49 protein-coding genes (2 of these 49 running past the window's edge) are annotated in these 57,671 nt (G+C 59.4%); 23 read left to right on the forward strand and 26 right to left on the reverse strand.

The window, feature by feature from the left end; genetic code table 11:
• The 4 genes from ENE74_RS08860 to ENE74_RS08875 form a co-directional block, all read right to left on the reverse strand.
• Nucleotides 1-828: the 5' portion of a TIM barrel protein gene (locus ENE74_RS08860; protein WP_127690475.1), read on the reverse strand. It extends 102 nt beyond the left edge of the window; 828 of the gene's 930 nt are visible here — the first part of the coding sequence; the start codon lies at nt 826-828; its stop codon lies beyond the left edge, outside the window.
• A gap of 22 nt (nt 829-850) precedes the next feature.
• Nucleotides 851-2,530, reverse strand: a complete 1,680-nt coding sequence (locus ENE74_RS08865; RefSeq protein ID WP_127690476.1) for a GMC oxidoreductase — start codon at nt 2,528-2,530, stop codon at nt 851-853.
• A 50-nt stretch (nt 2,531-2,580) separates the two neighbouring features.
• Complete coding sequence (locus tag ENE74_RS08870; RefSeq protein WP_127690477.1) at nt 2,581-3,132, reverse strand: gluconate 2-dehydrogenase subunit 3 family protein; 552 nt, start codon at nt 3,130-3,132, stop codon at nt 2,581-2,583.
• 196 nt (nt 3,133-3,328) lie between these two features.
• Entirely contained in the window at nt 3,329-4,126 is a 798-nt protein-coding gene (locus ENE74_RS08875; RefSeq protein WP_127690478.1) for an NAD-dependent epimerase/dehydratase family protein, read from the reverse strand.
• A 92-nt stretch (nt 4,127-4,218) separates the two neighbouring features.
• Here ENE74_RS08875 and ENE74_RS08880 point away from each other — a divergent pair, with 92 nt between their 5' ends.
• The 4 genes from ENE74_RS08880 to ENE74_RS08895 all read left to right on the forward strand — a co-directional run bounded on the left by ENE74_RS08880 (nt 4,219) and on the right by ENE74_RS08895 (nt 10,485).
• The gene (locus ENE74_RS08880) at nt 4,219-4,914 is read left to right on the forward strand and encodes a FadR/GntR family transcriptional regulator (RefSeq protein WP_127690479.1); all 696 of its coding nucleotides are present in this window, start codon (nt 4,219-4,221) and stop codon (nt 4,912-4,914) included.
• 288 nt (nt 4,915-5,202) lie between these two features.
• Nucleotides 5,203-6,504: an MFS transporter gene (locus ENE74_RS08885; RefSeq protein WP_164847420.1), complete on the forward strand. Its 1,302-nt coding sequence runs from the start codon at nt 5,203-5,205 to the stop codon at nt 6,502-6,504.
• 138 nt (nt 6,505-6,642) lie between these two features.
• Nucleotides 6,643-9,432 (forward strand): TonB-dependent receptor, encoded by a 2,790-nt coding sequence (locus tag ENE74_RS08890; RefSeq protein WP_164847421.1) that lies wholly within the window; start codon nt 6,643-6,645, stop codon nt 9,430-9,432.
• A 249-nt stretch (nt 9,433-9,681) separates the two neighbouring features.
• Nucleotides 9,682-10,485, forward strand: a complete 804-nt coding sequence (locus ENE74_RS08895; RefSeq protein ID WP_127690482.1) for a TetR/AcrR family transcriptional regulator — start codon at nt 9,682-9,684, stop codon at nt 10,483-10,485.
• Here ENE74_RS08895 and ENE74_RS08900 read toward each other — a convergent pair.
• From ENE74_RS08900 to ENE74_RS08940, 9 genes are read right to left on the reverse strand one after another with little or no spacing between them, the layout of a single operon-like run.
• Nucleotides 10,464-12,473 carry a pyrroloquinoline quinone-dependent dehydrogenase gene (locus ENE74_RS08900; RefSeq protein ID WP_241241900.1) on the reverse strand — a complete coding sequence of 670 codons (2,010 nt, stop codon included), beginning with the start codon at nt 12,471-12,473 and terminating at the stop codon, nt 10,464-10,466. The genes ENE74_RS08895 and ENE74_RS08900 overlap by 22 nt on opposite strands.
• 1 nt (nt 12,474) lies before the next feature.
• Complete coding sequence (locus ENE74_RS08905) at nt 12,475-12,714, reverse strand: lipoyl domain-containing protein (RefSeq protein ID WP_127690483.1); 240 nt, start codon at nt 12,712-12,714, stop codon at nt 12,475-12,477.
• A gap of 13 nt (nt 12,715-12,727) precedes the next feature.
• Nucleotides 12,728-13,720 carry an alpha-ketoacid dehydrogenase subunit beta gene (locus tag ENE74_RS08910; RefSeq protein WP_127690484.1) on the reverse strand — a complete coding sequence of 331 codons (993 nt, stop codon included), beginning with the start codon at nt 13,718-13,720 and terminating at the stop codon, nt 12,728-12,730.
• A gap of 16 nt (nt 13,721-13,736) precedes the next feature.
• Complete coding sequence (locus ENE74_RS08915) at nt 13,737-14,732, reverse strand: thiamine pyrophosphate-dependent dehydrogenase E1 component subunit alpha (protein ID WP_127690485.1); 996 nt, start codon at nt 14,730-14,732, stop codon at nt 13,737-13,739.
• Between the two features lie 27 nt (nt 14,733-14,759).
• The gene (locus ENE74_RS08920; RefSeq protein ID WP_127690486.1) at nt 14,760-16,058 is read right to left on the reverse strand and encodes a M24 family metallopeptidase; all 1,299 of its coding nucleotides are present in this window, start codon (nt 16,056-16,058) and stop codon (nt 14,760-14,762) included.
• 3 nt (nt 16,059-16,061) lie between these two features.
• Entirely contained in the window at nt 16,062-16,529 is a 468-nt protein-coding gene (locus ENE74_RS08925) for a cupin domain-containing protein (protein ID WP_127690487.1), read from the reverse strand.
• Nucleotides 16,530-16,549: 20 nt separating this feature from the next.
• Complete coding sequence (locus tag ENE74_RS08930) at nt 16,550-17,311, reverse strand: SDR family NAD(P)-dependent oxidoreductase (RefSeq protein WP_127690488.1); 762 nt, start codon at nt 17,309-17,311, stop codon at nt 16,550-16,552.
• On the reverse strand, nt 17,308-18,102 hold the full coding sequence (locus ENE74_RS08935; protein ID WP_241241901.1) for an SDR family oxidoreductase: 795 nt from the start codon (nt 18,100-18,102) through the stop codon (nt 17,308-17,310). The genes ENE74_RS08930 and ENE74_RS08935 overlap by 4 nt, the downstream gene beginning before the upstream one ends.
• The gene (locus ENE74_RS08940) at nt 18,099-18,413 is read right to left on the reverse strand and encodes a putative quinol monooxygenase (protein WP_127690489.1); all 315 of its coding nucleotides are present in this window, start codon (nt 18,411-18,413) and stop codon (nt 18,099-18,101) included. Before ENE74_RS08940 ends, ENE74_RS08935 begins: the two co-directional genes overlap by 4 nt.
• 20 nt (nt 18,414-18,433) lie before the next feature.
• Between ENE74_RS08940 and ENE74_RS08945 the strand changes: the two genes are divergently transcribed.
• The gene (locus tag ENE74_RS08945) at nt 18,434-19,945 is read left to right on the forward strand and encodes a tetratricopeptide repeat protein (protein WP_127690490.1); all 1,512 of its coding nucleotides are present in this window, start codon (nt 18,434-18,436) and stop codon (nt 19,943-19,945) included.
• Nucleotides 19,946-20,037: 92 nt separating this feature from the next.
• Here ENE74_RS08945 and ENE74_RS08950 read toward each other — a convergent pair whose 3' ends face one another.
• Nucleotides 20,038-22,407: a TonB-dependent receptor gene (locus ENE74_RS08950; RefSeq protein WP_127690491.1), complete on the reverse strand. Its 2,370-nt coding sequence runs from the start codon at nt 22,405-22,407 to the stop codon at nt 20,038-20,040.
• Between the two features lie 409 nt (nt 22,408-22,816).
• On the opposite strand from ENE74_RS08950, the gene ENE74_RS08955 reads away from it, so the two are divergent.
• From ENE74_RS08955 to ENE74_RS09000, 10 genes are all read left to right on the forward strand, one after another.
• Nucleotides 22,817-25,537 (forward strand): TonB-dependent receptor plug domain-containing protein, encoded by a 2,721-nt coding sequence (locus ENE74_RS08955; protein ID WP_127690492.1) that lies wholly within the window; start codon nt 22,817-22,819, stop codon nt 25,535-25,537.
• Nucleotides 25,538-25,612: 75 nt separating this feature from the next.
• Entirely contained in the window at nt 25,613-27,184 is a 1,572-nt protein-coding gene (locus ENE74_RS08960) for a sodium:solute symporter (RefSeq protein WP_127690493.1), read from the forward strand.
• Entirely contained in the window at nt 27,171-28,058 is an 888-nt protein-coding gene (locus tag ENE74_RS08965) for an N-acetylmuramic acid 6-phosphate etherase (protein WP_127690494.1), read from the forward strand. The genes ENE74_RS08960 and ENE74_RS08965 overlap by 14 nt, the downstream gene beginning before the upstream one ends.
• Nucleotides 28,055-28,801, forward strand: a complete 747-nt coding sequence (locus ENE74_RS08970) for a GntR family transcriptional regulator (RefSeq protein WP_241241902.1) — start codon at nt 28,055-28,057, stop codon at nt 28,799-28,801. Before ENE74_RS08965 ends, ENE74_RS08970 begins: the two co-directional genes overlap by 4 nt.
• Nucleotides 28,802-28,813: 12 nt before the next feature.
• The gene (locus tag ENE74_RS08975) at nt 28,814-29,902 is read left to right on the forward strand and encodes an acyltransferase family protein (protein ID WP_127690495.1); all 1,089 of its coding nucleotides are present in this window, start codon (nt 28,814-28,816) and stop codon (nt 29,900-29,902) included.
• An 87-nt stretch (nt 29,903-29,989) separates the two neighbouring features.
• Entirely contained in the window at nt 29,990-31,027 is a 1,038-nt protein-coding gene (locus tag ENE74_RS08980; protein ID WP_206517674.1) for an SIS domain-containing protein, read from the forward strand.
• Nucleotides 31,024-32,160 (forward strand): N-acetylglucosamine-6-phosphate deacetylase, encoded by a 1,137-nt coding sequence (nagA, locus tag ENE74_RS08985; protein ID WP_127690496.1) that lies wholly within the window; start codon nt 31,024-31,026, stop codon nt 32,158-32,160. Before ENE74_RS08980 ends, nagA begins: the two co-directional genes overlap by 4 nt.
• Nucleotides 32,136-33,221 (forward strand): beta-N-acetylglucosaminidase domain-containing protein, encoded by a 1,086-nt coding sequence (locus tag ENE74_RS08990; protein ID WP_241241903.1) that lies wholly within the window; start codon nt 32,136-32,138, stop codon nt 33,219-33,221. The genes nagA and ENE74_RS08990 overlap by 25 nt, the downstream gene beginning before the upstream one ends.
• A gap of 40 nt (nt 33,222-33,261) precedes the next feature.
• Complete coding sequence (locus ENE74_RS08995) at nt 33,262-34,119, forward strand: glucosamine kinase nucleotide-binding domain-containing protein (protein WP_206517675.1); 858 nt, start codon at nt 33,262-33,264, stop codon at nt 34,117-34,119.
• Nucleotides 34,116-34,967 carry a protein phosphatase 2C domain-containing protein gene (locus tag ENE74_RS09000; RefSeq protein WP_164847422.1) on the forward strand — a complete coding sequence of 284 codons (852 nt, stop codon included), beginning with the start codon at nt 34,116-34,118 and terminating at the stop codon, nt 34,965-34,967. Before ENE74_RS08995 ends, ENE74_RS09000 begins: the two co-directional genes overlap by 4 nt.
• Here the strand turns inward: ENE74_RS09000 and ENE74_RS09005 are convergent.
• Both ENE74_RS09005 and ENE74_RS09010 read right to left on the reverse strand, forming a co-directional pair.
• Entirely contained in the window at nt 34,957-36,108 is a 1,152-nt protein-coding gene (locus tag ENE74_RS09005) for an anhydro-N-acetylmuramic acid kinase (protein ID WP_127690499.1), read from the reverse strand. The genes ENE74_RS09000 and ENE74_RS09005 overlap by 11 nt on opposite strands.
• Before the next feature lie 206 nt (nt 36,109-36,314).
• On the reverse strand, nt 36,315-37,217 hold the full coding sequence (locus ENE74_RS09010; protein ID WP_127690500.1) for a hydrogen peroxide-inducible genes activator: 903 nt from the start codon (nt 37,215-37,217) through the stop codon (nt 36,315-36,317).
• Nucleotides 37,218-37,266: 49 nt separating this feature from the next.
• On the opposite strand from ENE74_RS09010, the gene ENE74_RS18395 reads away from it, so the two are divergent.
• Entirely contained in the window at nt 37,267-37,692 is a 426-nt protein-coding gene (locus ENE74_RS18395) for an HP1242/YdcH family protein (protein ID WP_206517676.1), read from the forward strand.
• Nucleotides 37,693-38,166: 474 nt separating this feature from the next.
• Here the strand turns inward: ENE74_RS18395 and ENE74_RS09020 are convergent, their stop codons facing one another.
• Nucleotides 38,167-38,871 (reverse strand): FCD domain-containing protein, encoded by a 705-nt coding sequence (locus ENE74_RS09020; RefSeq protein WP_127690501.1) that lies wholly within the window; start codon nt 38,869-38,871, stop codon nt 38,167-38,169.
• A 95-nt stretch (nt 38,872-38,966) separates the two neighbouring features.
• Between ENE74_RS09020 and ENE74_RS09025 the strand changes: the two genes are divergently transcribed.
• The 5 genes from ENE74_RS09025 to ENE74_RS09045 are packed head-to-tail and all read left to right on the forward strand — an operon-like array spanning nt 38,967 to nt 43,464.
• Nucleotides 38,967-39,515 carry a VOC family protein gene (locus ENE74_RS09025; RefSeq protein WP_127690502.1) on the forward strand — a complete coding sequence of 183 codons (549 nt, stop codon included), beginning with the start codon at nt 38,967-38,969 and terminating at the stop codon, nt 39,513-39,515.
• Entirely contained in the window at nt 39,512-40,090 is a 579-nt protein-coding gene (locus tag ENE74_RS09030; RefSeq protein WP_127690503.1) for an amino acid synthesis family protein, read from the forward strand. Before ENE74_RS09025 ends, ENE74_RS09030 begins: the two co-directional genes overlap by 4 nt.
• 25 nt (nt 40,091-40,115) lie before the next feature.
• Nucleotides 40,116-40,970: a fumarylacetoacetate hydrolase family protein gene (locus tag ENE74_RS09035; protein WP_127690504.1), complete on the forward strand. Its 855-nt coding sequence runs from the start codon at nt 40,116-40,118 to the stop codon at nt 40,968-40,970.
• A 4-nt stretch (nt 40,971-40,974) separates the two neighbouring features.
• Nucleotides 40,975-42,546, forward strand: a complete 1,572-nt coding sequence (locus tag ENE74_RS09040; RefSeq protein WP_127690505.1) for an FAD-dependent monooxygenase — start codon at nt 40,975-40,977, stop codon at nt 42,544-42,546.
• Nucleotides 42,547-42,558: 12 nt separating this feature from the next.
• Nucleotides 42,559-43,464, forward strand: a complete 906-nt coding sequence (locus ENE74_RS09045; protein WP_277601363.1) for an NAD(P)-dependent oxidoreductase — start codon at nt 42,559-42,561, stop codon at nt 43,462-43,464.
• 81 nt (nt 43,465-43,545) lie between these two features.
• On the opposite strand, the gene ENE74_RS09050 is transcribed toward ENE74_RS09045, so the two are convergent.
• The 5 genes from ENE74_RS09050 to ENE74_RS09070 all read right to left on the reverse strand — a co-directional run bounded on the left by ENE74_RS09050 (nt 43,546) and on the right by ENE74_RS09070 (nt 49,985).
• Nucleotides 43,546-44,535: a helix-turn-helix transcriptional regulator gene (locus ENE74_RS09050; protein WP_127690507.1), complete on the reverse strand. Its 990-nt coding sequence runs from the start codon at nt 44,533-44,535 to the stop codon at nt 43,546-43,548.
• A 60-nt stretch (nt 44,536-44,595) separates the two neighbouring features.
• Nucleotides 44,596-44,946, reverse strand: a complete 351-nt coding sequence (locus ENE74_RS09055) for a nuclear transport factor 2 family protein (RefSeq protein WP_127690508.1) — start codon at nt 44,944-44,946, stop codon at nt 44,596-44,598.
• Between the two features lie 40 nt (nt 44,947-44,986).
• Nucleotides 44,987-46,297: an acyl-CoA dehydrogenase family protein gene (locus ENE74_RS09060; RefSeq protein WP_127690509.1), complete on the reverse strand. Its 1,311-nt coding sequence runs from the start codon at nt 46,295-46,297 to the stop codon at nt 44,987-44,989.
• A 177-nt stretch (nt 46,298-46,474) separates the two neighbouring features.
• The gene (locus ENE74_RS09065; RefSeq protein WP_164847424.1) at nt 46,475-48,757 is read right to left on the reverse strand and encodes a TonB-dependent receptor; all 2,283 of its coding nucleotides are present in this window, start codon (nt 48,755-48,757) and stop codon (nt 46,475-46,477) included.
• 28 nt (nt 48,758-48,785) lie between these two features.
• Nucleotides 48,786-49,985 (reverse strand): MFS transporter, encoded by a 1,200-nt coding sequence (locus ENE74_RS09070; RefSeq protein ID WP_127690511.1) that lies wholly within the window; start codon nt 49,983-49,985, stop codon nt 48,786-48,788.
• 237 nt (nt 49,986-50,222) lie between these two features.
• Between ENE74_RS09070 and ENE74_RS09075 the strand changes: the two genes are divergently transcribed.
• Entirely contained in the window at nt 50,223-51,743 is a 1,521-nt protein-coding gene (locus tag ENE74_RS09075; RefSeq protein WP_127690512.1) for an MDR family MFS transporter, read from the forward strand.
• A gap of 8 nt (nt 51,744-51,751) precedes the next feature.
• Here ENE74_RS09075 and ENE74_RS09080 read toward each other — a convergent pair whose 3' ends face one another.
• Complete coding sequence (locus ENE74_RS09080; protein ID WP_127690513.1) at nt 51,752-52,696, reverse strand: helix-turn-helix transcriptional regulator; 945 nt, start codon at nt 52,694-52,696, stop codon at nt 51,752-51,754.
• Between the two features lie 71 nt (nt 52,697-52,767).
• A complete protein-coding gene (locus ENE74_RS09085; RefSeq protein WP_127690514.1) occupies nt 52,768-53,193 on the reverse strand; it encodes a nuclear transport factor 2 family protein in 426 nt (141 codons plus the stop codon).
• 108 nt (nt 53,194-53,301) lie between these two features.
• Here ENE74_RS09085 and ENE74_RS09090 point away from each other — a divergent pair, with 108 nt between their 5' ends.
• Nucleotides 53,302-54,513: an LLM class flavin-dependent oxidoreductase gene (locus tag ENE74_RS09090; protein WP_127690515.1), complete on the forward strand. Its 1,212-nt coding sequence runs from the start codon at nt 53,302-53,304 to the stop codon at nt 54,511-54,513.
• 66 nt (nt 54,514-54,579) lie between these two features.
• On the opposite strand, the gene ENE74_RS09095 is transcribed toward ENE74_RS09090, so the two are convergent.
• On the reverse strand, nt 54,580-56,517 hold the full coding sequence (locus ENE74_RS09095) for an amidohydrolase family protein (protein ID WP_127690516.1): 1,938 nt from the start codon (nt 56,515-56,517) through the stop codon (nt 54,580-54,582).
• A protein-coding gene (locus ENE74_RS09100) for a TonB-dependent receptor (RefSeq protein WP_164847425.1) crosses the window boundary here: on the reverse strand, nt 56,517-57,671 show its 3' portion. The gene runs 1,098 nt beyond the window's last position; the window shows 1,155 of its 2,253 coding nt (coding positions 1,099-2,253); its start codon lies beyond the right edge, outside the window; it ends in the stop codon at nt 56,517-56,519. Before ENE74_RS09100 ends, ENE74_RS09095 begins: the two co-directional genes overlap by 1 nt.

Raw genomic sequence — 57,671 nt, forward strand, 5'->3', positions numbered from 1 at the left:
AAACTCCAGCCCGATGGGACCGGCATAGCCCGCTTCCCGAACTGCGCCGAGAACGCGGCCGAAATCCACCTCGCCCGTCCCCGGTTCGTTGCGTCCCGGCGAGTCCCCGATCTGTACATAGGCGATCTGATCGATCCCCTTGCGAAACCGGTCGATCAGATCGCCCTCCGCCCGCTGCATGTGAAACAGATCCCAGTTGATCTTGAGCGCCGGGCTGCCGATGGCGCGCATGATGTTGAGGGCATCTTCCGATCCATAGAGAAAGAAGCCCAAGTGATCGCGTGGATTGAAAGGCTCGACAATCAATGTGACGCCAGCCTGTTGCGCCAGCGGGGCGGCGATGGCCAGCCGTTCCCTGTAGCGATCGAGCGCGGTTGCCCGGTCAACCCCCTCGATCGCCTGATGGCCGACCACCGTCGTCATCCGCGAATCAAGGATCGTGCCCAGGTCCAAGGTCCGGCGTACATCGTTAAGGTACTGAGCCTGGGAAAGACCGGGATCGGCCAGCCTTTTGGCGGTAGCGGTATACTGAACGATAGCCAGTCCTGCGTCCCGGCACTGACGGGCAATCGCCTTGGCATCCCGCTCAGGAGCGTCCACGCCCCAGATTTCGATTTTATCGAAGCCCAGGGCAGCCGCTCTGTCGATCCGCCGCTCTAGAGGCTGGTCTTTCCACCAGGTATCGACATTCACCGCCCACGGCGACAGGGCGGAGCGGGCAGGGGAGGCCGCAGTCGCCGACGCAGGCAACATCGTGCCGATCGCCATGCCACCGGCCATGCCAAGGGCACGGCGACGATCGACGTTCGGCAAAGGAAAGTTCGTCATGCGCTCGTTGTGCCCTTGATTGTCAGATTGCGCCTGCTTTCAGGGCTTTAACTGCATGATCGGATGCACGTGCCGATAGCGCCATGAAAGTCAGCGACGGATTGACGCATGAAATCGACGCCATCTGCGCGCCATCGACGACATAGACGTTCTGCGCATCATGCAATCGGCTGTATTTGTCGACCACGGACTGACGCGGATCGGCTCCCATGCGGGCGCCGCCCATTTCGTGAATGCAGTCGCCCGGCACATGCTCTCTTGCATAGGACGATATGTTGACCAGGCCGGCCCCGCGCAGCATTGCTTCAGCTTCCTTGCGCGCATCGGCCATCATTTTCAGTTCATTGTCGCGGAACGTTACGTTGAACTTCGCCAATGGCACACCAAACCTGTCCTTCTTGTCAGGATGAAGCGTGATACGATTATCCTCATAGGGCAGGCATTCGCCCCATGCCCCGATGTTCATGCGCCATGGGCCATATTCGCGCATCTTGTGCTTCATGTCCGCGCCAAATCCATCGGCGACGACGGGCTCTCGCCGCGCACTGCCCTGATAGCCGTATCCGCGAGTGAATCCGGGCTGATCTTCATCATCAAGATTGCGGAAGCGCGGAATGTAAATGCCGCCGGGGCGACGGCCATATTCGATCAGATCGCCATGGGCGGGAACGTCACCGGTCGCGCCGACGCGGAAAATATGGTCCATCACATAGCCGCCCAAGGTTCCGCTGCTATCGAAATGGCTGCGGTCGGCACCGTCGGGACGCGAATTGAGCAGGATCTGCACTGTGCCGATCGTTGATGCCCCCAGCATGATAAGCCGGGCCGTCACTTCCTCTGCTTTGCCTGTCCGCGTATCGATCAATCGAACCCCTGTGGCGCGTTTGCGCTGGCGGTCGTAAATCAGATTGGTAACTGCAACATCCGAACGAAGCGTCAGCCTCCCGGTGGCTTGCGCTGCCGGTAACGTCACGGCCTGGCTGGAGAAATACGCGCCGAACGAGCAACCTCGGCTGCACTGATTGCGAAACTGACATTTCGAACGACCCTGATCCGGCTTGTCCTCGGTCATGTTCGACAGGCGGGTGTGAATGAGCTTGCGACCGGGGAATTGCTTCTCCAGCCGTTCCTTGACCCAGGATTCTGCGACATTCATCGGCATCGGTGGCTGGAAATCGCTGTCGGGTAGATGAGGCAGGTTTTCGCGGGAACCGGAAATACCGGCATAGCGCTCAACATAGCTATACCACGGTACGAGGTCATCATATCGGATCGGCCAATCGATGCCGTAGCCGTCGCGTTTGTTCGCTTCAAAATCCAGCGGCGAGAAGCGGAACGACCAGCGCCCCCATATGAGCGACTTGCCACCGACGGCACCTGGACGAATCCAGTAGAACTTCTGCCCCTCATCATAAGCGTAGGGATTGAGCCGGTCGTTGTTGTAATGTTTCTTGGTGGCGGGCGTCACATAGCCATGCTGTGATATGAAATAGTCCTGATCACGCTCGTTAACCGGCATCTTGTCGCGGGCCGGTATTTCGAACGGGGGCTTGCCCTCGTAATCATAGCTGCCATGTTCGACCATGACACCGCGATCGAGCAACAGCACGTTAAGCCCTTTTTCGGTGAGTTCCTTGGCCGCCCAGCCGCCGCTGACCCCCGACCCCACCACGATTGCATCAAATCGATCCGTTGTTGCCATTCTGCCTGTCCAATTCCGCCGAAAGCTGTATGCGCTGCGTTGTCGATGCCTTAGCCGACCATGATCCGACCGACCTTTGCATAGGGGTATCCGCCATCGTAGGTGCCGGGCACCGGCAGATATACGCGCTCGACGGTGACGCCGATTTCCGATGTGTAATAGCCGAAGAGCACCATCTGCTTCAGTGCGGGAAAGAAAGCTGGGTCGCAAATCTGCCCGTTCATGGCCCGCGTGAGCAGCGCGTCAAGCTGTTCACCGCTCAGTGCCTGCCCCGGCATGGCATGATCCGCGCGCGCCTGCGCATCGATGGCGTCCAGTCCGGCGACAACGAGTTGTTTGTCACTGTCCGCCGCCCATTGGAAAAGCAATTGCTCGATATAATCCGGAACAGCCGCAGCCTTGGCGCCTGGCGTGTCGGTCGTGGGCATGATCCGTTCGCTAACTTCGGCAAGAAGTGCCCGTTGTTCGGCAGAAAACAGCCGTTCAGCGGGTGGTTTATGAGAGATTGTCGCGCCTGCGGCCTCAGCCCGTGCAAGCGGCGCGAACAGCGACGCCCCGAATGAAGCGGCCAAGCCGCCAAGCACCAAACGCCGATCAATCATCCCACACTCCCGCTGATATCTCTAGCTTGCTCTGGAAATCGATGGCAGTCAACAAACGACGAAACGCCATTTGTCAAATACTGACAACTCGGCCGACATTATATCGGTAAAACGCCCTCGATCCATATTCCTCTGACACCCAACTGTTCACACAAACTTTCCGTTGGGATTCCACCGGGCCGCGCAGTGCCCAAAGCTATTTCAAATCCAGCGACCGGGCAAGGTCGGACAGGGCGAACGCACCGCCTAGCAGCGGCCACTCGGATACGCCTGCGATTGGCGCGTTCGGGTTTTCGATGAGGTGTGCAAACTGTTCTGCGTCATCTTCGGGTTCATAGCCTAATCGTTGCCATGCCGTGCCGACCACTCTGGCGCGGCTGTTCCTGGAAAGGCCCCAGGCTGTCGAAAACCCGTCGATATTGCTACATAAGGCCGCCTTGAAAAGACGCACCGTATCGGCCGGACTGATCCAGGTCGCCAGTTCCCGCACATTGCTGGGCTGATGCCTGAAGCTGCAAATGCGCAACGCAACCGCGCCAAAGCCATATTGCTGAGATGCATAGCGAAGAATGATTTCAGTCGCCGCCTTGGTGACGCCATATGGGCTGTCGGGGTGATAGGCGGCATCATCCGTAAAAGGCGCATCGGCGGGCAGAAAGCCCACGACATGAATCGAACTGGCAAACAGGAACCGCCGTATACCGGCTTCTCCCGCTGCGACGATAAGGCGCCGGGATGCGCGCAGATTGTCGGCTTCGACAATGTCCCAGTCTCTTGAATTGGGATGTCCGGCCAGATGAATGATCGCATCGACATCCGCGCATAACGCTCCAAGCGCGTCCTCCGCGAGATTGCAGATGACGATTGACTCTGCAAAGGCATGGTCATGGGGAGCAACGATGTCGGTCAGCCGCAGGTCGAAATCATCATGCAGTCCGGCGCTCAATGTCCGACCGATCCTGCCTGCCGCGCCAGTAATCAACACGCGCATCATCGATGTCCTTGGTTGTCGTTGATCGCCCGATCGAGAGTTGTCAGGCAAGCGCCATTTACAGTACGCACGCCAGACGTTAACTGGGAAGAGACATGAATCAGACTGACGCCAGCTCGGTAAAACTCGGCGATCTCGTCTACGCCAAGATAGCGGGCCGTATCCGGTCGGGTGAATATGCCGTCGATACCCGCATGCCGACCGAGAAAGAGTTTTCCGAAATGCTCGGCGTTTCCCGACCTGTCGTCCGGGAAGCACTTGCGCGGTTGCGCGATGCAGGTGTGGTTGTTTCCCGACGCGGATCGGGGACCTACGTCCAGCGCAAGCCGGAAGTCAGAGGCGAGGCACCTTTGACTTCCATTGCCGATATGCGGCGTTGCCTGGAGTTTCGCATCAGTTTCGAGGGCGAAGCGGCTTACCACGCCGCCTTGGGGGTTCCGGAGGATCGTCACGACCTGATTGCCGCGATCACCCGCCTGCAACGGGATTCCGAAGAATTGCGGATGGACACCGAGGATGACTTTGCCTTTCATCTTGCGGTCGCCAAGGCATCCGGCAACCGGTTTTTTGTCGGTACGCTTGAGAAGCTGAGGGAAAGCGTCATAACCGCGATGGGCATCACGCCCAGTTTCATGGCGGTGCGGACACCCGATCGGTTGGCGATGCTGCATGCCGAGCATGTTGCGGTCTATGATGCCATCATGGCCAACGCACCGGATTCGGCGCGGGAGGCGATGCGGACGCATCTGAAAAATGCCATGCAGCGGGTCTTTGAAGGCGTTGCTGCCTAGCGCGTTGCGGTGATTGCCAACACCGGTGCGTATCTGACGTCGCTTTGAGGAATTAGTCTCAAGCGTCATTTTTCCGTCCTTTGATTTGGTCGATACCCGTTCCATCACCACCAATACGCCTTTCCCGGCCGATCCAGCAGGGCCGCACAGAAATGATTTGATTTGTCGGTCATATCGCTTAATTTGTAATACCTAATGTTCGAAATGACAAGCTGGGGACACCATGACCGCACGCCGACCAACGGTGCCTGCGCAAGCCGCTAAGCGCATTCGGCAGGGCAGATGCCGGTGACAGGCAAGGCAGGCAAATCCCCGAGCGAAAGCGGGTTGGCAGGCGCGACCGCGTTGCGCACCATTCCGCTTGGCGCATGGTGGGTCCTGGCATTGATGACGGTGGATTATGCGCTCGGCATGATCGATCGAAATGCCGTGTCAGTGCTCAAGACAACGCTGAAGGGGGAGTTTGGCGTCGGAGATGCCGAATATTCCCTGCTGGTGACAGCGTTCATGGTGCCTTATGCCATCTTCTACATCATCTGCGGCAGGATCGTCGATCGATGGGGCAGTCGTGGTCCGCTGACGGTCTTTGTCGTGATATGGTCGCTCGCTACCCTGGGGGCAGGCCTCTCCCGGAGCTTTTATGAACTTGTCGCGTGGAGAGCCGTGCTGGGTGCCGCGGAAGCGGGGCTGCTGCCCGCGACGATTTTTGCCCTCGTCAACTGGTTCCCGCGGGACCGGCTCGCGACGGTCTATGCGATCAAAAATCCGCTCCAGACGATGGGAGCCATTATTTCTCCGCCCCTTATTGCCGGCCTGGCGATCGCTTATGGCTGGCGCGCAAGCTTTGTGGTGCCAGGCGTTGCGGGATTACTGTTTGCCATTTTGTGGTGGTTTGCCGACCGGAACCCGCCGCAATATCGGTCCAGCGGCGCTGAACCTGCAAATACGCAACGCAAGGTGGGTTTCGTTGCGCTTCTGAAAAATCCGATGCTTTGGGGTGTGCTGCTCGCGCGCGTCATCAGTGATCCTGTGTGGTTCTTTTTCCAATATTGGCAGGCCGGCTATTTGCAGGAGCGCATGAACCTCTCCCTCGCTGACGTCGGCAAGCTGCTGTGGATACCGCCGCTTCTGTCGGTGATGCTGACTTTCGTGGTCGCTGCCATATCCGACCGCCTGATTGCCCGGGGCTGGACGCCCGCGCGCAGTCGAATACGGATCATGCAGGCGACGACGATCCTCGCCCCGCTGATTTTCGTGATTCCCTTTGTGAACAATGTGTGGATCGTCATCGGCCTGTTCGCGACCACCTATTTCATGGCATTCACCTGGCTGGCGATGTCGAATATTCTGATGGCGGACCTGTTCCCAAAAAATCAGGTTGGCTCTGCGGTCGGGATCATAAGCTTCTTCGGCACGATCGGTGCGGCCGCGTTCAACGCGGGGGTCGGCGCATTCATCGAGGCATTCGGTTACGTGCCCGTGTTCGCCACCCTGGCCCTGCTCCACCCAACGGCCCTTGTCATCATGCAGCATTTTTATGGAAAGCGCCTTCTCGCATCAAATCCCTCGCAATTGCCTAATCAATATTGACAACTATCAACAGTTGTAAGACAATAGCGGCGAGCTAGCTGAACTGGCCTGCGTTTAAGGGGATTGATGATGCTGAAGGTGAGGGCGCGCCGACTTTGTACAGTGCTGACTGCGGGGGTGGCGGTTCATGCCCTGATCATGCCTGCACTGGCTTCGGCGCAACAAAGTGCCGAGAGCCAGGCAATCCAGCCGGACCCGGCCGCGGGGTCAGATGCCGCGCAGACAGAAGGCGATTCGTCCCAAGACATTGTTATTACGGGTACCAGGCGCAGTCTGGAAGATGCACTTGCGACAAAGCGCGCCTCGTCCATCATCGTCGACTCGATCTCTTCCGAAGGCATAGGCAAGTTGCCTGACCTTAATCTGGCGGAGTCGCTTCAGCGTGTGCCAGGCGTTCAGATCAACCGAAGCGCGAACCGTCGTCAGGGTACGGTATCCATTCGCGGTTTGCCCGGCGACTTTGCGCAGACGCTGATCAATGGCCAGTATCTTGCCAGCCCCGATGTCTCCAATTTTTCTTATGGTACAGTCCGGTCCGAAGTCTTCAGCGGCATTGACGTTATCAAGGCGCAAGGCGCCGACCAATTGACCGGCGGGCTGAGCGGGTTGATCAATCTCCGTACCGGTAGCGCCATGGACGCGAAACAGGGCCTCGCCGTCAGCGTGGATGGCACTTATGAGGAACTCACGCAGAAAATAGCCCCGGGCGGTGCGGTAACGGCAGCGTATCAGATTGTGCCTGACGTCTTGGCCATTCGTGGTGCGTTCGGCTATAAGTCGAGCAACTTTCGTATCGATAATTTCCAAGTGAATACCTACGATCGTATCGCGGGCGCGACGACACCGACCGACAATACGGATGATATTCTGCGCCCCCGTGAAGTGCGGTTGCCCAATCAGCGGATCAAAAGCGATTCCCTGTCGGGTTCGTTCGGGCTGGAATGGCGGCCAAGCGACAGCCTCACGGCCGAGATTCTTGGTTTCTACAATGATTTCCGTTCCGATGCGGACCAGAACGAGTTTCTCGTTTCTGTCCAAAGCACTTCCACCGTCACGGCGCTGGGCAGCCCGGTACAGAGCGGGGATTTCGGCAGCACGATTTCCGCGCTGCGGATCGTCAATCCGCAAATCAATGTCGATACACGGCTGCTCACCGAAAAGTTTCGGACAGGTGCCATCACCGGCAGGCTCGCATGGACCAATGACGACTGGACCGTCACCGGTACCGGCCATTACACGAAGGCGACCCGCGATGTCCTTACGCAGGGTTACCAGTCCATTCAACGCGCCGTGGCAGGTGGCAACGGGTACAGCGTCGATATCGACACCGGGTCAGGTAAGCTCCAGGATGCCATTTTTAAGCTGACGCCGGGAGCCGGACAGCTCGTCGATCTTCAACAGAGATTTGGCGCGCCCATCGCGCCGACATATCGCGAAGTTCAGGCGACGGGTCGACCAGGCGCATCCTTCCTGGGCGGTTTTCGCAATCAGGATGAAAGCGAAGATGAGCTGAGCATTTCTCTGGATATCGCGAAGGCGTTTCAGTCGGGGCCGCTCAGCGCCATCCGGGTCGGCGCGGTCTATCGCGACAAGTCCCAGGATCAATCGCAATCGATCGCCGGCCTGTTTGGCGCCAATCTCGCATCCCTCTCGAACAGTTTCTATGGCTATTCGATCTTTGGCGGCGGTGCCAGCTATCTGAACGGAAAGGCCGATGGCATCGACCTTTCTGGATATGGGCAGCTTGATGTGCGCGCAATCACCGCGGCGATCACGCCGGTGTCGGGTGTGCCCGCAGGCAACGCCTATTTCATTGGGCCGGAAGGGCTGGTCAACTTCTTCGATTCCACCGCACTGTCGCTGATCTATACCAATTCGCAAAAGATATACGGCGGCTACGCCATGCTGGATATCGATCAGGACCTCAGCGACACGATCAAGGTGCGTGGCAATCTGGGGGTGCGTTATGAAAGGTCTGAGCGCGCCACCCAGGCGCAACGTCAACCCCAGGTGCTTTCGCTCGAATATGAGAATCTGTTGCCGTCCGCCAACCTGATATTCGAGTTCGGCCGTTCGCTGGTATTGCGCACGTCCTACACAGAGACGCTCCGCAGGCCGCAAGTTGACTCTTTTGCAGTGCTGCGCTCCGTCGCGGTCGATGGCACTGGCCAGATCGTGACGGTCGGCCTTGGCGCTGCCGATCTGAAGCCCTTCACATCCGAAAATCTCGACATCTCGCTGGAATGGTACAACCGTAACGGCAGCAGCATTTCGCTCATGGGCTTTCGAAAGAAGATCACGGATTATGCAGGGACCACCCGGATTTGCCCGTCCGATGGCGGAGGGTTCGGCTTTGGCGCTTTGACCGACGCCAGCGGGGTCTGCCGCACGGTTAATGCATCCCCGGCGCAGGGTAGTTTTCCTGCGGTGTTGCAGGGGGCCGCGGTAAACATCAACGTCACGGCCAATCAGGATGCTTTCGTCCTCTCCGGTTTCGAAGTGAGCGTTCAGCAGAACCTCGATTTTCTGCCCGCGCCGTGGAACGGCTTCGGCGGCCAGGTCAACTATACGAATGTCGATTTCGAGACCAAGGGCACATTCCGCCTCGGCGAAATATCCAAGCATACCGTCAACGCCATCGTCTATTATGAAGTCGAGCGATTTGGGCTTCGTGCCGCCTACAACTATCGCAGCGGATATTTTCTCGCGAGCGCAGGTACACAGACGGGTGCCGACCGGAGCGTCAAGTCCCGGGCGCAAATCGATCTTTCCGGTTCGCTGAACATTACCGACCGGCTGTCGCTGACTGCGGACGCATTCAACATAACCAATGCGCAACTGATCGAGTTCGAGGGCGCATCAAATCGGATACGCAATTATTTCGAGTATGGGCGGACTTATTCCGTGGGTGTGCGATACCGTTTCTGAACAATACCATATTCGCTTGCGCGGCGGGCCTAGCCGCGTCTGCGAAGGGATGATGTCAGTGCGCGCTGCCTCCGGCCATGTCCGCTGGACGGAAATGTTCTGTCGGACAGGATATGCGCGACTTTCGCGACAGCGTACATCGACTATATGGGGCTTCGGTACGAGAGCAGCATCGCGATATCGCGCGAAGTGGGCGCCCTGATTTGCAAGTTGAATGCTGTCTGCCCGCAGACTATTCTCGAAGCGAGAATGGCAGACAGTTCCAAATCCCCTATCAGCAGTTGGAGTGCCGAAGAACCGCTTGCGACGAGCAATGCAGCGCCAAAGCGTCGCAGAAAATATACCAGCGCCATCATGACAGAGCGACGCCAGCGGATCATCGATTGCGCGCATCGCATTTTGGGTGAAGGCGGCACGCAGGCGCTGACGATTGACCGCCTCAGCCGGGAAGCGGAAGTCGCCCCCAGAACCCTTTATCGCCTGTTCGAGGACAAGGAAGGCGTGATTCTGGCGACCGTTTCGGACCGGTTGCGTGAAGTCCGCGCGTCCATTGCCCGCCGCCAACGCGACTATACCATCGATGTCGTCTTTGACGAGCTAGACTGGATGGTATCGGAAATGCATCGGGACGCTGAATATGCACGCGTCGTGATCGGCTTCTATTTCTCGATGGAGCCGCGTGTGGATGCGATCCGCGAATTACGGTCCGTCGCTTACAACCGCTTTCGCAACTGGATGGACCGGGAAATCCGGCAGGGCCACACCCGCGACGATCTCGATCTGGAACGTATCGCGCAGGAGTTCGTGGCGACAGAGTTCCTAGTCTATCATCGCTGGGCCGTGGGCGCTGTCGATGGCGATCAGTGCCGTGTCGAATTGCACGCCAACTTCCTCAAAACAGCGGCGCTTGTTCTTACAGACCCTGTTCGCAGCACGTATCTCACAATGCTGGCCGACAAGCAGGCCTTACTTGGTACAAGTGCGATCGGGGCGCAGGCATCGACCAATCGCGCCGAACGTGATGCAGGCGATCAGTTCATCGGCAAGGCATAAGCGATAATCTGGTCCGACCGTTTGGTCTGGAACCACATATGCTGGCCCGAGGCAATGACCACAAATTGCCGTCCGCCCGCCATATAGCTCATCGGCGTGGTCTGGCTGCCGCCGGGCAGACTGTCGCGCCAAAGTTCCTTGCCAGAGGCCATGTCGATTGCCCGCAGATAGCCGTCCATCGTCGCCGCGATAAAGAGGACGCCGCCTTTGGTTGCGATCGGCCCGCCGATATTGGGCGTACCCAGGGTGAGATCAAAAGGCAGAGGAATTGCGACCTTGTCGTTGATGGTGCCCAGCGGAACGTCCCATAATGTCCGCCCGGTGCGCAGATCGATCGCTGTCAGCCCACCCCAGGGCGGTTTGGTGCAAGGTGCACCCAGCGGCGAAAGCAGCCATTCGCGCTTCACTTCATAAGGTGTGCCAGCCATCGGCGACACATCCTCGGTCGCAGACAGCTTGACTGTCCCACCTGCGCCTGGTGCCCGCTTGCGCAGACGGATGACCGAGGCAATACGGCTGGAGTTGATATAGTAAATCTGGCGAACCGGATCGATCGCCCCGGCGCCCCAGTTCGCCCCACCCGAAGCGGCAGGATAGGTGATTGTCCCGCGAGCGGTAATCGGCGTGAACAAGCCTTCGCTGCGATAGCGCGCGATCAGATCGCGACATTTGCCGCGGTCCCATGGGGTAAAGCCCCATGCCTCGTCCGGTTTTACCGATTGCGGCACAATCGGCTTGGGCAGGCGCGGGCGCGGCTGCGTCGGTGACAGCCATTCGCCGGGCATTGCGCCTTGCGGAACCGGCACTTCGTCTATCGGAAACAGTGGCGCGCCGGTCCTGCGATCGAGAACAAACACATAGCCTTGCTTGGTCGGCTGGACGAGCGCGGGGATCGTCTGGCCGTTGCGTTGAATGTCGATCAGCGTGGGTTGCGCAGGTGTATCATAATCCCAGATGTCGTGATGGATCAGTTGCCGCGCCCACACCAGCGCGCCCGTCCGCGCGTCCAGCGCGACGACGCTGTTCGCATGGCGGTTGTCACCAGGGCGCAGGCCGCCGTAATAATCCGGCGATGCGCTGGATGTGGGCAGGAACACCAGCCCGCGCTGCGTATCGGCGGAAATGACCGACCAGACATTGGCGGCCCCCGTTCTCGATCGGCTGTCCCCCATCCAGTCGCGATCGCTGCCGCCGGTCTGTGGTATCGGGTCGAACGTCCACAGCGCCTTGCCGCTCCGTACGTCATAGGCGCGGATGATGCCGCGCGGGGCATTGGCGCGCACATTGTCCAGCACCGAGGTGCCGATGACAATGCTCCCCGCTGCAATCGCGGCCGGAGCAGCCAACTTCACTTCACCGGGATGATGGAGCTTGCCCGGGTCTATCCGCACCGTGCCCTTGTCGCCAAACCCGTCGCAAAGCCTCCCGCTGCGGGCATCAAGCGCGATCAGCCGCATGTCTACCGTGGCAAGAATGATGCGCTGTGCGCAGGGTGTTTCCGGTGGCGCGTCTGGGGCGGTCCATTGCGATATGCCGCGGCAGATATATTGATCCGGCAGTTTGAAACGCGGATCGATCTTCGGATCGAATGTCCATTTCTCGCGCCCCGTCGCTGGATCGAGCGCGATCACCCGCGAAAAGGGGGTGCAGGTCACGAGCGATCCGGCCGCAAGGATCGGCGTCGTTTCGCTGGTGCTGTTCGCCAGCATCGCCTCTGGACGGCGCGAAAGCTCTCCGGTCGAATAGCGCCAAGCGACTTTCAGATGCCCGACATTGCCCGGCACGATCTGGGCCGCAGCTGTATAGCGCGTGCCCTCTGCGGTTGCGCCCCATTGGTCCCACGGTGTCTGCGCTGGCAGGCGGGTTGGGATGAACAGCGGTGGCAAGGGGGGATGTGCCATGCGCCACCAGATCGCCGCACCACCGCAAGCGACCGCCAGTAAAAGGCCAAGACCGACCCAGCGGCGCTTGCGTACCCCCTGCGCCATATCAGATCGCAATCGTGGCGATATGAGCGCGCACATCGGCGGATTCGCCTGCGCCGATAATGATCTCGGTCAGCGTGCCCGATCCGGGCGAGGGCACTTCGACGGTCGTCTTGGCCGCCTCCACCTCGACCAGCGGCTCGCCCGCTTCGACATGCTCGCCCACGGCCTTCAGCCAGCGGACGATTTCCGCGTCCTGCATCCCCATGCCGAATTGCGGGAGCAGCACTTTCATGTTGGCCATGATTGCGCTCTCCTTACGCTGACACTGGTCGTGCGGTGCCGACCAGTGTGCGGGCGGCCGTGACGATGCGATCAACCGTAGGGTAGAGCGCCTTTTCGATCGCGGGAGAGAAAGGCAGATGCGTGTCGGCGGTTGCGACCCGCAGCACCGGGCCGCGCAACGCATCGAACGCCTGTTCGACGATCAGCGCCGATATTTCGCTCGCCGCGCTGCATGTCTGATGCGCGGGATCGACGGTGATCGCACGCCCTGTCTTGCGCACCGATTTCAGGATCAGCGCCTTGTCGAGCGGCACCAGACTGCGCGGGTCCACCACTTCGATCGAAATGCCTTCCTTCGCCAGTACCTCCGCCGCCTTGAGCGCCAGCGGCACTGCCCCCGCTACGGCGATGACCGAAATGTCCGTGCCTTCGCGCTTGATGTCGCCCTTGCCCAAAGGGATCATGAAATCGGGGTCGTCCGGCATGTCGGATTTGCTGGTCCAGCAGGTGCTGTCCTCGAAACACAAAACCGGGTCATCGTCGCGGATCGCGGCCTTCAGCATCCCCTTCATGTCATAAGCGTTGGACGGCACCATGATCTTGAGGCCCGGCACGTTCATGAACATGGAATAGGGCCGGTCGCTGTGCTGCGCCGCGTTGGAATTGCCGTAGAATAGGCAGGTGCGGATCACGAGCGGCAGACGCGCCTGACCGCCATAGATATAGCGGGACTTGGCGATGATGCTCATGATCTGGTCCATCGCCGGATAGAGGAAAGAGGCGATCGTCGCATCGACGATCGGCCGCATCCCGACCATGCTCGCCCCGGCCGCTGCGCCGATGAACCCGTTTTCGGAAATCGGCGTGTCGCGCACCCGCTCCGTCCCGAAGGCCTCGACGAAGCCAGTGGTGGTGCCGAACACGTTGCAGATGATGTCTTCTCCCATGATGAACACGCGCGGATCGCGCGACATTTCCTCATGCTGGGCCTGGCGGATCGCTTCGAGATAGGTGGCTTTGGTCATGGGCTGGTCCTCGCCTTCAAGCGGTCAGATAATCGGGGATGGGCAGGCGATCGACGAACACATCGTCGAATGCATCGGCCTGTTCGGGATAGGCACTGTCGCGCGCGAATTGCAGGGCGTCGGCGACTTCGTCCGCAACCTCCTGTTCCATCGCGTCGAGGGTGGCGGCGGCCACGCCCGCTTCCAGAAGCCGCGCACGATAGAGCGTCAGCGGATCGCGTTTGCGCCATTCGTCCACTTCCGCGCCGCGATCGAGCAGGATGCGCCCCATGTTGACGGCATGATCGGCGTAACGATAGGTCTTGGTTTCCACCAGTGTCGGCCCGCCTCCGGTCCTGGCGCGTTCCACCGCCTCGGTTACCGCTGCCTCGACCGCATCCACATCCTGCCCGTCGACGATGATCGCCGGCATGGCATAGGCCTTCGCCCGCTCGGCTATATCTTTAACCGGCACGGCGGCGGAGGCGGGGGTGGAAACGGCATAGCCGTTGTTTTCGCACACGAAGATCGCGGGCAGTTTCCACACGGCGGCAAGGTTCATGCCTTCGTGGAATGCGCCCTCGTTGGTCGCGCCGTCGCCGAAGAAGCACAGCGCCACCCGGTCATTGCCTTGGAGCTTCGATCCCAGCGCCGCCCCGGCCGCCACCGGGATGCCGGACCCAACGATGCTGGTTTCCCCCAGGCTGCCCACGGAAAAGTCGGACAGGTGCATCGACCCGCCTTTGCCCTTGCAGATGCCTGTCACCTTGCCGAGCAGTTCGGCCATCAGCGGGCGCAGCTTTGCTCCCTTGGCGATGGGGTGGCCGTGGCTGCGATGCGTGCCGACCATGTAATCGTCGTTACGCAGCGCGATGCAGGCGCCGACGCCGGACGCTTCCTGCCCGGCGTAAGTATGCAGCGCACCGGGGATTTCGCCAGCGGCGTGGATGGCCTCCGCCTTGTCCTCGAAATGGCGGATACGCAGCATTCGGCGATATTTTTCAAGGCTGCGGTCATTGGGTCGATCAGTCATGGCGGTTCCTTGTGGGGATGGGGGCGGTCAGGCGAAGGCAGGTTCTGGTGGGGCGGATGTCTTGCCCGCGACGATCAGTTCGAGCGGGGCGGCATACATCGGCTCCGGCCCGGTGGCGGTGATCGCATAGACATTTTCCATGTGGCACGGGCCGAGCTTCGCGCCGAAGAACAGGCTGTCGAGGCTGATGAGCATGCCTTCCTCCATCACAAAGCCCTGTTTGACCCCGGACAGCCCGGCGGCGGGGTAGGGCAGCGGGATTTCGAGCGGCATCAGGCCGATCCCATGGGCGACGACGAGCAGCTTTTCGGGCGCGGCGACACCATGGGCCTTCAAATGCTCGTATCCGATCGCAGGCAGGCTGTTGGTCGATACCCCCGGGCGCAGCATGTCCACCATCTTGAGGAAACCGTCGCGCAGGATATCGTGCAGACGCTGATATTCGGGAGTCGGCGTGCCGATGACAGCGGTCCGGTTGATGTCGATCCAGAAGCCGTCAAGTACGCCCTGCGTCTCCAGAATGACGATATCGCCATCACGCAGGGCGCGGTTTCCGGCGGTGCGGAACAGGTCGGGAATGAAATCATCTCCGTCATAGCTGCCGCCAAACAGCATCGCGCCTTCATCAACGGGAATGACCCGGTTGCGGACCATGAAATCGCAGATGCCCGCCTGCACGTCGTTCCAGTCCACTCCGGCATGGAGCAGCGATCCGGCATGCGCGATGACGCGATCGGCCATCCTGCCGACGGTGCGATAGCGCGCGAGCTCGTCCGGCGTCTTGACCACACGCACTCGCATCATCAGGTCGAGGGCATCGCGATAGACATGCGGCGCGCTGGACATGGCGGCGGCAGAAAGGCGATGCTCGTCAAAGCCGATCGTGCATCCGGTCAGGCCGTGATCGACGATGGTCGCCGCCACCGCTGCGGCGATGTCGCTCTGGCATGTCCCTTTGATCGCGCCAGCAATCGCCATAGCGTCATCGGCGAGGCGGCTGCCGGGCCGGTCGGGATCGACATAGCGGCTGACTTCGCAAAAATTGAGCATGTCGAACGTGCGGATCTCGTCGAACGTACATTCCGGGCCATCCCTGTTGAGCACGGCAACGATGCCGAGATTGGCTTCGGGAATGACGAGGATGGAGGGCTTGGTCGGATCGGCGAACACGATCGCGGCAGCAAACGGCTCCATCTGCGTCCATCGTTCGAGCACCGAATGATAGCCGGTGGCGTAGCGCACATCGTGCGGATGGCTTAGCACAACGGCGTCCATCCCCTCGGCGGCGAGCATGGCGCGCAGGCGTGCGACGCGGGCGTTGGCCATGACTCAGGCCGCCGCAAGGGCGTCGTCGGCGCCCTCGTTCGATATGTCGGCAACCAGCGCGCCCTTGGAAAGATCGCGCAGAAACTCATGGTTCAGGATGAAGCGGACTTCGCCTTGCGCATCGGTGAAGGCGACCGCACCATGGCCCATGAACAGATATTCGGTGACTTGCTCACAGCGCGCCTCGCTATGGCGCGAACCGATCGGTTCATAGCCATAGGTTCCCGCCGGTGCGGAGCCGACGTCGTAGATCAGTTCGCCTTTGGTCACGAAATACTGGCCATGACCCAAATGCCAGTGCGGAGCGAAGGTCGCGCCTGGCTGCATCTCCACCCACAACACCCAGTCACCCGTCTCCTCGCTGTAGCGCAGCAGGCGGATGGTCGTGCCTTGCCCAAGTTCATGGGCGCGGGCATCGGCGATGTTGACGATCAGGTCGCCGGTCTTTCCGGCATCATGTTCCGCTGTCACCTTCAATCTCCTCCAAAGAATTACATGGTAGCCGTAAGGCCCTCGTCCGCCGCGATGACGGCGCCGTGGATCGCGCTGGACTGGGGGCTTGCAAGGTAAAGTATGAGGTCTGCTATCTGTGCCGGGTCCATGAAGAACTGGCGGCGCGGACTGGGATGGTTTTCCATCAGCGCAGCGATGGCCGCTTCGCCTTCCGCCGTACGCAGGCCCGCTGTCAGCGGCGTCGCCACTGCACCAGGGCAGACGCAGTTGATGCGGATGCCCCTTGGTCCCTGCTCGGCGGCAAGGGTGCGCGCGAGCATGGCGACCCCGGCCTTCGACGCGGAATAGGCACTGTCGCCAGCGCGCCCGGCAACACCGCTCACCGAGCTAACGAAGATGATCCGTCCCTCGCCCCGCGCGATCATGGCGGGGAGCACAGCCTGCGTGACGTAGAAGCTGCCTTTCAGATTGACGTCGATATGCCTGTCAAACAGCGCGATCGGGCTTTCCGGCACCGGATTGGGCTGCCAGATGGCGGCGTTGTTGACGAGAATATCCGGTGCGCCGATCACGTCGGTCAGCATCGCCACTGCCCGCGCCACCGCATCGGCATCAGCGATGTCGACTTGCTGCGCGGCGGCGACGGCGCCGCTGGCGATCGCCGCATCCAGATCGGCTTGCGGCGCGTTCGATAGAATGGCGACCTTCGCCCCTTCCGCCGCCAATCCGCGCACGACCGCTTCGCCGATCCCCGACGTGCCGCCTGTGACGAGCGCGACCTGTCCGGCAAAGCGTGTCATTGCGCAGTGTATCCGCCGTCCACCACCAGTTCGGAGCCGTGCATGTAGCCTGACTCGTCGGACGCCAGGAACCGCACCGCCTTCGCGATGTCGATGGGGTCGGCCATGCGCCCGATGGGATGGGCAGGCGCCAGTCCGGCAGCGGCCTCCTCCACGGACGGCGCGAAGCCGTTATCGACGAAGCGTTGCAGGATGTGATCCACCATGGTCGTCTTGACGCCGCTGGGATGCACCGTGTTGACCCGAATCTTGTAGCCCAGTGCCGAAAACTCCATCGCGCAGGCCTTAGAGAACAGCCGCACCGCGCCCTTCGACGCGCAATAGCCGGTGTGCAGCGGCGATCCGATCAGGCCCGCGACCGAAGAAATGATGATGATCGAACTGCCGAACGGACGCTGCGCGCCGGTGCGCTGCATCAGGTCGGCGGCGACTTTGGTGCCGAGGAAAGGCCCATCGACGTTGACCGCCATCTGCTTGCGCCACTGCTCGATGGTGGTGGTCTGCATCTTCTCGACCACCACGATGCCGGCGACGTGCACCAATATGTCGAGCGCGCCATGTTCCGCCTCGATCGCGGCAATGACTCGTTGCCAGTCCGCTTCCTGCGTCACGTCGAGCGGGTGATATGTGCTATTCGGCACATTTGCAGCCCATGCGGAGCCGTCCGCAGGAATGTCAGCCCCGATGACTGTCGCGCCGACCTCGGCCAGTGTGCGCGAGATCTCCGATCCGATGCCGCCAGTGCAGCCGGTGACGAGCGCCACCCGTCCTTCGAGCGAAGCGATCATCATGCGTCTCCCTGAATGTCGTTGTCGGTCAGCGGCGTAAAAAGAAGGATATCCGGTTCACCGTCGACGCAGGCCCAGCCCGCCGCGGACATTGCCTTGTGATAGGGCATGTCGGGATGCGCGGTGTAAGCAGCCTCGGTTGCGAAAATTTCGGTGAACACGAACAGTGCCGGATCATCCTGGCTTCGCATGACCTGAAAGATCGGTACGTCCGGCTCATTGGCACGAACATCTTTCTGGAGCTGCGCAACGAGCGCCGCGAAGCTGTTTGACTTTTCCGGCTTTGTGCGGACATGCATGAGTACGCCAATCATTCACTGAGGCCTTTCGATCGATGACTTCGGGTTTGCTGGATGAAGCGGTCAGGCTGGCGCAGGGACCAGATCCGGCGGCGGCGCGGCCGCTGATCGATGCGCTGCTGTCCAAACGCGACGACGATCCCGCCGCCCTCACGCTGCTGGGTCTCGTGGCACAGCGCACGGGCGACGACGCGATGGCGCTGGATGCCTTTGCCCGCGCGCGGGCAGGCGATCCGGACAATCCCGCTCGCATCGGCAATCATGCCATCGCGCTGAAACGCGTCGGGCAGTTTGCGGATGCTATCGCGGCACTGGAACGATCGCTGGTCCTGCGTCCCGGATCGGCTGTGACGCTGGCTAATCTCGGCTCCTGCCTGATTGCTGACGACCGGCCGCAGGCGGCCGAACAGCCGCTGCGGCAGGCCATCGCCGCGGACCCTCGGCATCTGGAGGCCTGGAACAATCTGGGCGTCGCACTGGCCCGGACGGGGCGACGAGCGGAGGCGATCGCCGCCTATCGGCAGGCGCTCTCGATTCGTCCCGATCATGTCGAGGCGGCCCTCAATCTCGTCGATGCGCTGGCGGCCGACGGCGAAGCCGACGCTGCCGAGACGATGGCCTATGCGCTGGTGAAACGATTGCCGGGACACCCGCGTGCCGCGAACCAGCTTGGCAGCCTGATGGAGGCGCGCGGGGCGCTGGATGCGGCAATCGAAACCTATGCCGGAGTTCTGGCGATAGGGCCGCTCAACCACCCGGTCGGTGTCAACCTCAGCCGCGCTCTGATCCGAGCCGGTCGGCATGAAGAGGCCGTCGGGTTGACCGACCGGTTGATCGTGGCGCTGCCCACCGTCACCACGCCGCTGGCGCTCAAATGCGCGGCGCTTGACCGGTTGGGCCGCAGCAGGGAATTGCAAGATTTGATGCGGCTGGAGCAGTTCGTGCGCGTGACGGACATTGTGTCGGCGCCCGGCTTCGACAGCGTGACAGCCTTCAACGCCATGCTGGAGGAGGAATTGCGCGCGCACCCCTCGCTGACGTACGAGCCGCAGGGGCTGGTAACCCGCAAGGGGCGTCAAAGCGACGATCTGGCGACGGCGGAAACGCCCGCCCTGCGCGCACTGGCGCATATCGCGACGCAGGCCTCGCGAGACTATGTTGCCGCCCTCGGGTCCGATCCGCATCCTTTCGTTCAGGCTGCCCCACACCACTGGACGCTGACGATGTGGGGCACGATATTGTCGTCCGGCGGCGCGGTGGAACCGCATATCCACGCGCCCAACTGGCTTTCGGGAGTCTATTATCCGACTTTGCCGCCGGAAGCCGCCCAAGGGCAGCAAGGCTGGTTCGCGATCGGTGCCTTGCCCGACAGCCTGGGTAACGGTGGGACGCGCCACCTCTACGAGCCGCGCGCGGGCCGGATGATCCTGTTTCCCTCTTATCTGTGGCACACGACTCAGCCTTTCGAGGGGGCGCAGGACCGGATCAGCTTTGCTTTCGATCTTGTTCCCAAGGATATCGGACGTCCGCACAGCCTGAAAAAATAGCCGGGTCGGCAAAGCCGACCCGGCAGGTGTTTCCCGATCGCAGTGAAAAACGGTGACGATCAGGAGGGGACGTATGGCTTTCATCGGGCCGCTCAGAACTTCGTCGCGAACTCGACGCCGAAAGACCGTGGCGGCGCATAGTTGGTGAAGTTGAACAGACCCGCGACGGAGTTGGCGGAAACCCGATATACTTTGTCGAGCAGGTTCCTGCCGAAAACAGACACCCGGTATTTTTCCGACGGATCGGACCAGTGAATGCTGGCACCGATCAACGTCCTTGCCTGTCCCTGCGTGAAGGGGGCGTTGAGGGTCACCGATTCATATTCCGACTGGTAATTGGCATCCGCGTTCAGGCTGACCTGGCCCCATGGCGCAGGCGGAAACGCATAGCTTGCCGTGACGTTGGCCGTGATCTTCGGCACGTTGCGCAATTTCAGGAACGACGCGTCCTCGTTGGTGCCGTTGCCATCGATGTCGGTAAAGAACTCGAGATATTTGGCTTTCTGATAGCCCATCGACGCGCCGAGCGTGAGGCCGTCGACCGGCACGGCACTCAGTTCAAGCTCCAGTCCGTAGACTTCGGCCTTGCCGGCATTCGTCGTACGCGTTTCCTGACCAGGCAAGCCGGTGATGGGGTCCACGAACGGGACCACAGCATCCCGCTGCAGATCATTGTACTTCACGTAGAATGCAGCAGCATTGAAGCGGAGCCGACGATCCGGCGTTTCCGTCTTCAGGCCGAGTTCGAAGCTGTCGGCGGTTTCTTCCCGGAAGGGCAGGGCCGACGTCGCAGACATCGCCTGCTCATTATAGCCGCCCGATTTGTAACCCTGGCTGTAGGTGAAATAATTGTTGATCCCATCCGCCAGCTCCCAGCGATAGCCTGCCCTGATCGTCGGCTTTGAGAACTTTGCGCTGTCCGAGTATTCCGGCCAGAACCCGGTCGCGATCGTCGAACGGCGCACCTGCGGCCGAACGGAAAAACTCTTTTCCTCTTTCGTGTAGCGCCCGCCGAGAAAGAGCGAAAAGCTCTGCGCCAGCTTATATTCCGCTTCACCGAACACCGCATAGCTGTCGACCTTGTAGTCCGCAGTCGACTGGTTCGGATCGGTCAGTGCCGTCGGATCGCCAAGGAAGCGCAGGAAGCCCAGGAGCGACGTGGCGTTGGCGTCCATCGTCTGGCCCCAGTACATCGCACCGACAGTCATCTTGAGGCTATCCGAAAAATCGGAGCTGAATCGTGTCTCCAAGCTGTATTGTTCGCGCACGTCGTCACGCGTCGATACGAACAGAAAGGCGTTCTCCCCAGTATAGTCCGACGGCAGGATGGATTTTACCCGACGGTATCCGCCGACCATCGTAATCGCACCGACACCATCGATTTTATGCTCGCCTCTCAGATACAGGCCATCGACATCGATGCGATGGCCATTGAGGGTGCCGGGACAGGTCGGCGTGGTGGCGTTGCCGACATTGTTCGCATCACCCGCGCACAGGGTTGTGCCGGTCTGGAAGGGGCTTCTGCCCGTGGTCTGGATACCGGGGAAACCCAGCACGTCGAACAGAAAGCCTGCGGGCGTCTCGTTGACGCTGGGCGGCGAGTCTCCGCGATCGCGCAGCAACTCATACGTCAGCATGAGGTTGGTATCTGGTGTTGGTTCCCACAGAAGCTTTGCGCGGCCGCTGAAATAGCGGGTGCCGCTGCGCCGCTTGCCGTTGCCGGGCAGGCCCTGCACGCCGTCGACCGCATTGTTCTTCGACATGCGGTAATAGCCATCGCCTTCCTGGAACGAACCGGCAGCACGGAAGAAAAGCGTGTCAGCGAGCGGGATATTGATCGAGGCCTTGACGTCCTTGGTGTCGAAGCTGGAATATCCAATACGCACTTCGCCGCCGAAGGTCCGTTCCGGGCGCTTGGTGATGACGTTGACCACGCCACCCACAGTGTTTTTGCCAAACAAAGTGCCCTGCGGCCCACGCAGAACTTCGATGCGCTCAATGTCGAACAGATCGAACAGCTGCGTTTGGACATGCGCGAGCACGAAATCATCGACGACAACGCCGATCGCCGGTTCGAACGTCAGGATGATGTCGCCTGTGGATTGTCCGCGGATCCCGATCGACGCAGCGTTGAAGCCAGGCACATTGGTAATGACGACGTTCGGCACATCACCTGCCAATGCCCGAATGTCCGTTGCGAACTTGCGGTCTATCGCCTGCGCCGAAAATGCGGTGACGGCGATCGGCGTATCCTGAAGCGATTCCGACACACGCCTGGCGGTCACTACGATTTCTTCAAGACCCGATACCTGCCCACGCTCCGCCGATGTCTGGGCGGTCGGCGCGTCCGAAGCAACCGGCGGGGCCTCCGTCTGCGCTATAGCGATGGTGCTGACGCCGCAGAACAGCACGCTTGCCGCTGCACCGAAAACGTAACGCGACCGTTGGCGGAATCCACCCATAGCATCCTCCCTCTCTAATTCCGGTCGCTTTTGCTGCGACTCGGAATGGTGATCGCTGTTCATGCAGCGACACCGATAAAAGAACATATATGTTCGTTTATTGAAAGAGGAAAAAGACAATCATGTCTGCTTTTTATGCAGAAGGCGGCATTCCAGATATTTCTCCATGAATTACAATATGCTAGATGACGATCATGCGATCGAAAGCGCAGGGCTTTGCCGATGCAGCATGTCTTCATTGCAACCGCGATCATCCCGATCAGGTCAAGTGTGACGGCGGTGGTCAGATCAACCCTGGAAAAAACAGCCGTCGATGACAAAACTGTTGCAGGTATTGAAATTGGTATTAGAGTGGTATTAATCAGTTTTAGAAGATGTATCGCAAATCTGATTGAAAGGGGAGTATTCCATGACGCTCGGGCAGTCAAAATGGCTTGGTTCAGCCGCCTCTATGGTCGCGTTGATGGTCGGTCTGTCGGCCACTTCGGCAATCGCCCAGGATGCGCAAGACGCGCCTGCGGAAGTGGGCGACATTGTCGTCACGGGAACGCGCATCAAGAGCGCAGGTCTGTCGTCGACCAGTCCCGTCAGCGAATTGAGCGGCGAACAGATACAGTTGCAGCGTGCGGTAACGGTCGAGGATTTTTCGGTGAAGATTCCGCAGCTCGCCGGCGGGGTCAATTCGACATCGGTCGGGAGCGACGCCTTCGGTGCGCAGACCCTCGATCTGCGCAGCCTCGGGCAAAACCGCACGCTCGTGCTCATTAATGGCACCCGAGCGGTGCCTTTCAGCTTTCGTAACGCGGTTGACGTGAACGCCATTCCCGCACCGCTTCTGAAGCGAGTTGACGTTCTGACCGGCGGGGCCGCGGCGGTCTATGGCGCTGATGCCGTGGCAGGGGTCGTCAACTTCATCATCAACGACGAGTTCAAAGGCATTCAGGGCGGGGCGAATTACCGCGCCGTAGCGGACGGCGCTTCGCAGTACAGCGTCAACCTGCTGGGCGGTGTCGACCTGGGCGGACGTGGCAATATTGTTGGTTATGTTGAATATACAGATCGCAACGCGCTGCTGGCCGGAGACCGCAGCATATCTCGCCGCGGTGCCGCCATCGAGCCAATCGGTGGCAATTTTACGGACGTAGCCAGCGGCCGGACCTTTTCCTTCGATGCGAACGGCGCGTTCACGCGCACGCCGCAGTCGACCGACTATACGTCACAGTTTCTGCTGGTTCAGCCGCTGAAGCGGTTCAACGCGGATGTTTTCTTTAAGTATGACGTCCTGGACAGCGTGGAAGCCTATGGCCGCGTCATGTATTCCCAGGTCAAGACGCGAGGCGGCACACGTACGGGCCAAAATCCTCCGACGACCGGCGCTGCCGGGATCAACGTGCAAATTGCCGAGAGCAACACGTTTCTGCCCCCGGAAGCACGGCAGCTGCTGACGTTCGTCAACGGCTTTGCCAACGTCAATGTCCGCCGGTCGCTGGGCGAGCTTGGGACCACTTCGGCTGAAAATGATCGCGAAACCTATCAGGCACAGATCGGCCTGCGCGGGCAAATCACGCCTGCGATCGGCTGGGATGCCTATTATCAATATGGCCAGACCACCGAAGACATTACCGTGAGAGGCGATGGCATTAGGGCCAATTTTGCCGGGCTAGTGAATCAGACTGACATTTTCGGTCCCGGCGGCAATTTCACCAGCCTTCTGCAGGATTTCGATTATGGCAGCCGCAAGCGCAAGCAGCAGGTGGCGTCAGCCTATGTATCCGGCGATACGAGCGACTTTTTCGCCGGATGGGCCGGGCCAGTCGGTTTCACGCTTGGTTATGAGTATCGCAAGGAGAACGGCCGCTATTCCTATGGCACAGACCTCTCCAGATCGTTCAACCAGGGCGCGGAATCCGCGCCTCCGATACCACCGTTCATTCAGGTGAACGAACTGTTCGGGGAATTGGTGGTGCCGGTTCTGGCAGACTTGCCGCTTGTACAAAAGCTCACACTGGAAGGCGCCTATCGCCGGTCGTGGTACGAAAAATCGGTAGGCGTGGACCGCCGCTATGATACCGACAAAATCGGTATCAACTGGATCGTCAGTGACGACCTGCGCCTTCGGGCGACCCGTCAGACAGTCATCCGCGACGCGAATATGGGCGAGTTCGCAAACCCCGTATTCTCGATACCCTTCGCCAATCTCGTCACGGTGGCGCGGCTGTTCCCCCGCTATGCGGGCGATCCGTGCGCGCTGGGCACGGGCAATGCCGAACAATGTGCCCGCCAAGGATATAAGGGCAGCTACAATTCGCGCGATCCGCTTAATCTGCAAGGCGGCTATTTCTTCGGTGGCAATGCCAATATCCGCGCTGAACGGGGCAAGACGTTCACCGTGGGCGGGGTGCTGACCCCCCGTTTTCTGCCGGGTTTCAGCCTTTCGGTTGACTACTATGACATCAAGATCCGCGACGCGGTCGGTCAGATTCAGCCTGTCGATGCGATCACGAGCTGCTATATCACCGATCCAAGCGCCAATAACCCCCTGTGTCAGGCAGTTACCCGCAACGCCACTACGGGCTATCTGCAGGATGCCTTTGTGGACGATCGCAATCTGGCTTCGATCAATCAGGCCGGTGTCGATGTGGATATGACCTATGGCATCGCCCTGCCGGACAACCTGCCGGGAAAGAGGCTGACCGTTGGATATCAGGCCAGTTTCGTGACCGAATATACGATCCAGCGAAATGCCGCGCTGGCCCCGATCAACTGCAAGGGCACCTATGGCGCGCGATGCTCCTCCGATCTGGTGACGCTTGTTACCCCGGATTATCGTCATCGGGCGACCCTGACGTGGGATTCCGATCCCCTGACTGTCCAGTTCGGATGGAAGCGCATCGGCAAGGTGCGTGACAGCGCAGCGGGCAGCACCGGCGTGATACCCGCCTATAATTATTATGATCTCAACATCGCCATTCGTCCGCCTATCGAAGGACTGACGATTGCAGTCGGAATCGACAATCTGTTCGACAAGAAGCCTCCGCGGCCCGTAAATTTCGGGGCGTTCAATACCTATCCCGACACTTATGACGTACTGGGACAGACATTCGGCCTTTCATTGACGTTGCGTCGCTGATTGGCCGAAACTGGCTGACGCGCGTTCTGCACGCGCGCGTCAGCCCTTGTCCCTGCACAGTGGAAGCCGATTGAGATGCCATTGCAGTTTACCGCGCTCGATTGGGCTGTACTGGGCGGATATGTGGCGCTGCTCGCTATTGCCGGCTATTTGTCGACGCGCGCCAAGATGGCCACGGCAGACGAATATTTTCTGGCCGGGCATCGCGCGCCGACCTGGCTTGTCGCTATTTCGGTTCTTTCCACGGTCCAGTCCGCCGCGACGTTTCTGGGCGTGCCGGACTACAGCTTTCGCGGCAATTTCAGTTATCTTGCTGTTGTGATTTCGGCATTGCTGGCGGCCGTTTTCGTGTCGAAGATACTCATACCCCGCTTTTACCGAGTAAATGTTTCGACGGTTTACGAATTGTTGGAGGCGCGTTTCGGCGTAGGTGCCCGCCGTGCCGCCGCCGCGATGTATTTAGTCGGTCGTATTCTTGCCAGCGGGGCACGCCTCTACCTCGCTGCAATTGCTGTTTCGATGATCATGTTCCTGGATGTGAATGCAAATCACATCGTCGTGGCTTCCCTGATCCTGCTGGTTTTCGGACTGATTTTCACTTTCATAGGCGGCCTCAGTTCCATCATTTGGAGCGACCTGGTGCAGGTCATCCTTTATATCGGCGCCGCGCTGGTCGTCATCGTTTTCCTGGGCATGAAAATACCGGCATCGGCGTCAGACATCGTGACGGGCCTTATGCAGTCGCCCGGTGGTGTCGACAAATTGCAGATATTCGACACCAGCCTTGATTTTTCCGCACCTTTCTCGTTGGCTGCGGTGCTGACTGGTCTGGTTTTGCTCAACATCGGCAACTCTGGTCTGGATCAGGACACCACGCAGCGATTGCTGGCCTGCGAAGATGCGCGCGAGGGAAGCCGTGCGCTCTATGGCTCGGTGATTGCCTCGTTCCCGGTCATCGCCATTTTCCTCGTCATCGGGGCGCTGCTGCATGTCTTTTACGAGCGTCCCGATTTGATGACCGGCAGCGCACAGGCGTTATCGGGTACGTTCAAGGGTGAAAAAATCACCGTTTTCATGCATTTCATTCTGAGTGAAATTCCGCCGGGAATACGAGGACTTGTGACCGTGGGCGTGATCGCCTCGGCCGCAGTCAATTCAGGTCTCATCTCGATGGCGGCAGTAGCGATCGGCGACTTCTATCGGCCATGGGTAGAGCGCCATGGCAGCAAGCCGGAGAGCCATTACATACTCGCCGGTCGTGTGATGATGGTGGTGCTGGGTATATCGCTCTTCATCATGTCGATACTATGCTATTTCTGGCAACGATCCACGAACATGCCGCTGCTGGAGTTCGTTCTTGGTGTCATGGCCTTTGCCTACGCCGGTCTTTTGGGCGTCTATTTTACCGCCGTATTTTCGCGGCGCGGATCGTCGATGTCCGTTATCGCGGCACTTCTGGCGGGATTTTTTGTGGTACTTGCTTTTCAGCCCTATGTCGTTTCCGCATTGGGGCTGCCGACCCAGTTCGCGATGATTGCATTCCCCTGGCAGCTCATAGTCGGAACCATAGTTGCAACATTCGTGTGCATGATCGGCCGGCAAAGCGAGCAGGCACATTTTGAACAGAGGCCTCATGCAGAAAACTGAATCCGTCAACCCGCGCTATGTCGATATCGACTCATGGCCGATCGAAGAAGCCATTGATGCCATGCTGGAAGGGCAACTGGCTGCCGTCGCGGCAATCAAAGCGCAGGTCGCGGCGCTGGCCAAGGCGGCTAGCGCGGCCGCACAGCATCTGCGCCGGGGTGGTCGCCTGGTGTATGTCGGCGCGGGCACATCGGGCCGCATTGCGGTGCAGGATGGGGTGGAACTTGGGCCGACTTTCGGCTGGTCTCAGGACAGACTGGTCTTTGTTCTGGCTGGCCATCTTGCCGCGCTTTCCGTCAGCGCGGAAGGCGCCGAGGACGATGGCGGCGATGCGCGGGCGCAGCTTGAAGCAGCGCATATCGATGCGAACGATGTCGTGATCGGTGTCGCGGCAAGTGGGCGCACGCCCTTTACAGTCAGTGCTGTTGAATGGGCGAGATCAAAGGGCGCACTAACGATCGGCGTCGCCAACAATATTGATGCACCGCTGTTGAGGGCTGCGGAGTTTGCGCTTCTGGCAGATACCGGCAGCGAATTGATCGCCGGTTCCACCCGGATGAAAGCAGGTACGGCCCAAAAGGTCATCCTCAATCTGTTGTCGACGGCGATCATGCTGCGCCTTGGTCGGGTTTACCGTGGCCTGATGGTTGATATGGTCATATCCAATGAAAAGCTGTTGCATCGTGCGCATGACATGGTGGTGAAGCTGACGCATTGCGATCGGGATACCGCAATCACGGCGGTCCGTGCCGCGAACAACGATATCAAGAAAGCCGTACTGATCGCAAAAGGACTCACCACCGCCCAGGCAACAGACGTACTCGAACGCAACAACCAGCTTTTGCGGGACGCGATTGCGGAGATCGAAGCATGATGAACAGTGCGGTTTCCAGCTTCAGCGGACGAGGGCATGCGCCGATCTACATGCGTCTTGCGGCCGATCTGCGTCAGAAAATCATGACCGGTGAACTTGGTGTAGGCGACGCACTACCGTCCGAGCGCGATCTTTGCGAGATACTCAGTGCTTCAAGGGTTACGGTGCGGCGTGCGATCGAAACGCTGATTGACGAGGGACTGATCGTGCGCAGGCAGGGTTCCGGGACCTTCGTGACGCCGCGCATCGAAGCGCCCGGATCGTATCTCAGCAGCTTCAGCGAGGATGCGCAGGCGCGTGGCGAGAAGATCAGCGCGATCTGGATGATCAAGACGATTGCCAGCGCATCACCGGAAGAAGCCAAGATGCTTGAGTTGTCGGGCGACGCTCGAGTCGCCCGCCTTGGTCGCGTCCGTCTAGCCGATGGCGAACCGCTGGCGATCGAAAATGCGATCGTGCCCGTGCAATTCCTGCCTGATGTCGAGAGCGTCGGCGAATCGCTCTATCAGGCGCTGGATCAGCGTGGTTTTCGCCCCGTCACCGGGACACAGAAAATCCGTGCCTCATTGGCCACCCCCACGGAGGCGGCACTGCTGTCGATGACCGAAAAAGCCGAGATACTGCGCATCGAGCGACTGACCCGCCTCGCCGACGGGCGGCCGGTCGAGTTTACGCGCTCTGCCTATCGCGGGGACCGGTATGACTTCGTAAGTGAATTGCGGGGCGGCTATGCGGTCCTTTAGCATCGTATGTCCGTGACGAACCGAACGGAGCGCGACGGATCGCTCGACGCGTTCCGCGGGCTTACCGTCCTGCTGATGATGCTTGTCAACTTGCAAGGGTCGGATGAAACGGCATTCTGGTTCCTGAAGCATGCCGCCTGGCATGGCCTGACGCTCGCAGATCTCGTGTTTCCCTGGTTTCTGTTGGTGGTCGGAATCGCGATTCCATTGACCGCGGACACGCGACCGCATCCGCCGTTCCGCCATGCGCTGGTGCGCGCGGCAAAGCTGTTCGCGCTGGGCATCATGATCGGATGGCTGCTGCGGCCAACTCTGGACCCAGGCGATGTTCGCTGGGCAGGCGTGCTGCAGCGTATCGCGATAGTCTACATCACGTGCGTCTGGATTGTCCGGCGGTCGGCGGGATACCGGCTCGCCGCGTGCTGCGCAGCCGCCCTGCTAGTGCTGCACAGCGCCCTGTTGCTCGGCGTCGCTGCACCGGGGACCGCGGCACCCAGTCTTCTGCCCGGTCAAGGAATAAGCGGATGGCTAGACCAGCATGTTCTTCCCGGTCGCAGCCATCATGCAGGCTGGGATCCTGAAGGCGTGCTCTCGACGCTGTCGGCGATCGCCACCGGCCTGATGGGTGTCGCCGTGCAGCGTTGGCGACAAGGGCTTCCTTCATCGTCACCCAACACGTTGGCGGGCATCATTGTTGGCGTCGCCCTTGTCATCGCAGGTTTGCTGCTGTCGCCACACATCCCACTCAACAAGTCGCTGTGGACATCGAGCTATGCTCTGGTCGCCGCCGGGCTGGGGATCATCCTATGGATGGTCGTGCGTGAAATCTGGCGACGCTTTGGCCGCAATTTCGTCACTGACATGCTGGAACTGTTGGGAAGAAGCGCGCTGACCGCTTATGTTCTCCACATGGTCTTGATTGCCGCTCTTATCAGGCCTGTCATTCACGGCAAGACCGGTTGGACAATGGGTTATGACTGGTTTGCCGCATCCGGCTTGTCCGGCCCGTGGTCTTCGCTGGCGTTCAGCGTTATCGCGCTTGCGCCTGTCCTTCTTGCCATACCGATGCTCGTATCGCGTGGTTGGACCTTGAAGCTCTGATAACCGCCGGGCGTTTGTCCGGACACAAATCTAAATTGGTATTATATAGGTATTGTATTTGATGACTCGACCGATATAGTCGATCCCATGATCGATACAGAAACTTCACAGATGTTTGCAGAGGCGCAGGATGCGTCTGCGGCCGTCGCGCGACAGGCCTCCAATCTGGCTTCCAGTCTTTCCGCACTTGCCGAACAGTTGCGCACGCTGGCGCCGGGCATCATCTTCACCTGCGCACGGGGCAGTTCCGATCATGCCGCCAGCTATGCCAAATTCCTGTTTGAAACCTGCCTCGGCATTCCAACGGTGTCCCAGGCACCTTCGATAAGCTCGATTTACAAGGCGACCCTGGCGCATGTCGCGCGGGCACCTTTCCTTGTCATTTCGCAATCAGGACGAAGCCCTGATCTTTTGCTGTCGGCAGAAGCGGCTCGTGACGCAGGCGCTCTGGTCATAGCCCTTGTCAACGATGTGCAGTCGCCTCTTGCGCATATCGCCCATGTCGTGATTCCGATAGATGCCGGCCCGGAAAAGAGCGTCGCCGCCACCAAAAGCTATATCTGCACATTGTCGGCCATTGCCCGCCTTGTCGCCGAATGGGCGAATGACCGGACAATGAAACAGGCCGTCGACATGCTGCCAGATAGGCTGGCGCAGGCATGGAATCTTGACTGGAGTGGCGCGATCGCTCCGCTGTCTCGACCCGATGGTCTTTTCGTCCTTGGGCGCGGGCCGACACTCGCCATCGCGCAGGAAGCCGCATTGAAGTTCAAGGAAACCTGCGGCCTGCATGCGGAAGCATTCAGCATCGCCGAAGTGGCGCACGGCCCCATGGCCCTTGTCGGCCCGGATTTTCCCGTTCTGATATTTCCGCCGTCCGACTCCGGCGCAGCGGGTTTGGACGGTCTGATGGCGACGCTTGCGCGGCAGCAGGCACCACTGCTGATCGCGGGGCAGGGGCATGGCGCGGCAGCCAGTCTGCCCGTCATTCCAGACATGCACCCCAATGTCGCGCCGATCGCCTTGATCCAGAGCTGTTATCGCATGGTAAATGCGCTCTCGCTTTCGCGTGGCCTTGATCCCGATCGGCCGCCGCTTTTGAACAAGGTGACGCAAACACGATGACCCGCCGGATATTCACAGGCGCCGCCATCGTGACGGAAGCCGGATCGCGGGAAGGCCATGCGCTCGTCGTGGAGGCTGGACATGTCGCCAGTGTCGTGCCGGATATTGACGTCGATGGAAACGGCGAAGTCGTCTCGCTCGGTGGCGGTACGATCGTCCCGGGTTTCATCGATCTTCAGGTCAACGGCGGGGGAGGCGTCCTGTTCAATGACGAACCGACCGTCGAAGGGATCGCGCAGATTGCAGCGGCTCATCGTCGGTTCGGGACGACGGGATTTCTTCCAACCCTCATCAGTGACGACCGCGGAAAAATTGCAAAGGCAATTGACGCGGTCGAACGGGCGATTGCGATGCGGATACCCGGTGTCCTGGGCATCCATATAGAAGGTCCGTTTCTCAATCCGGCCAAGCGCGGCATTCACGACGCTGACAAGTTCGATGTCATCGATGCTGAGGCGCTTGCTTTGCTGACCGGTCTGAAATCCGGCAAGACGCTTGTCACGCTTGCTCCGGAATTGGCGGCGCCAGGCGTCATACGCGAACTGTCGAAGCATGACATCATCGTAGCGGCCGGGCACAGTATGGCCAGCTATGACGACATGCAGCGCGCCCGGAGCGAGGGCATGAAAGCGGTAACGCATCTTTTCAACGCCATGACTCAGATGGAAAGCCGGGCACCGGGCGTCGTTGGCGCGGGGCTTGAAGGTGCGCTGACCTGCGGCATCATCGTCGACGGGCATCATGTCCATCCGGCTGTATTGCGCATTGCGCTGTCTGCTGTTGGTGCGGAAAAACTGATGCTCGTGACCGACGCCATGCCGACCGTCGGCAGCGCCTCCAAGACATTCTCATTGGCTGGACAAACCATCACGGCGATCGATGGAGCCTGCCGCGCGGCCGACGGTACATTGGCCGGGTCGGATCTCGACATGGCGACAGCATTTCGTAACGCCATCTCGATGATGTCCGCCAGCATCGTTCAGGCTTCGAAAATGGCGAGTACTACGCCCGCGGCTCTGATCGGTCACGGGAAGATCAGGGGCAGGCTGGGGCCCGGCATGCGCGCGGACTTCGTGCATCTGGATGATGCCATGCAGGTTCGCGGTACGTGGATCGCGGGCGCGTCGGCGTGATCCCGGAACTGGGCATCATCGAAGGCTATTTCGGGCGTTGCTGGGATTGGAACGCGCGGGCAACGGTCGTCGAATGTCTGGCCCCGGCGGGATATGGCTTCTTTCATTACGCGCCGAAGATCGACCGCTATCTGAGACGCGATTGGCAAAGACCCTATCCATCGGAAAATCTCGATGCATTGGCTGCATTCGCAGATCGATGCCGTGCTTTGGGCGTCCGTTTCGGCATCGGCCTGACACCCTTTGGCGCGCATCTTTCCTTCGATGCCGACACTCGGCAGGCGCTTCGTGCCAAGCTGGATCAACTCCGCTCTGTTGGCATTGACGATCTTGTGATCATGTTCGATGACATGGACGGCGACGTGCCGGACCTCGCGACGCGCCAGGCCAATATCGTTTCATTCTGCCTCGATCATTCTGCGGCTACGCGATATTTCGTGACACCGACCTACTACTCGGACGATCGGGTGCTGGACCATGTGTTCGGTCAGCGCCCTGTCGATTATCTGGCCGCCCTTGGTCGGAATGTCGATCCTGCGGTTGCCATCTACTGGACCGGCGAGGAAGTGTGCGCCCGACAGCTATCGCCAGGGGCGATGCGGGAAATAGGGGATCTGCTGGGACGAAAGCCTGCTGTCTGGGACAATTATCCGGTCAATGACGGCCCACGCATGTCCGCCCATCTGCACTTGCGGGCCTTTACCGGTCGTCCGGCCAGCCTTGCCGGATATATATCCCATCATGCGATCAATCCCGCATCGCAGCCATTGCTGGGGTGTATCCCCGCACTGACGCTCCCGAAATGCTACACGCTTGGGGAAGACTATCGATACATGACGGCGTTTCGTGACGCGGCAATTGCTGTCGCAGGCCCGGCGCTGGCGGAGATGCTGGAGGCCGATATCGCAATGTTGCAGGACCGCGGCAGGGGGATGCCGAGCGATCAGGTCGCTGTCATCCGTTCGCGCTACGCAGCGATCGATCACCCGGTCGCTGCCGAGGTGGTCGATTGGCTCGACGGAGGATATGCGATCACTGGCGAGATGCTGCGCACGCAATGAACGGCGAAGGCATGATTGCAAGGAATACAGGAGGGCGGTCGTGACATATTATCTGGGCATCGACGCCGGTGGCAGTCATTGCCGCTGCCGCCTCGTGGATTCCGACCGGCAAGTTATAGGGCAGGGTGAAAGCGGACCGGCCAATGCGCGGATAGGCGTAGAGGCTTTGAAAGCAACACTGATGTTTGCGTGTAACCAGGCAATTGCGCAGGCGGGACTCTCGGAAGGCGATGTCGCCCGGATTGACGCCGGTTTCGGCATCGCAGGCATTGGACGTCCCGGCATCAAGGAACAGCTCGCACAACTGGATTTCCCGTTCCGCTCCGTGCGCTATGAAACCGATGCGTTCATCGCCAACCTCGGCGCACATCAGGGTGCGGATGGCGCAATACTGGTCATTGGGACGGGCAGCATCGCACATGTCCGGGTGGATGGCCGCAGCTTCAGTATCGGCGGCTATGGCTTTCCGATATCCGATGAAGGGAGCGGCGCTGCGCTGGGTCTGAGCGCGATGCGCCACGCCCTGCGTGCGCTCGACGGGCGTACCAAACCCACACCCTTGAGCGCAGCGGTAACAGGGCGTTTCGATCATGACACGACGCTGGCGGTTGCCTGGATGGATCAGGCCACGCCGCGTGACTATGCCAGTTTCGCACCCCTTGTGATGGACTATGCAGATGCGGGAGACAGCATTGCGCGTTCCATCGTGGAAGATGCGGCCTTGCATGTGGAACGCTTTATCGAAGCCGTTTTCGAAAGGGGCGCACCGCGGTGCGCACTTGCCGGTGGCCTTTCGCACAGGATGCGACCATGGTTGCGGCAGAAGACTGTCGAACGGCTGGTCGAGCCTTTGGGGGACCCACTCGATGGCGCGCTGTTGCTGGCGGGCAGTCCATGATGTTGCGGGTCATCGTGCAGGAATCGGTTGGTGCGGGTGCCGTCAATGAGGACCGCGCGGGTTCATGCGCACAGGCGGCTTGGGTAATCGACGGCGCATCGGGTGTCATGGCTAGCCAGATCGATGCACTCAGCGATGCTGCGTGGTTTGCGGCGGAAGCAGACCGTGGGTTGCAGCAGGCCTTTCGGATCATGCCGTCTTCATCGACGCGGGATATTTTGCGCTGGGTCATGGCGCGTTGCCGTGAGGCAGCACTGCACCATCTTGGCACCAATTCGGTCTCTGCCAATGACTTGCCGTCGGCCGCCTTTGCCATGGTGCGCGTTTCGCAGGGGCGCGCCGAGTTCACGACATTGGGCGATTGCCGCATTCTGTATCATGCACCTGGCGGCCCCGCCGCCCTGTTCGGAGAGACCGCGCTGTCGGCAATCGAGGCGCGCACCATCGCGCTGGCGAGGGAAATCCTGACAGCGCAGCCTGACATTGCCCCCGCGCTTCTGCGGGAGAAGCTACTGCCGCAGCTTAGGGAAAACCGACGAAGGATGAACCAGCCTGGCGGATACTGGATCATGGGGTGCGACCCCGATGCCGCCGATCACGTCGACAGCATGACCGTTGAAGGTGACCGGCTGGACTGTGCCATTGCCAGCGATGGCTTCCTGCGGCTGATCGATACGTTCGAATGCTGCGATCCGAGCGATCTGATGGACGTTACGACGCCGCAGGCATTTGCTGCGATGATCGCGAGGCTGCGTATGCTGGAGCATAGCCCTGGCTCGATGCTGGACTATCCCCGTGTAAAGGTCAGCGACGATGCCAGCTTCATCAGGCTTACGCTCAGCATGTGAGGGTCTCGCCGTCCGCGGCATGTTGATGCCGTGCAATGACTCCACCGACCATGGGATAGGGAACGCCGGTTGTCTTGGGAAAGCTGATCGGCAGGCCCGCGAGACGCCGCGCCGCAAGATAGGCAAAGCATTCCGCTTCGACGGCATCGCCGCGCCAGCCCACGGCTTCCGCCGACACGATCTCGGCATCTACTCTTTCTGCCAGAGCTGCCATGAGAGAAGGGTTTTTTCGGCCGCCGCCACATACGATCAAGCGGGATGGGCGCAAGGGTAGTCGATGAAGGCCGCGTCCCACGGCTGCTGCCGTAAATGCTGTCAATGTGGCTGCGCCGTCTTCGAGCGAAAGGCCATCGGCCATATCGGCAAGAAAGCCATAGCGATCGAGAGACTTGGGATAGGGCGCAGAAAGATAGGGATGATTCAGAAGGCGTTTAAGGCGGGCTTCATCGACGGTTCCCTGTTGGGCCAAGGTGCCGTCCCGGTCCATCTCTCCGGCGTTGTGACGCCTGATCCAATCGTTGATTGGCGCATTGGCAGGTCCGGTGTCAAAAGCGTGAAGCTCGCCGCTGTTATCACGCCAGGTGATGTTTGCAACACCACCCAGATTGAGAACGGCCGTGTCGCACCCCGCATCTATGCGTCTCAACAGCGCATCATGATAGGATGCGGAGAGTGGCGCGCCTTGCCCCCCTGCGCGCATATCCCCGCGCCTGAAATCGTAAACGACATCGATACCCAGGGCATGCGCCATTTGTGGCCCGTCACCCAATTGCCGCGTATCGCCGTATCGCACTGTGTCCGGTGCGCGATGGAGGACGGTCTGGCCATGAAATCCGATGGCTGCGACGTCTTCTTTCCGCAGTCCGGCGGCAATCATGAAGTCGGCCACAGCTTGCGCCTGCGCGGTGGTCAGGCTGGTCTCCGCACTTGCGAACAGCGCGGGATCGGCGCTGCCGAACTGCCAGGCGAGCGCCGCCTGCACAGCCTGTTCCAGCGTCGCGCATATCTCCCGACCGTAGGGTGCGAGCGTCCAGTTACCGAACTCGATGATATCATGACCATCCGTGCGGATCGCCGCCACGTCGATCATGCCGTCCAGAACGGTGCCCGTCATCAGACCTATAAACCAAGCTGGCTGCATTTGACTTGTCCCGATTGCTGCTCGACCGAACGGCAAGATGACACCCCTAGGATGCACCGCGTCCTAACCTTCATGGAAGACATCGATATAGCAGATAAAATACCAATACAATACCAATTTGTAATGGTATGCGGCCGTCAATGGGCGCAGATCGCAACGCTGAGCCTATCGATCATCGATAGTCACCCAAATCGCAGAGGCATTGGCTATTCGAGAATAGCCCTCGCTGCATTCTGTATCTTTTTTGCTACCGCGCGATAGGCATCCGCATAGGCGGCGTTCCTGCGCCAAGCGGCGGCGATACTGCGCGATGCGGCCCAATCGACAGGATCGATCCGTCTGACCATGGCATCGCCGCCAACTTCCGAGCGGATGTATAGCTCGGGCAGAACCGCTATTCCGATACCACTGCCCACCATTTGACGGATGCTGTCAAGGCTGGTGCCTTCATAGTCCCGCAGGATCACCCCTCCGAGTTCGGCACAGATCGTTTCAACCATATGATGATAGTGATGGCGGGGATCCATGGACAGAAAACATTCCCCGGCGAGATCAGCGCGGGTCACGACCGGATAAGATGCCAAGCGGTGCTGCGGCGAAACGACAATCGCCATCCGCTCGCGGAACAGGGGTTCCAGTTCCAGGCTTTCACCCGCAATGGGCAACGGGCCAAGCAGCATGTCGAGCCGACCAAGGCCAAGATCCAAGGCCTGATTGGCCGGAATGCCTTCGCGGATGTACAGGCGCAGGTCCGGCTGTTCGCGATGCAGCGCCGCGACGATGCCTGGCATAAGATAAGGACCAAGTGTCGGCGTGACCCCGAAACGGACGATGCCTGCAAGGCTGTCCTGAGACCGGCGTGCGATGGCACGGATATCGCGCACTTCGACAATCACTCGGCGCGCGCGCTCGGCAATGTCGCGGCCTACCGGCGTCAATTGCACACCGGCGCCGCCCCGCTCGATCAACTGTGCGCCAATGCGCTGTTCAAGCGTTTTCAACTGATGGCTCAAGGTTGGCTGGGAGACGTGGCAGGCATCGGCTGCCTTGCCGAAATGCCGCAGATCAGCGACCGCGACGAAATATTCGAGCTGACGGACCGTTGGCATGACACGTGCTCCATAGAGAACATCTATCGATAGAGCATCATCCTTTCGATTGGAAGGCAACAGCTGCCGCTGGCATAGCGGTGGCACAACGATAGACGATGACGCAGAATCACAAGGAGAGACCGATGAAAACCACGATCGTTGCGCTGCTGCGATGGATAGAGCGCGGACGGATACGTCGCGCCAAGCCGCAGGTCCGCTTCAGGAATCGCGAACGACAAAGGGTGCAACAGCACGCGCCATCGGGCTGGCCGAACGACATCTTGAGCTGACGGAACCGCCGCAGATTTATGGAGCGATGCCCATGTTCAAAGCCTATCTTGACGCGCTTATCAAGCGTCACCGCGAGCTTGACGACGCCATTGCACGACGCCTGCCAGAAGCACCTGATGTGCGAATGCTCAAGCGCCAGAAGTTACGCCTGAAAGACCACATCACGCATGTTCGCATGCGCTCCGCCCGCCAAGGTGTCTGATCCGATCACGTCGTGGCGATCTCGTGCCGCCTTTGAGCACGAAAACGCCCAGCCCCCGGGGTGTGTCGCGACGTGCCATGGCAGCCGGTGGGCCGCCTGACCCGGCTGGCTGCCATGGGTTACTGGCGACGTGCATTCCGCTCCCTCTCGAATGCACGTCGCCAGACTATTGACCCCCGGCCTCCACCCTTGGGATCGTTATGTCCAAGGGGTGCGCGCTAAGTCCTAGCTTGCCGCAGCTTCTGCTTTCTTCGTCACAACAATGCCCGGGCACGGTCTCGCCGAAGGCAGTGCCCGGCTCGGTAATTGTAGCGCAGTTCGTCACGCCTGCACTCATGTCGGATGGCGCCGCTGCGCCAATCCGCACGGCTTTTTGAGAATGACGACGTGGCAAATAGTGTGTCTCGGCTCTCGTGCGACCGCCAGACCGACCATCTCAACGTCGGGAACCACGCCATCGATGCGGTCCATCGCTCAGAATTCGATGCCTGGCCCTGGATTGGCGCGCAGTGCATGGCGGGTGCCGCGGATATGGTGGGCCAGCAAGTCGCAAGCCTCATCTGTGCGTCGGTCCAAGGCCGCTTCGAGCAGCGCCTGATGTTCGTTTCGCTTGAGCAGGGGACTGTGATCCAACGTCGTTGTAAGGCGCTGGTAACGCTGACACTGGTCGAACAGAAGACGACAGAAGTGCAACGTCCAAGGGGAATCGCATGCACTGAGTAACGCGAAATGGAAGTCGCGATGCCGAGCATCCCAGATATTGTCGAGCAAGCTCCGGTCCTCCTCCGCGCGCTCTTCGATACGCGCGACGAGATGATATGCGGATATCAGCGCGGCCTCCCAATGGTCATCGCCCTGTTCCAGCGAGGAGCGAAGCGCCTTGATTTCAAGATTAAGCCGCAGGCGCTCGATATCTTCAAGATCGCGCATGGAAGCCGGTGCAACAGCAAAGCCGCGGCCGGCGTCACTACGCACCAACCCTTCCGTTTCCAAGCGCGTCAGCGCCTCCCGCAACGCACCCATGCTCGCGCCCGTGCCTGCCCTCAGTCCTTCAAAGCGCAGCCGATCGCCTGGCTTTAGCGTTCCGTTCAATATGTCATTGCGCAAACCCTCGGCGGCATTGGCGGCTGCGCCGTGATCCTCCGGGAGACGGGGCGCGCTGGAGATATAAGCTGTCATTCCCGTTCCGTAGCGGCTTTCGATAGAGTAATAAACGAAATAGATGTTATTTTCGAAAATAGTTGTATTTTCGAATAAAAGTTTGTAGGGGCGTTATGGTCGGTTTCACTCCCAACCTCAGCCACATGGGGATCTATGTTCGCGATCTGGCGGCAATGGAGGCATTCTACACCGGCGTAATGGGACTGACTGTCACGGACCGAGGGCAGGGCATAAAGTTTCCGGTCGATTATGTTTTCATGTCGGCAGATCCGGCGAAGCATCATCAGATTGTGATGTGTTCCGGGCGACCGCCGAATGTCCAATTCAGCACTGTGTTTCAGATGTCCTTTCGGGTGCCCGACGTCACGGCCCTACGAAAAATGTATGATCTGGCCGCACGGCTCGGATTGGCAGACTTGCAACCGATCGACCATGGCAATGCCCTGTCGATCTATTTCCGCGATCCGGAAGGCAACATGATCGAGGTCTATATGGATACCGATCATTATGTGCCGCAGCCGCATTACCACCCGATCGATTTCAGCCTGACCGATCAGGAGATACTGGACCGCGCGAACGCCCATGCGCTGTCCGACGCCGCGCGCGAGCCGCGCGAGACATGGGAGGAGCGCATGGCCGTCATCATGGGAGCGCGGGCATGACCGTCGATATCCGCAAGATCGGCGTCACCCTGGACGAAATTCATCATGACGGTGGGCCACCGCGGACCCCGCCACTGCGGGTCGTGACCGCTTATGCCGTGGTGCGCAATCCCTTCGCCGGGCGGTATGTGGAGGATATCCAATATTGGATGGCCGACCTCAAGCCGCTGGGCCTGGACCTTGCCGACCGGATGATCGCTGCGCTGGGTGACCCGGAGCAGGTGGAAGCCTATGGCAAGGGTGCCATCGTCGGGTCCGACGGTGAATTGGAGCATGGCGCGTTGTGGCACGAGCCGGGCGGCTGGTCGATGCGGGAGCGGCTGGGCGATACCAAGGCGATCGTCTTTTCGGCCAAGACGATCGGGCCGATCGGCACCCGCCTGATGATCCCGCTCGGCCATATCAACGCCGCCTATGTGCGCAGCCATTTTTCCGCCGCCGAGATCGGCGCCTATGACGCGCCGCGCGCCGACGAAATCCTTTTCGGCCTGGCGATGGCGACCGGCGGGCGCGTGAATGCGCGCGCGGGCGGGCTGGGCGTGGACGCGATCAAGGGACAGGACGGGCTGCGCTGAAGCCCCGTTGAACAGGAGCAGAGACATGAGACTCATCAGTTACGCATGGCAGGGCAAGGCCAGCTTCGGCGCGGTGAAGGGCGACGGGGTGGTCGATCTGGCCCCGGCTTTCGCGGACCGGGCCGCGGACCTGCGCGATTTCGTCGGCCTGGACGCGCTGGACGAGGCGCGCGCTTATGTCGAGGGCGCCACTCCGGTGGCGGCACTGACGGACATCACATTCCTGCCGGTCATCCCCAATCCCGACAAGATCATTATGGCCGCCGTCAATTATGACGATCACCGGATCGAGGCGGGACGCGATCGCACGGAAAATCCGGTCCTGTTCCTGCGCCTCGCCGAGTCCCAGACGGGGCATGGCGCGCCGTTGAAAGCGCCGCCCGAATCCCACCATTTCGACTATGAAGGCGAGATCGCCGTCGTGATCGGCAAGGGGGGCCGGCGCATCGCCCGCGATCAGGCGCTGGACCATGTCGCCGGCTATTCCATCTATAACGACGCATCGATCCGCGACTGGCAGCGCCATACGAGCCAGTTCACCGCCGGCAAGAACTGGAACGACACGGGCGCATTCGGTCCCTGGCTGGTGACGCCCGACGAGATCGGCGATTATCGGGACATGGCGCTGGAAACCCGGCTGAACGGGCAGGTGCTGCAATCCTGCGTCGCGTCCGACATGATTTTCGATGTCGAGGCGCTGATCGCCTATATTTCCACCTGGACCCATCTGCGCCACGGCGACGTCATCGTCACCGGCACATGCGGCGGCGTGGGTTTCAAGCGGGTGCCGCCGATCTTCATGCGCGACGGCGACGTCGTGGAAGTGGAGGTCAGCAAGATCGGCATCCTGCGCAACCCGATCGCGAACGAGACGGTCTGAGCGCATGACGCTGCCGCCCGAAGTCGAGGTCCTGATCGCGGGATCAGGCCCGACCGGGCTGGCCTGCGCCAATCTGTTGGGCCTCTATGGCGTGCGCACATTGCTGATCGAACGCAATGCGGATGTGTCGTCGATTCCTAAGGGCATATTGATCGACGACGAGTTCCATCGGCAGTTCGCGATGGTCGGCGTCGCCCCGCTGCTCGAAAAACATTTCGTGCAGGGCGTGGGCGTCACCTTCTATGGCGTGGGGGGCGCGCCGCTGGTCGAAGTCAAGGGCTTCGTGACGCCGAACGGGTTCCCCAACCGTTCGGCGATCCACCAGCCGACGCTGGAGGCCGACCTGCGCGATCATGCGCGGACGTGGCCCGATGTGACGCTTGCTTACGGCCATGGCCTGACCGGGGTGGAGCAGGATGCCGACGGCGTCACCGCGACCATCGCGCGCCCGGACGGCAGCGTCGCCATGGTACGGGCCGCCTATATCATCGGCGCGGACGGCGCGGGATCGACGGTGCGCGCGGCGGCTGGCATCCCGTTCGAGGGCGGGTCGATCAACCAGCCCCATGTCGTGATCGACGTCGCCGACGATCCCGACCAGGTGCGCTTTTCCCGGTTCTTCTGCCATCCGTCCCGCCCGCGCAACTCCGTGCCTGCCCCCTATGGCGGGCGGCGGTACGAATTCATGCTGTTGCCGGGGGAGGACCCGCAGACGATGGCGCGGGACGACAGGCTGGCCGACCTGATCGCCATGATCCGCCCCGACGGGCAGGTGGAGATCATCCGCAAGGCGGTCTATTATTTCCATCAGAAGCTGGTCACGCGGATGGCGAGCGGGCGTATCTTCCTGGCGGGGGACAGCGCCCACCAGATGCCGCCGTTCGGCGCGCAGGGGATGAATTCTGGCGGCAAGGACGCGGTCAACCTGTGCTGGAAGCTGGCGATGGTCCTGCGCGGCCAGGCCGGTCCCTCCTTGCTGGAAACCTATCATGTCGAACGGCATAGCCATGCCCGAGCGATGATCAGGCTGTCCGTGATGATCGGGCGTCTGGCGAACATTCGGTCGCGCCCGCTTGCATTGCTGCGCGACATTTTGTTTCAGCTTGCAAACCGGTTTCCGGCCGCGCGCGCTTGGTTTGGTCGTCAAGGCTATCTGCCTCGCCAACGTTACGTAGACGGCTTTGTGATCGATCCTCCTCGCAGCAGAAATGACGATTCCTTCGTCGGACGCATGCTGCCCTGCCCTAACTTCGGCGCGGCAGGCACTCTCGATCTATGGCTGGGAACGGGGTTTGCGCTGGTCGCTGTCGATGCGCCGCAGGTACACGCCAGCCATCCGCTATGGCGTCGCCTCAACGCGGCCTGTATCGCGTTCGGCGCTGCGCCATCGGGTTTCAAGGCAGTTGACCCGACCGATCACCATTTCGATGCGGTGTGGCGTCGTCATCGTGGGGAAGTTCTGGTTGTCAGGCCGGATCGCTATGTCCTGACCGCCGTTCCTCCCGCCCAGCTCGATAATGCAGCCAGGCGTATTGAAGTCATGCTGGGGCACATGACTAAACAATCGGCAACATAGGTGGGGATGCATATGCATAGTCAGGAAAGCCACGTGCAAATCGGGCTGGCAGGTACCGGGCGGATGGGATGCGCAATTGCCGGGCGCATACTGGCGGCAGGTTTCGATCTAACGGTGTGGAACCGCAGCGTCGACAAATGCGAACTATTGCGCGCCCAGGGGGCCAACGTTGCATCCAGTCCTTCGGCTCTCGCGTCCGAATGTTCTTTGGTGCTGACGCTGGTTTCGGGCGAGCAAAGCAATCTGGCCCTGTATGAAGGGGAAGGGGGGCTTTTTTCGGCACGGACCACGACCAGTTTTTTCAATCTGTCGACCTTGTCGCCACAGGTAATGCGCCGCCTTCACAGAGGCGCTGCGGCGAGCGGGCATGCCTTCATCGATGCACCGGTGTTGGGAACTGTGGCACCGGCCGAGCGCGGCGAACTTGTCATCCTTGCAGGAGGGGATGCGGCAGCTATCGCTCTCGCAACGCCGCTGCTGCAATGCTTCAGTCGGAAAATTGTTACGACAGGTGAGGTCGGCACAGGCACGGCGATGAAGCTAGTCCATAACACCGTGCTGACGCTCTATTGGCACGCAGTCGGCGAAGCTATGGGTTATGGCGCAGCCTCGGGATTGCAAACCGAGGATATGGTAGCGGTAATTGGCGATAGCTTCGCCGCGATCAGGCAATGGCCTCTGAAAGTTCCCGTGCTGTTGGAGCAGACCGCTTCTCCTGGATTTGATCTGAGAGGTCTGGAAGCCGAAATCGCTGCGACGGAGCGGCTTTTCGATCAAGCCGGTGTATCCCATGATATGCTCAGCCTCGCCCGCGGCACCGTGGATGCTGCGATATCTAAGGGATGGGGCGATCGCGATGTCGCGGCACTGGCATTATTTGGACGGGATATGGCGCATTTGCGGACCGTGAAGGAATAAATGTGCAGTAGCATTATGTGATGCCGCGGGTCTGAGATTCCCCGACAAACAATACTTGAGTCTTCGGTTACTTCTGCGCGCCTATTGCTCTTTCGACTGTGTGCCGGTCAGCACATTGCGACGCAGTGGCGGCCTTGCTGCATTGAGGGAATGGACGAGATGACACAGACCGGTGCGCTTCTGCACGTCAAGCTTGCGCAATATCGATGATATGTGAAACTCGACCGTCCGACAGCTGAGCCCTGTTTCACGCGCAATCTGGCTGTTGGTAAGGCCATGCGTAACGAGATGCGCGATCTGACGCTCGCGATCGGTGAGACTGTTTATCTGCGACCGTGTGCGCGCCATAGCGCTGTTTTCCATAAGGGCGATGGGTAAGTCGCTATCAAGACTCATCAGATTGACCGGCGTGTCTGGCGCCCTCAATATCCGCATCGTTACGTCAGACCCGACGCCGCGTGGCGCCAGGCAGCCCATGATGTCATGTTCGATCATCACGCGACGCAACGCATTGCCGAATGCTGGCATTACAGCTCTCACCAACGCGGCGTCGCTAATCGTGAAACTTGTGCCATTCGCGCGATAAAGGGACAATATACTTATTGCGCCATCCAACGGTGCAACCGCTGCAGACAGGCTGTGCATCATATTGTGCCGCAAATATACTTCGCGATATACGTCGGATTTACGGAACACATCGGGAAAATCAACATCGTCACTTCGTGCCACGCCGACTGTTCCATGCTTCATCTGTTCGACAAGCTTTTGAATGATCGGGTCACGTGAAAAAAAAGCGCGAGGCAGCGATGTCTCGGCTATGGAGGGTGTATCGCCGAAATGATAGACAAGCATCGAGTCAAGATCGCCTGCTTCCGAGACGATCAGAACCGACCCATCTGCTCCAATTTCTTGCGCGACGAGATCGAGGCCAAGCCGTTTTATATCGTCGAAACTTGTCGTAGAAAACAATCCGGCATTGAATGCTTCGATGAATTGCTGCCTCATTACCATGGCATGGGTTCGTCTTTGCTGCATGCTGGCCATGCGATCAGCATTGGCCGGTTTGACCATGGTGCACCAAAAACAACCGTTTGACTATCTTTCTCAGGCGCGACCGATGTATACCAGCTGTCACCCCATTCTAAACGACTGATGCGCGATAAGGTCGTCCTCATTCACGGTAAAGCCCAAGCTAATTTTGCCCATAGGCGATTGAACCTGAGCAATGACTTTCCCCGCGTCTTCGGAAAGCGTGGGTGTTTGGCCGCCGCCACTCATCCCGATCATCATTTCAAGTCCCCGTCGGATTTCTGCTTTGCCTCTCTGTGGCCCCATGGGACTTTCTACAACAGCATCATCGCTGAACAGAGCGAGAGCACCATCAATGTTACGCGCTGAAACCGCATCGAAGAACTGCTGTACGACCTCTATTGCTTGCATTTGTAATACCCTATCCTGATATTCAGATGTGTCGAAACACATATTTTGAATATTAAATATTGTCGTTCATATAGTTGATCAATTAGAATATACCCCAGATAGCTGTGTCGATACCAGTCAAGGCTTTACCGTAACTTTCATAGTTTTTTGTTTGAACTGACATATGTGCCTGCATTGTCATCATATCGCGTACGATATACTGGAGATCTTCGCCGTCGAACAATCCCGATGTTCCGCAGATTTCGAATATTTCATCTACCGTTTGCTTGCAAATGCGCGCGGTGTAGACATTGGCCATCTGCGACAGCAGATGATCGCTGCGAGTAATGCTGCTTGGATCATCAAGCCACCGCGCCCAGCAATCGTGAATGATATCGAAGAATTGCGCGCGCGCGGCCCGAAACCGTATTTCGATCTCGGCGATCTTGGCCTGGACGATGGGCCGAGTACGCAGGCTACCCGACGTGCCGCCCACCGTCACGGGATCCTTGCTGCCCGCAAGAACGTGCAGATACTCAAGCGCCCAACGGGCGGCACCAACCATAACGGCCGCATGACCGCCAATTCCTACCGGTCCCTTTGTCGTTCCGATATTCGGTCCCATCATGGGGACGGTCATTTCCTCGGGTACAAAGACGTCCGTTACACTGAAAGTGCCCGAGTGTGTGCCGCGAAGACCAAGTGTGTGCCAGCTATCCGAACCGATGGTCACATCACTGCGCTCGAAATAGGCGATGCGGATTTCCGGCAGCTTGGTTACGCGGAGGCCAGGGCGAGGGGGGAAGGAAATCAGCTCTTCATCAACATGATCAACGACTTGAAAGCCCCCCATGAAGTTCGTCGCATGGCCGCTGTTCGTAGCCCATGCCCAGTTTCCCGAAACCAGACGATAGCCGCCTTCCACCCGCAGAGCCTTGCCACCGGTGCCAGGCGTGCCTGCGATTTCGGTCGAAGGGGATTTCCAGAGCCTGCGAGCACCGTCCAACGTCATCTTGTTGGACAAGGTCGCGGCCGCGAGGCTGGTCAGGACGCACCAGCCGGCGGTCGGCGATCCACGCCCCAGTTCTTCCATGATCCGCCACTGATAAGGATAATCCACCTCACCGCCGCCAAGGCCCAATTCTTCAGGTGATGCCATTGTCCAGCAATGTGCTTCTGCCATGCGATCAATGATGTCCTGCGGCAGTCTCTTCGCCAGTTCGATTTCCTTGGCCCGGCTACGCAGCTCCGGAACCATGGCAATGACCTTATCGAGCGCGATCCGGCTGCTTTCGCTGATCGGTACACGTCGTGTGTCGCGCTCAATCTGCGGGTAGGGCACCGGCAATGTTGGCATTCGCGGTATCTCGAACGTGACGGGCTCCTGTTCCTTTTCTGCAAGCTGGGCGGTCATTGCACATATCTCCTGAACGGGCCTGACATTTCCGTCCGGCCAATGAACCTATGGTCTGGTTATTGCTGAAGTTTCGTCCCGGTTCGATAAGGGTTTCCCCGCATCAACGGCTTGTTCGGACCGGGATCGAGTTGCCTGTTCGCGTTTCGCGCGCAAAGCCGATGTCGAAGGGGGCGGTCAGAACCTAGCAGTTCCTCTAACGGAAATCGTCCGCTTCTGACTTGGCTGGTATATCGTGCCGAAAAAGGGAGAGTTTTGGTAGAACACCCTATATCTGTCGTTGAGAATATTGGTTCCGATCAACTCCAGCGCGAACTTTCCATCGAGAAAGCCTAAGCCTACACCGCCATCGAGAACGAAATAGTTTCCGACTTCCGAAACGGCGGTGTTGGTCGGCAAGATGTAGTTCTTCCCGGTGTAGCGTCCCAACCCGTTTATTAGCAGCGTTGTCTTGCCGCTTATCGGTCGATTGTAAGCAAATCCGCCACTTACCGTCCAGCGTGGTGCCTGGAGCAGGTCTTTCCCGGCGCAATTTTCGGCCGATCGCGTCACCACACCGGCATTGTTGCGTCGCTCGGCCACGCAATTGGGATAATCTTCGAATTGCGCATTATTGTATCCGATCGCCAGATTGAGTGACAGCGGATCTGATACTTTCCACGTCGCCTCCACTTCGGCACCGTAAATGCGGGCTTTCGCAGCGTTGACCAGCCCCGTCAGGTTAAGAGCCGGATTGATTTCCTGGGTAACCTGAAGATTATTGTACTGCATATAGTAGGCAGCGGCATTGAGGCGCAGTCGATTACCGAAAAGACTTGATTTTAAGCCTATCTCGTAATTGGTGACGGTCTCGGGCTGGAGCGTGAAGAGCGTGACGGATGTCGGATCCAGCCCCGTGTTGAAGCCGCCGCCTTTGAATCCCCGTGCCACCGATGCATAGGCGAGGAAATCAGTGCTGGGCTTGTAGCTGATGACACCGCGCGGAGTGAACTTCTTGGCGTTGACGGTTTGCGTCGAGGCCAACTGCTGTGTGATCAGCGTCGGAGGCAAAGGACCATAGCCAAAGCCGATGTTGTCGGGCTGGACTATTGTACCCCGCTGCTCGTCAATCGTGTAACGGGCACCAAGGGTGAAAATGAACTGTCCCACATCCAGCGAAGCTTCGCCGAAAGCAGCGTAATTGTCGGTTTCGACCTTCAACGTATCGCGTGTCGTCGGAGTAGCCGACGGAAAGAAAGTCACCGACAACCTGCTGCCTGCTGGGGGAAAGGGAGAGGCAATGCTGGGTGGTGCCAGTGCCGCAAGGTTGATGGTTTCACCGGCGCGACGGAAATAGCTCTCGTTGTAATAATAGAGGCCCACCAGCCACTTGAATGGCCCGGCGCCGTTCGATGCCAGTCGTACTTCCTGCGACATCGTACGCTGACGGCGATATTCGGAGTTGGTGAACAGGAAAGCGGTCGTTCCGTCGCCGTCGCCGGCGGTCCGGAATGCCGAATAATCATAGGACGATATGGATGTCAGGGCAGCGCCGCCGAAATCAAGTTCACCGGTAATGGCAAGGCCGCGTATCTTGCCGTCGACGGTTTGATCGGTGGTGCCATTCTGCCGGTAATCGAAAGGATTGCTGTCGGCGATAGACGATACTTCGAGAATATCGCCATAGGTGCCGGTTACCGTCAGGCTGCCCGCGCCGCCTTCCGGCGCGAGACGAATGGATGCGCGGTAGTTTTCGCGATTGGTGTCTGCGCGTGATCCGGTATTCGGATTAAAAACCGATCCGCCGCCTTCCTGATGGCTGGCTGCCAGCGATAAATACAGTGTATCGTTCACGATCGGACCGCTTATGTTGCCGTTGACGTTGAACAGTCCACGTTCCCCGTATTCCGCCTGCGCGGAGCCCGATATCATGTTTCCGGGCTTCGCGGTTACGATCTGGATCGCACCGGCCATTGAGTTACGTCCAAACAAGGTCCCTTGAGGACCACGCAACACTTCAACGCGTTCTATGTCGAGCAGGGCGGTGTTCGATTGCACGGGGCTGGTCTGGTAGACTCCGTCCACGAATATGCCGATGCTTGCCTGCGTCGCCGACCTGACGTTGGAACTCCCTATGCCACGCAGACTGTAAAATGTGCTTTGCACGCCCTGATTTTGCGAGACGTTGAAGTTGGGAACGATTTTCTGAATATCCTGCAACTGGCGCGGATTGAGATTACGCAGTTGCTCGGAATCGATAGCAGTAACCGCGATCGGAACATCCTGAAGGCGCTCCGACCGGCGTGCTGCGGTTACGATGATATCTCTCAGTCCGCTGCTGTTCGTTGTGTCATCGTCCGCGGCGATCGGTGCCTCGCTGGTTGCTGCAGAGCCGGCCGACTGAGCGAACGACGACGTCGCTGTAGCCACCATTAAGACTGCGGTGGATACTCCTTCGATCCATAAGGCACTGGTTTTCATTGTCATCATCCTCCCTTTTTCAGTTTTTTCAGTTTTGCATTGCGGGCCGGGCGACGCTGCCCACCGTTCTCCACGCGACGATGCCGCTGGCCATGGCTGCCATGAAACAGAATGCCAGCCATGCCCCGGCGGCTTGGAAAAGGCCGCCAGCGATCAGCGGGGCGATGACCCTGCCGAGGCCTGCGACCGCCTCTACAATTCCAACAAAAACACCGCGATGCGCGGCAGGCGCCGCCTTTGTGACGAGGCTCTGGAACAACGGCTGGCTCAAGCCCACGCCCATCATCATCAGCCCGATACCGACAACAGCGACATAAGGCGGGAGCGGCAACAGCGCGACAATCGCGCCAATGGCCGTCATGCTCATCGTGGTTCGAAGTGCCGCATCATCCCCAAAGCGGCGGGTGAACGGCCCTGTGGCGAAAACCTGAATGGTGATCAGCATGACGCCGACCGACGCCATGAAAAAGCCGAACTCCCGCGCCGACCATCCCAATATGGCTTTGAGATGCAGGGGGACCACAGTGTCGATGGCGCCTTGCAGGCCGTTCTGCAGCATGAACTGGATGGCGATGGCAAAGCCGACGACTCCGAGCACCAAGCCCAGGCGTTTCAACTCCGGCAGGGGTGTAGAGGGCATGGCATTTTTTTGTGTCTTGAGCCTGTCGGGTTCTCGATCGGTATGGCTCTCCGGCACGAAGAAATGGACCAGCGAAGCACCAATGATTGATAGGCTGCCTGCAACCAGCCCGGTTCGGGCATAGCTGAAGCCATTGTCCGTACTGCCGATCACCGACGAGAGAGCATTGCCTGCTACGAAACCCAACGCCACCACCGCCATAAGGTAGGCCATCATCCTGGCGCGTTCGTTGTCCGGCGTAACGTCTGCGATTGTCGATACGGCGATCGGAACATTGCCGCCCATTGCGCCTGCGGTTGCGCGTGCCACGAACAGCATGGCAAGAGACGTGGAGAGGCCGGAAAGTGCGCCGGCGAGACCGGATCCTAGGATGGTTATGGCAAGCACAGGGCGTCGACCAATTCGGTCACTCATGCGCCCCCAGAAAATCATGGACAGAAACATGAACGCGCCGGTTGTCGCAACCAGGGTGGAAAGGACAAACGGCGATGCACCCAGGTCCGTCGCAACGAATGGCAGCATGGGCATGACCATGCCCGTTGACACGAACTCGAACAACAATGCTCCGTAGAGTACCGCAAGCCGCATCGATTCCCCTCTCGTTTGCTATCGGGCCTGCTAGGCTGCGGCTCATTGTAGCTTGGAAAGTCTGGCGGATTTCGTCGGCAATGGAATACGGGATAACCCCTAAATATTCTCAGGCGTTTATCCCGATCGCTGGTGAATAGGCGTTCTTACCTAACGACAAAATCTTGTGCGTCAGACAATGTCCAAACGCACAAGCCCGACAGGTTCGGACAAACTAACGCATAACCGAGTGTCCACATGACCAAGCCGATTGGCGCCGTAACGACGCATAGCATCAAACTGGTATTCGCCGCGCTGATGCTGGTCATGGTTATGGCGTCGCTCGATCAAAGCGCAGTAAATACCGCGCTTCCCAAAATGACCAGTGATCTTGGAGGCTTGGCGTATCTCTCTTGGATCGTAACGGCGTTCATGCTCGGTTCGACACTCAGCACACCGATTTATGGAAAGCTCAGCGACATGGTGGGCCGCCGCCACATGCTGTTGGTCAGCATAAGCATATTCCTTGTCGCCTCACTTCTATGCGGCATTGCTACAGACATGATTGCGCTCATTCTTTTTCGTGGCCTTCAGGGCCTTGGTGCGGGCGGGTTGATGACTTTGTCGCAGACCGTGATCGGCGATCTGGTTGAGCCGCGTGAGCGTGGGCGCTATCAGGGCTTGTTCACGGGGGCCTTTGCGATCAGCAGCGTCATCGGCCCCCTGTTTGGCGGCATACTTACGACCGAATTGTCGTGGCGGTGGATATTCCTCATCAACTTGCCGATCGGTGCCATTGCCCTTGGCCTCATTCTGTTTGCGCTGAAGGATGTATCTTCGCCACGCATCCATCATGTGGATTATCCAGGTGCCGCATTGCTTAGTGTCGGCACCATAGTCATCATGCTTCTGTTGACCTGGGGCGGTTCAACTGTGGCCTGGTCTTCGATCGAGATGGCGGCGATGATAGCCATGTCGCTTGCTTTGCTGTTTCTGTTTATAAGGCGGGAAAAGCGTGCGCCTGAACCCATTATCGATCTTAGCTTGTTCCATAATCGCAGTTTTAGCATCGGGGTCACGGCCAGCGGCATGATGGCTTTTGCGATGTTCGGCTCACTGGTGTTTCTGCCCCTACTGTTCCAACTTGTCTTGGGGCTAAGTCCTGCGAACGCTGGCTTGATGATGGTGCCGCAGGTACTGGCGATGCTGGTCAGTTCGATTGTCGGCGGACGACTATCCTCCAGGTTCGGCCGACCCAAGCCGTTTCTGGTCGCCGGGGTATCCTGTGAGACCGTAGCGTTATGCGCCTTGGGCATAATGACGTGGAGCAATGCAGGTGTTGCCGCCTTTCTTGTGGCTATCGCGCTGCTCGGCTTTGGAATGGGTATCGGAATGCCCAACGCGACTGTGATCGTGCAGAATGCTGTTGGGTCGACGGCGCTTGGAACGGCGACATCGACCATGACGTTCATCCGTCTGCTGGGAGGCGCGCTGGGTGTTGCTTTCTCAGGCGGGATAGTCGCGGCCCAATTGGGTATGCGCCTCGCCGGAGGTGCCGGACCGGACGCCGCTGCATCCCTGCTCGAACACAGCGTCGCGGCGACCATGGCATTGCCGTCATCGGATCAGGCTCTGATCATCAACGCCTACCAAGGTGCCCTTGCGGTTGCTTTCTTTGTGGGGGCCGGTGTGATGCTTTGTGCTTGGTTTGTCTGCCTGATGCTCCCTGACGAGAGATTGAGACGGGGTTCATCGGCTGACAGTGATTTGCCGGTCTAACCTGTCTTTCATGCGCGCATACGATCTGTTGCGAGTTTCGACCGTACCGCGAGTGTCGATGCGTCCAGCGCATTAACGAGGTAGGACAGCTCAGTCCGGTTATTGAGCGCGACTTTCCGTAAAATCGCCGATACGTGGATTTCGACGGTCCGGTGGCTGATTTTTGTCTGATGCGCGATCTGAGCATTCGTCAGACCTTTCGTCACCAGATGTGCAATTTCCCGTTCGCGTTCGCTCAGCGTGTTCAGTCTCTCCTCGGCATTCTGTATTTCGTCATCAAGGACGTGATGTCGCGCAAAAACGGTCTCCACGGCCGTATCGCTTCTGTTTCCTGCCGATAGGAGCAGGGAATGGAAGCCCCGTTCCTCGGTAATCGCTTCCATGGTAAAATCAGAAGCTACGCCGGTGCTGCCAAGGCATCCCAAAATGCTGTGCTCGAGAATGATACGTCTGATGGTGTTGCCGATGGCCGGCATCAGCGCGCGAACCAGGCTGACATCCGCCCGGCTGAAACTCCGCTCAGGATCATGTCTGTAGAAACTGGCGACAGCAACGGCGGATGTCATCGGGGCGACGATGCCCGACAACATCTGACGCATGCCGTGGCGGTCATAGACATCGACATAAAGCTCAGATGCCCGAAATGATTCGATGTCGTCGATGTCTTCAAGGCGCGTGGCAGCAAAAAAGCCGTTTTTAAGACGTTTCATGAGCGCCTTGAACATAGGATCCTGGAGAAAATAGCTACGCCTCCGGCCGCTGGAGTCGTCCGTCGGCGGGCTGTCAAAATAATGGTAGACATGACTGAGGCGCCGACCACCGGGTTCCGAAATGATCAGTATGCACCCGTCGGCTTTCAGGCGACCGCGGATCAATTCAAGTCCGCTTTTCTTGATATCGTCAAACGTGGTGGCAGCGAAAAGGGCGTCGTTGAGCGTTTCGATGAAATCCATATCCACGGTCTGTTCCGCCTTCCGCCATAGCTCCGACAGTTTTGGGTTTGGCTCGCACTGCCGGTATCTTGTTATCCCCAAATGCTGCCGACGCTGCGTCGCCGAAATTTCCAACCCGCTTCTGTCAATATCACGATGTCTTCAATGCGCGTATTCTGCATGACTTGAGAGGGGTTGTCAGGCCCGGTGCCCGATTTCACCAGCAGCAGATAACCGCGAACGCGCGCGCCTTCATCGATTTCATCGATCGTCAGATTGGTGAAGTGATGCAGACCACGGCCCTCCATCATGCCATATGCCTGCTGCACCATCCCGGTCAGTGCCTCGCGCGAGTTCAGCGTCATGCCCGGAAATCCGGTCGCAGGGTCGGGCGGAAAGAAAAACTCCGGTTCATCGGCCCAATAGTCCACCCAAGATATGTCTCCGCGATCGAAAGTCTGGACGGCTCGGGCATAGAGATCACGGATAGCTGCATCATCAGCATAAGCGATGGGCATGATGGCTCTCCCAGCAAGTTATAACAAAATCAGTTTGTGACTGTCCTACAATTTTGCACTCTCATATGATGCTTTGCAATCGCTTAGTGCCGATTGGACTATAGGGGGTTGCACCTATTTGCCTCCCTCTCAGGCAACGTCATGGTCGGTTCACGCCTGTTAACGAGTGGACCGATCATGCGCCTCAGCCTGTTTTCCGTACCCATTTCCGGCGGCCCTGATAGCGACAGGGCCATCATCTTCGACGTCATCGACCGTGCTGCTTTGGCCGATTCCCTTGGATTTTTCTGCCTTTACTATCCCGAGCATCATTTCGACGACTATTGCCCCTGGGCCGACAACATGTTGCTTGTGGCTCATCTGGCCGCAACGGTAAGGCGCGCGCACCTTGGTCTGAGTATCGCCATCGCGCCTTTTCATCATCCCGTGGCGCTTGCGGAACGTGCAGCGTTGATGAGTCAGTTGACGGACGGGAAGTTCATTCTGGGTGTCGGATCAGGTGGCGTGCCGCTGGAATCAACGGGCATGGGGTTCGACCCCGCAACGCAAGGAGAGGAACTTGAGTCCATCGTTGTCGCGGTGGAGAAACTGTGGGCCAAGCGGCCCGCCGATCCCCCCGTCGATTTTTCGACACGTCGCTACGCAGGCAAAGTCGTGCAGCGCATCATGCCTGCGTCCGCTGGCTCGCCTCCTGTCATCAAGTTGGCATGCGTCCGGCCCGATCGGGCGTTGCTGGCGGCCACGAAGGGGTGGGCCGTTTTTACGGGCGAAAAGATAGCACCAGTTTACGTCCGCGCTTTGCTGGACGCGGGACATGCCGAGGAAACCGTAGCGAGATGCCTCGCTTATTCCTCCATCTCGGTCGGGCCCATGCATGTTGCGGAAACTGACACGCTGGCCCGTACTGAATTGATTGCTGCTCTACAAACACGGCAACAGTGGCTTGATCGGCAGAAAATGCTGGAGACCCGACATAATCTTGGCAATCCGCTAATGGTTCCGGCGCCCGATTATGCATCGGAGGCCTATCTGTCGGCGCGGTGTCTCTATGGATCACCCGCAACTGTGCTGGCGCGCATGCGGTCACTGGCTAGGCTGGGGTTCGGCGAAATACTGGGCGAATCCGATGTCGGTTTGAACACGCCGGAACGCATGGCCGCAGTACGCCGCTCGATTACACTGCTGGGGCAGGAGGTGATCCCCGTGCTCAACGGTATTGTCCCTGCAAATACACAAGAGGCTGCGGCATCCGTTGACCGGGTTGTGCAGGCAGAGGTTCACCCGGCATTTGGCGAAGCACCCCACGCGCCCGCGGGGTGACGCACATTGCCCCACGGCCCGTTCCCGGCTCGAAAACGGTTGGCCGTTTGCCGGTTTCCATGCCGATCATCTGACTCGGGCGTTGTCCTTGAAAACCTTAATTTTGGCGACAAAGGGATCATCGAGGGAGGAAAAAGGGCCTTCGGCATATACCGGATTGCCATCCATGATAGTGAGCAGAGAATGCAGGTAGCGAATGTCCGTCTCCGGCACGGTGAAATAGTCATCGGACAGTACGATGAGATCGGCAAGATCGCCAGGACGCAGAGAGCCAATACGGTCGTTCTGCAGATGGAATCTGCAATTGACGGTCTTGGCCTTCAACGCCTCAAGGCGACTGATCCGTTGGCTAGGTGGCTGCTTCAGGCCATTGGGATCCATCGTCTCGCCAGTCACGGCATACCACATATGGCCGAAGGGATCTGACGGATTGCCAAGCGTGCCGTCCGATCCCATGCACCATTTCACGCCGGATCGCACGAGATCCGCAAATGGCGTAGGTCCTGCCACATCCGGCAAGGGTGACCTGCCTTGAATATTGGTGGAAAAGGTCGTTACCCCGATCCCCAATTTCCTTATCCGATCGAGGGAAGCCTGCGCGAGAGGTTCCTGAATGCCTTCGAAAGACCAGCGCAGTCCGGCAATCGGGCATGTCCGGTTTACCGCCTCGATGACATCGAGTTTGTAGCGGACGGTCGCTTCGATATAAGTTTGGTCGGTCCAGTTCCAGCGGTTGCACGCCAGTGTCTCGATGATCTGACGATAATCCTTGGGCGGCAACAGCGTTGCGGTGTTGCCGAAACGGACCTGGCCCATGTAAAATCCCGGGCCAATCCCGCCGATCCGCACGCGATCATTCCCCATCATGCCTACGGAATGATACACAGTTGCTTTGACGCCCTCTATGCCGCCGCCGCGCGGATCAAGCATCGCGAGAACACGCGTCGAAAGCAGGCCTGCGCGATCAAGTTCGTTCACTGGGTTCAGACCGTCTCGATGAGGGTTGCCGTCATAATCGAACCGCGGCATCGCCATGGGATTAGGTTCCGCCCATCCGCGATCGATGCTCGTCGGCAGAACCCCTTCCGCCAATGCCTTTTCGCGGTAGGCCGGAGTTGCGCGCGGCGCGTCGGCCTCAGGAGCCAGGCGTGCGCCGGGTACACCGGCATTCGCACTCCATGCGCCGGCATTGAAGATGCCCCCTTGCTGTGCTCCGGCGTAACTGGTTAGCCCCGCCCGATTCATGGCGTGGGAAAAATCGAGATAACAACTTGCCTGCTGCCCCAGGCTGGCGGCTTCAAACTGCCTGGAAATCGCTGTGCGGGCCCTGTCAAGGGCCGGCATTGCGACCTTGCCCGTAAGGGTGCCGGTACCTTCGCCCAACTCGACGCCGAGATCGCCGGCTTTCAGATCGAGAGCCTTGATCGCCGCACTGTTCAGTTGTGCGTTAAGGCCAAAGCCATTGGCCATAATCATCACGGGATTGTTCGGCGCCGCGCGGTCCAGCTCGGCCAGCGTGAACATGCCCGGAGGGCTGAGGCCATTTACGTGGAAAACCGCTGGTAGGCGAGTAGTCCACAGCCATGTTCCCCGTGCATTTGCTTCGGCCGTGCGGCTGATCTGTCGCAATGCTTCGTTTCGATCCGAAATGAAATCGATCCGGATGTTGCTGGTCCAGCAATAATAGGCGTTCCGTGTGCCATGGATATTGCCGTCGATCAGCCCGGGGAGGACGGTGCGTCCTTTCAAATCGACTTCGACCGCCTGACCCTTTTTGGCCAATGCGCGCACATCTCCCTCATTGCCTACAGCCAACACCGTGTTGCCCCGCAGTGCAATGGCGTCCACGACGCGGTTGTTATCGTCCATCACATGGATGCGGCCGTTGTACAGGATGAGGGTCTGCTCATCCTTCGCGTGTTGTGCTGCGGCGAGGGCAGGGGCCAGGCTTGTGGCCAGCAGGGCAGCTGTCAGCGCGGATCGATTGAACGACTGTGTCATCATCAATATCTCACGGTAAGTTGAAGACCGATTTCGCGCGGAGGATTGACGACACCCGAGCCATTGCCCGACCCTGAGTTATATCCGGCGGTCACCAGGTAGGTCTCATTCAGAAGATTCCGCGCGTACACAGAAATATCCCAGTCTGCGGCGTTCGACTGATAGGCATAGGTGGCGCGGACGTTGACGATATTGAAGCTCTTCGTCGCCAGACCATCGCGGAAACTCGTGTCCGTTGCGCCTGCTTTGACGTTATTGAGATAGTTTTCGTAACCGCTGTTGTACGACCAGTCTGCACGCAACCGGAGCTGCGCCGCATTGCCGACATCCTTTGTGACTTGCGCACCCAGGCTTGTAGTCCATTCCGGCACCTGAACCGGCCGATCTTCCAGACCGAACGGCGCGCCTGCCCGGATTTCCTTGTACTGGGCGTCCGTGTAACCCAGCGATCCGAACAGCGTGAGCGCCGGAACAGGACGGAACGTCACTTCAGCTTCCACGCCTTGGGTCTTCAGCTTGCCGACGTTTTCGACGATGGAAAGAAGCCCGAAATTGGGGTCGGTAATCGAAACGACTTCCTGGAAATTCTTGTAATCATTTGTGAACCCGGCCAGATTTAACCGCAGTCGCTTGTCCCAAAGCTCCAATTTCGCGCCCGCTTCGTAAGACAGCACGGTTTCTGGATCGACCGGCTGGACAGCTTGGGTGTTGTTCGGGCGTCCGTTGAAGCCACCTGATTTGAAGCCTCGTGCCACTTTGGCATATAGCAGGACGTCATCGGTGGCCTGATAGTTGAGGGACGCCATCGGAGAAAAGTCGTCCCAGCTGTCACGGGCAGACCCTTGCGCTGCGATCCTGTTGATCTGGAGCTGGGTTGCGAGGATCGAGAAGTTCTTTTTCTCATAGGTGTATCGCAGCCCGCCCGTCAGCGACAGTCTATCGGTGAGGCGATATGTTCCCTGCGCGAATGCTGCATAGGACTTGCCCTCGGTATCGAGGTCGTTGTCGCTGTTGAAGTCGACGCATACGACACCACGCCCACTTTGGCACGCCGCCGCATTCGGGACCGTTATCACAAGGCCAGTCCACAACCGCGCGCCTGATAAAGCCGCCGCATTCTCCTCAAAATAATAGAGGCCGACCAGCCAGTCGAAGCG

The organism is Sphingobium algorifonticola, from assembly GCF_004005485.1.
GTDB classification, from domain to species: Bacteria; Pseudomonadota; Alphaproteobacteria; order Sphingomonadales; family Sphingomonadaceae; genus Sphingobium; species Sphingobium algorifonticola.

Excerpts from the sequence above, each read along its gene's own strand:
- ENE74_RS08865 (WP_127690476.1), bottom strand. The coding sequence starts at position 2,530 with ATGGCAACAACGGATCGATTTGATGCAATCGTGGTGGGGTCGGGGGTC.
- ENE74_RS08870 (WP_127690477.1), bottom strand. The coding sequence starts at position 3,132 with ATGATTGATCGGCGTTTGGTGCTTGGCGGCTTGGCCGCTTCATTCGGG.
- ENE74_RS08875 (WP_127690478.1), bottom strand. The coding sequence starts at position 4,126 with ATGATGCGCGTGTTGATTACTGGCGCGGCAGGCAGGATCGGTCGGACA.
- ENE74_RS08880 (WP_127690479.1), top strand. The coding sequence starts at position 4,219 with ATGAATCAGACTGACGCCAGCTCGGTAAAACTCGGCGATCTCGTCTAC.
- ENE74_RS08890 (WP_164847421.1), top strand. The coding sequence starts at position 6,643 with ATGCCTGCACTGGCTTCGGCGCAACAAAGTGCCGAGAGCCAGGCAATC.
- ENE74_RS08895 (WP_127690482.1), top strand. The coding sequence starts at position 9,682 with ATGGCAGACAGTTCCAAATCCCCTATCAGCAGTTGGAGTGCCGAAGAA.
- ENE74_RS08900 (WP_241241900.1), bottom strand. The coding sequence starts at position 12,473 with ATGGCGCAGGGGGTACGCAAGCGCCGCTGGGTCGGTCTTGGCCTTTTA.
- ENE74_RS08905 (WP_127690483.1), bottom strand. The coding sequence starts at position 12,714 with ATGGCCAACATGAAAGTGCTGCTCCCGCAATTCGGCATGGGGATGCAG.
- ENE74_RS08910 (WP_127690484.1), bottom strand. The coding sequence starts at position 13,720 with ATGACCAAAGCCACCTATCTCGAAGCGATCCGCCAGGCCCAGCATGAG.
- ENE74_RS08915 (WP_127690485.1), bottom strand. The coding sequence starts at position 14,732 with ATGACTGATCGACCCAATGACCGCAGCCTTGAAAAATATCGCCGAATG.
- ENE74_RS08920 (WP_127690486.1), bottom strand. The coding sequence starts at position 16,058 with ATGGCCAACGCCCGCGTCGCACGCCTGCGCGCCATGCTCGCCGCCGAG.
- ENE74_RS08930 (WP_127690488.1), bottom strand. The coding sequence starts at position 17,311 with ATGACACGCTTTGCCGGACAGGTCGCGCTCGTCACAGGCGGCACGTCG.
- ENE74_RS08935 (WP_241241901.1), bottom strand. The coding sequence starts at position 18,102 with ATGATGATCGCTTCGCTCGAAGGACGGGTGGCGCTCGTCACCGGCTGC.
- ENE74_RS08940 (WP_127690489.1), bottom strand. The coding sequence starts at position 18,413 with ATGATTGGCGTACTCATGCATGTCCGCACAAAGCCGGAAAAGTCAAAC.
- ENE74_RS08945 (WP_127690490.1), top strand. The coding sequence starts at position 18,434 with ATGACTTCGGGTTTGCTGGATGAAGCGGTCAGGCTGGCGCAGGGACCA.
- ENE74_RS08950 (WP_127690491.1), bottom strand. The coding sequence starts at position 22,407 with ATGGGTGGATTCCGCCAACGGTCGCGTTACGTTTTCGGTGCAGCGGCA.
- ENE74_RS08955 (WP_127690492.1), top strand. The coding sequence starts at position 22,817 with ATGACGCTCGGGCAGTCAAAATGGCTTGGTTCAGCCGCCTCTATGGTC.
- ENE74_RS08960 (WP_127690493.1), top strand. The coding sequence starts at position 25,613 with ATGCCATTGCAGTTTACCGCGCTCGATTGGGCTGTACTGGGCGGATAT.
- ENE74_RS08965 (WP_127690494.1), top strand. The coding sequence starts at position 27,171 with ATGCAGAAAACTGAATCCGTCAACCCGCGCTATGTCGATATCGACTCA.
- ENE74_RS08970 (WP_241241902.1), top strand. The coding sequence starts at position 28,055 with ATGATGAACAGTGCGGTTTCCAGCTTCAGCGGACGAGGGCATGCGCCG.
- ENE74_RS08980 (WP_206517674.1), top strand. The coding sequence starts at position 29,990 with ATGATCGATACAGAAACTTCACAGATGTTTGCAGAGGCGCAGGATGCG.
- nagA (WP_127690496.1), top strand. The coding sequence starts at position 31,024 with ATGACCCGCCGGATATTCACAGGCGCCGCCATCGTGACGGAAGCCGGA.
- ENE74_RS09000 (WP_164847422.1), top strand. The coding sequence starts at position 34,116 with ATGATGTTGCGGGTCATCGTGCAGGAATCGGTTGGTGCGGGTGCCGTC.
- ENE74_RS09005 (WP_127690499.1), bottom strand. The coding sequence starts at position 36,108 with ATGCAGCCAGCTTGGTTTATAGGTCTGATGACGGGCACCGTTCTGGAC.
- ENE74_RS09010 (WP_127690500.1), bottom strand. The coding sequence starts at position 37,217 with ATGCCAACGGTCCGTCAGCTCGAATATTTCGTCGCGGTCGCTGATCTG.
- ENE74_RS09020 (WP_127690501.1), bottom strand. The coding sequence starts at position 38,871 with ATGACAGCTTATATCTCCAGCGCGCCCCGTCTCCCGGAGGATCACGGC.
- ENE74_RS09025 (WP_127690502.1), top strand. The coding sequence starts at position 38,967 with ATGGTCGGTTTCACTCCCAACCTCAGCCACATGGGGATCTATGTTCGC.
- ENE74_RS09030 (WP_127690503.1), top strand. The coding sequence starts at position 39,512 with ATGACCGTCGATATCCGCAAGATCGGCGTCACCCTGGACGAAATTCAT.
- ENE74_RS09035 (WP_127690504.1), top strand. The coding sequence starts at position 40,116 with ATGAGACTCATCAGTTACGCATGGCAGGGCAAGGCCAGCTTCGGCGCG.
- ENE74_RS09040 (WP_127690505.1), top strand. The coding sequence starts at position 40,975 with ATGACGCTGCCGCCCGAAGTCGAGGTCCTGATCGCGGGATCAGGCCCG.
- ENE74_RS09045 (WP_277601363.1), top strand. The coding sequence starts at position 42,559 with ATGCATAGTCAGGAAAGCCACGTGCAAATCGGGCTGGCAGGTACCGGG.
- ENE74_RS09050 (WP_127690507.1), bottom strand. The coding sequence starts at position 44,535 with ATGGTCAAACCGGCCAATGCTGATCGCATGGCCAGCATGCAGCAAAGA.
- ENE74_RS09055 (WP_127690508.1), bottom strand. The coding sequence starts at position 44,946 with ATGTGTTTCGACACATCTGAATATCAGGATAGGGTATTACAAATGCAA.
- ENE74_RS09060 (WP_127690509.1), bottom strand. The coding sequence starts at position 46,297 with ATGACCGCCCAGCTTGCAGAAAAGGAACAGGAGCCCGTCACGTTCGAG.
- ENE74_RS09065 (WP_164847424.1), bottom strand. The coding sequence starts at position 48,757 with ATGAAAACCAGTGCCTTATGGATCGAAGGAGTATCCACCGCAGTCTTA.
- ENE74_RS09070 (WP_127690511.1), bottom strand. The coding sequence starts at position 49,985 with ATGCGGCTTGCGGTACTCTACGGAGCATTGTTGTTCGAGTTCGTGTCA.
- ENE74_RS09075 (WP_127690512.1), top strand. The coding sequence starts at position 50,223 with ATGACCAAGCCGATTGGCGCCGTAACGACGCATAGCATCAAACTGGTA.
- ENE74_RS09080 (WP_127690513.1), bottom strand. The coding sequence starts at position 52,696 with ATGGATTTCATCGAAACGCTCAACGACGCCCTTTTCGCTGCCACCACG.
- ENE74_RS09085 (WP_127690514.1), bottom strand. The coding sequence starts at position 53,193 with ATGCCCATCGCTTATGCTGATGATGCAGCTATCCGTGATCTCTATGCC.
- ENE74_RS09095 (WP_127690516.1), bottom strand. The coding sequence starts at position 56,517 with ATGATGACACAGTCGTTCAATCGATCCGCGCTGACAGCTGCCCTGCTG.